General features: G+C 56.0%; 42 protein-coding genes, 1 tRNA gene and 1 other RNA gene. 23 read left to right on the plus strand and 21 right to left on the minus strand.

What is annotated here, in order from left to right:
- The 5 genes from V7680_RS06760 to V7680_RS06780 all read left to right on the plus strand — a co-directional run.
- Window positions 1-575 (plus strand): 50S ribosomal protein L25/general stress protein Ctc (locus tag V7680_RS06760; RefSeq protein ID WP_335652523.1); only part of this gene is annotated, 575 nt, incomplete at its 5' end.
- A 110-nt stretch (window positions 576-685) separates the two neighbouring features.
- Window positions 686-1,258, plus strand: a complete 573-nt coding sequence (pth, locus tag V7680_RS06765; RefSeq protein ID WP_335652524.1) for an aminoacyl-tRNA hydrolase — start codon at window positions 686-688, stop codon at window positions 1,256-1,258.
- 5 nt (window positions 1,259-1,263) lie between these two features.
- A complete protein-coding gene (locus tag V7680_RS06770) occupies window positions 1,264-1,686 on the plus strand; it encodes a DUF1330 domain-containing protein (RefSeq protein ID WP_335652525.1) in 423 nt (140 codons plus the stop codon).
- Window positions 1,687-1,690: 4 nt separating this feature from the next.
- Window positions 1,691-2,791 carry a redox-regulated ATPase YchF gene (gene ychF / locus V7680_RS06775; protein ID WP_335652526.1) on the plus strand — a complete coding sequence of 367 codons (1,101 nt, stop codon included), beginning with the start codon at window positions 1,691-1,693 and terminating at the stop codon, window positions 2,789-2,791.
- Between the two features lie 47 nt (window positions 2,792-2,838).
- Complete coding sequence (locus tag V7680_RS06780; RefSeq protein ID WP_335652527.1) at window positions 2,839-4,083, plus strand: alkaline phosphatase family protein; 1,245 nt, start codon at window positions 2,839-2,841, stop codon at window positions 4,081-4,083.
- A gap of 6 nt (window positions 4,084-4,089) precedes the next feature.
- Here the strand turns inward: V7680_RS06780 and V7680_RS06785 are convergent, their stop codons facing one another.
- Together V7680_RS06785 and mutL are read right to left on the minus strand one after the other, a co-directional pair.
- Window positions 4,090-4,563 carry a hypothetical protein gene (locus V7680_RS06785; RefSeq protein WP_335652528.1) on the minus strand — a complete coding sequence of 158 codons (474 nt, stop codon included), beginning with the start codon at window positions 4,561-4,563 and terminating at the stop codon, window positions 4,090-4,092.
- A 94-nt stretch (window positions 4,564-4,657) separates the two neighbouring features.
- Complete coding sequence (gene mutL, locus V7680_RS06790; protein ID WP_335652529.1) at window positions 4,658-6,463, minus strand: DNA mismatch repair endonuclease MutL; 1,806 nt, start codon at window positions 6,461-6,463, stop codon at window positions 4,658-4,660.
- 151 nt (window positions 6,464-6,614) lie between these two features.
- Between mutL and V7680_RS06795 the strand changes: the two genes are divergently transcribed.
- The 6 genes from V7680_RS06795 (at window position 6,615) to V7680_RS06820 (ending at window position 12,325) form a co-directional block, all read left to right on the plus strand.
- Window positions 6,615-7,652 (plus strand): rod shape-determining protein, encoded by a 1,038-nt coding sequence (locus V7680_RS06795; RefSeq protein WP_335652530.1) that lies wholly within the window; start codon window positions 6,615-6,617, stop codon window positions 7,650-7,652.
- 49 nt (window positions 7,653-7,701) lie between these two features.
- On the plus strand, window positions 7,702-8,604 hold the full coding sequence (gene mreC, locus V7680_RS06800; protein WP_335652531.1) for a rod shape-determining protein MreC: 903 nt from the start codon (window positions 7,702-7,704) through the stop codon (window positions 8,602-8,604).
- A complete protein-coding gene (gene mreD / locus V7680_RS06805; RefSeq protein ID WP_335652532.1) occupies window positions 8,604-9,119 on the plus strand; it encodes a rod shape-determining protein MreD in 516 nt (171 codons plus the stop codon). The genes mreC and mreD overlap by 1 nt, the downstream gene beginning before the upstream one ends.
- Window positions 9,116-11,080: a penicillin-binding protein 2 gene (mrdA, locus tag V7680_RS06810; protein WP_335652533.1), complete on the plus strand. Its 1,965-nt coding sequence runs from the start codon at window positions 9,116-9,118 to the stop codon at window positions 11,078-11,080. Before mreD ends, mrdA begins: the two co-directional genes overlap by 4 nt.
- Window positions 11,081-11,083: 3 nt before the next feature.
- Window positions 11,084-12,196, plus strand: coding sequence for a rod shape-determining protein RodA (gene rodA / locus V7680_RS06815; RefSeq protein ID WP_335652534.1), 1,113 nt, complete (start codon window positions 11,084-11,086; stop codon window positions 12,194-12,196).
- A gap of 53 nt (window positions 12,197-12,249) precedes the next feature.
- Window positions 12,250-12,325 (plus strand) — tRNA-Lys (locus V7680_RS06820).
- Window positions 12,326-12,582: 257 nt separating this feature from the next.
- Here V7680_RS06820 and V7680_RS06825 read toward each other — a convergent pair.
- From V7680_RS06825 to V7680_RS06860, 8 genes are all read right to left on the minus strand, one after another.
- Window positions 12,583-12,855, minus strand: a complete 273-nt coding sequence (locus V7680_RS06825) for an HU family DNA-binding protein (RefSeq protein WP_335652535.1) — start codon at window positions 12,853-12,855, stop codon at window positions 12,583-12,585.
- Window positions 12,856-13,094: 239 nt separating this feature from the next.
- The gene (lon, locus tag V7680_RS06830) at window positions 13,095-15,524 is read right to left on the minus strand and encodes an endopeptidase La (RefSeq protein WP_335652536.1); all 2,430 of its coding nucleotides are present in this window, start codon (window positions 15,522-15,524) and stop codon (window positions 13,095-13,097) included.
- A gap of 98 nt (window positions 15,525-15,622) precedes the next feature.
- A complete protein-coding gene (locus V7680_RS06835; RefSeq protein ID WP_335652537.1) occupies window positions 15,623-15,958 on the minus strand; it encodes a YbaB/EbfC family nucleoid-associated protein in 336 nt (111 codons plus the stop codon).
- 2 nt (window positions 15,959-15,960) lie between these two features.
- Window positions 15,961-17,679: a DNA polymerase III subunit gamma/tau gene (locus V7680_RS06840; protein ID WP_335652538.1), complete on the minus strand. Its 1,719-nt coding sequence runs from the start codon at window positions 17,677-17,679 to the stop codon at window positions 15,961-15,963.
- A gap of 150 nt (window positions 17,680-17,829) precedes the next feature.
- An RNA gene (ffs, locus tag V7680_RS06845) (signal recognition particle sRNA small type) lies at window positions 17,830-17,924 on the minus strand.
- 37 nt (window positions 17,925-17,961) lie between these two features.
- Complete coding sequence (locus V7680_RS06850) at window positions 17,962-18,303, minus strand: 2Fe-2S iron-sulfur cluster-binding protein (RefSeq protein WP_335652539.1); 342 nt, start codon at window positions 18,301-18,303, stop codon at window positions 17,962-17,964.
- On the minus strand, window positions 18,300-19,409 hold the full coding sequence (locus tag V7680_RS06855; protein WP_335652540.1) for a cysteine desulfurase family protein: 1,110 nt from the start codon (window positions 19,407-19,409) through the stop codon (window positions 18,300-18,302). The genes V7680_RS06850 and V7680_RS06855 overlap by 4 nt, the downstream gene beginning before the upstream one ends.
- Window positions 19,410-19,418: 9 nt before the next feature.
- A complete protein-coding gene (locus V7680_RS06860; RefSeq protein ID WP_335652541.1) occupies window positions 19,419-20,495 on the minus strand; it encodes a cysteine desulfurase family protein in 1,077 nt (358 codons plus the stop codon).
- Between the two features lie 140 nt (window positions 20,496-20,635).
- On the opposite strand from V7680_RS06860, the gene V7680_RS06865 reads away from it, so the two are divergent.
- Window positions 20,636-21,292, plus strand: coding sequence for an alpha/beta hydrolase (locus tag V7680_RS06865; protein ID WP_335652542.1), 657 nt, complete (start codon window positions 20,636-20,638; stop codon window positions 21,290-21,292).
- Between the two features lie 2 nt (window positions 21,293-21,294).
- Here the strand turns inward: V7680_RS06865 and V7680_RS06870 are convergent, their stop codons facing one another.
- Window positions 21,295-21,498, minus strand: a complete 204-nt coding sequence (locus tag V7680_RS06870; RefSeq protein WP_335652543.1) for a hypothetical protein — start codon at window positions 21,496-21,498, stop codon at window positions 21,295-21,297.
- 195 nt (window positions 21,499-21,693) lie between these two features.
- Here V7680_RS06870 and V7680_RS06875 point away from each other — a divergent pair, with 195 nt between their 5' ends.
- The gene (locus V7680_RS06875; RefSeq protein ID WP_335652544.1) at window positions 21,694-22,185 is read left to right on the plus strand and encodes a hypothetical protein; all 492 of its coding nucleotides are present in this window, start codon (window positions 21,694-21,696) and stop codon (window positions 22,183-22,185) included.
- Between the two features lie 144 nt (window positions 22,186-22,329).
- Here V7680_RS06875 and V7680_RS06880 read toward each other — a convergent pair whose 3' ends face one another.
- Complete coding sequence (locus V7680_RS06880) at window positions 22,330-23,925, minus strand: phosphoenolpyruvate carboxykinase (protein ID WP_335652545.1); 1,596 nt, start codon at window positions 23,923-23,925, stop codon at window positions 22,330-22,332.
- Window positions 23,926-24,163: 238 nt separating this feature from the next.
- On the opposite strand from V7680_RS06880, the gene V7680_RS06885 reads away from it, so the two are divergent.
- From V7680_RS06885 to V7680_RS06920, 8 genes are read left to right on the plus strand one after another with little or no spacing between them, the layout of a single operon-like run.
- Entirely contained in the window at window positions 24,164-24,868 is a 705-nt protein-coding gene (locus tag V7680_RS06885; RefSeq protein WP_335652546.1) for a response regulator transcription factor, read from the plus strand.
- On the plus strand, window positions 24,840-26,426 hold the full coding sequence (locus tag V7680_RS06890; protein WP_335652547.1) for an ATP-binding protein: 1,587 nt from the start codon (window positions 24,840-24,842) through the stop codon (window positions 26,424-26,426). The genes V7680_RS06885 and V7680_RS06890 overlap by 29 nt, the downstream gene beginning before the upstream one ends.
- Complete coding sequence (locus tag V7680_RS06895) at window positions 26,423-26,878, plus strand: HPr kinase/phosphorylase (protein ID WP_335652548.1); 456 nt, start codon at window positions 26,423-26,425, stop codon at window positions 26,876-26,878. Before V7680_RS06890 ends, V7680_RS06895 begins: the two co-directional genes overlap by 4 nt.
- Window positions 26,875-27,810: an RNase adapter RapZ gene (rapZ, locus tag V7680_RS06900; RefSeq protein ID WP_335652549.1), complete on the plus strand. Its 936-nt coding sequence runs from the start codon at window positions 26,875-26,877 to the stop codon at window positions 27,808-27,810. The genes V7680_RS06895 and rapZ overlap by 4 nt, the downstream gene beginning before the upstream one ends.
- A 5-nt stretch (window positions 27,811-27,815) precedes the next feature.
- Window positions 27,816-28,220 (plus strand): PTS sugar transporter subunit IIA, encoded by a 405-nt coding sequence (locus tag V7680_RS06905; RefSeq protein WP_335652550.1) that lies wholly within the window; start codon window positions 27,816-27,818, stop codon window positions 28,218-28,220.
- A complete protein-coding gene (locus tag V7680_RS06910; RefSeq protein ID WP_335652551.1) occupies window positions 28,217-28,495 on the plus strand; it encodes an HPr family phosphocarrier protein in 279 nt (92 codons plus the stop codon). The genes V7680_RS06905 and V7680_RS06910 overlap by 4 nt, the downstream gene beginning before the upstream one ends.
- Window positions 28,496-28,499: 4 nt before the next feature.
- Window positions 28,500-29,303 (plus strand): TrmH family RNA methyltransferase, encoded by an 804-nt coding sequence (locus V7680_RS06915; RefSeq protein WP_335652563.1) that lies wholly within the window; start codon window positions 28,500-28,502, stop codon window positions 29,301-29,303.
- A 49-nt stretch (window positions 29,304-29,352) separates the two neighbouring features.
- Entirely contained in the window at window positions 29,353-29,760 is a 408-nt protein-coding gene (locus tag V7680_RS06920; protein WP_335652552.1) for a COG3650 family protein, read from the plus strand.
- 3 nt (window positions 29,761-29,763) lie between these two features.
- On the opposite strand, the gene V7680_RS06925 is transcribed toward V7680_RS06920, so the two are convergent.
- The 4 genes from V7680_RS06925 to recR all read right to left on the minus strand — a co-directional run bounded on the left by V7680_RS06925 (window position 29,764) and on the right by recR (window position 35,734).
- Window positions 29,764-31,143 carry a DNA recombination protein RmuC gene (locus V7680_RS06925; RefSeq protein ID WP_335652553.1) on the minus strand — a complete coding sequence of 460 codons (1,380 nt, stop codon included), beginning with the start codon at window positions 31,141-31,143 and terminating at the stop codon, window positions 29,764-29,766.
- A gap of 93 nt (window positions 31,144-31,236) precedes the next feature.
- The gene (def, locus tag V7680_RS06930) at window positions 31,237-31,815 is read right to left on the minus strand and encodes a peptide deformylase (RefSeq protein ID WP_335652554.1); all 579 of its coding nucleotides are present in this window, start codon (window positions 31,813-31,815) and stop codon (window positions 31,237-31,239) included.
- A gap of 117 nt (window positions 31,816-31,932) precedes the next feature.
- Window positions 31,933-34,863, minus strand: a complete 2,931-nt coding sequence (locus V7680_RS06935; protein WP_335652555.1) for a TonB-dependent receptor domain-containing protein — start codon at window positions 34,861-34,863, stop codon at window positions 31,933-31,935.
- Between the two features lie 268 nt (window positions 34,864-35,131).
- Window positions 35,132-35,734 carry a recombination mediator RecR gene (gene recR / locus V7680_RS06940; protein WP_335652556.1) on the minus strand — a complete coding sequence of 201 codons (603 nt, stop codon included), beginning with the start codon at window positions 35,732-35,734 and terminating at the stop codon, window positions 35,132-35,134.
- 76 nt (window positions 35,735-35,810) lie between these two features.
- Here recR and fmt point away from each other — a divergent pair, with 76 nt between their 5' ends.
- On the plus strand, window positions 35,811-36,716 hold the full coding sequence (fmt, locus tag V7680_RS06945; protein ID WP_335652557.1) for a methionyl-tRNA formyltransferase: 906 nt from the start codon (window positions 35,811-35,813) through the stop codon (window positions 36,714-36,716).
- A complete protein-coding gene (gene truA, locus V7680_RS06950; protein WP_335652558.1) occupies window positions 36,713-37,471 on the plus strand; it encodes a tRNA pseudouridine(38-40) synthase TruA in 759 nt (252 codons plus the stop codon). The genes fmt and truA overlap by 4 nt, the downstream gene beginning before the upstream one ends.
- On the opposite strand, the gene V7680_RS06955 is transcribed toward truA, so the two are convergent.
- The 5 genes from V7680_RS06955 to V7680_RS06975 form a co-directional block, all read right to left on the minus strand.
- Window positions 37,457-39,352 carry an XrtA/PEP-CTERM system amidotransferase gene (locus V7680_RS06955; RefSeq protein ID WP_335652559.1) on the minus strand — a complete coding sequence of 632 codons (1,896 nt, stop codon included), beginning with the start codon at window positions 39,350-39,352 and terminating at the stop codon, window positions 37,457-37,459. The genes truA and V7680_RS06955 overlap by 15 nt on opposite strands.
- Before the next feature lie 10 nt (window positions 39,353-39,362).
- Window positions 39,363-40,916, minus strand: a complete 1,554-nt coding sequence (gene xrtA / locus V7680_RS06960) for an exosortase A (RefSeq protein WP_335652560.1) — start codon at window positions 40,914-40,916, stop codon at window positions 39,363-39,365.
- The gene (locus tag V7680_RS06965) at window positions 40,913-42,139 is read right to left on the minus strand and encodes a TIGR03087 family PEP-CTERM/XrtA system glycosyltransferase (protein WP_442954988.1); all 1,227 of its coding nucleotides are present in this window, start codon (window positions 42,137-42,139) and stop codon (window positions 40,913-40,915) included. The genes xrtA and V7680_RS06965 overlap by 4 nt, the downstream gene beginning before the upstream one ends.
- Window positions 42,136-43,209 (minus strand): FemAB family XrtA/PEP-CTERM system-associated protein, encoded by a 1,074-nt coding sequence (locus tag V7680_RS06970; protein ID WP_442954987.1) that lies wholly within the window; start codon window positions 43,207-43,209, stop codon window positions 42,136-42,138. The genes V7680_RS06965 and V7680_RS06970 overlap by 4 nt, the downstream gene beginning before the upstream one ends.
- Window positions 43,206-43,971 (minus strand): XrtA system polysaccharide deacetylase (locus V7680_RS06975; RefSeq protein WP_335652562.1); only part of this gene is annotated, 766 nt, incomplete at its 5' end. The genes V7680_RS06970 and V7680_RS06975, both read right to left, overlap by 4 nt.

The raw sequence follows: 43,971 nt of genomic DNA on the forward strand, positions 1-43,971 counted from the left end.
CCGTTATCTATGGCGACAAGAAAGAAGCCATTGCGATTCACGTCGAAGAGCGTGCATTGAACAAGCTTCTCGGTACCGGCCATTTCATGAACTCGCTGGTTCAGGTAGAAGTCGACGGGAAGAAAACCCGCACTCTGCCGAAGGATGTTGCTTTTGATCCGGTCACCGACCGTCCACTCCACGTTGATTTCTTCCGCCTTGCAAAGGGCGCGAAGGTACAGGTCAATATTCCTGTCGTCTTCATCAACGAAGAAGAGTCACCTGGCCTGAAACGTGGCGGCGTCATGAACGTTGTTCGTCATGAACTCGACCTGATGTGCGATGCGGATCATATCCCTGACCAGATCGAAATCGACGTTACCGGACTGGAAATTGGTGATTCGATTCACATTTCCAGTATCACCCTGCCCACCGGCTCGGAAAGCACGATCACCGATCGTGACTTCACCATTGCTGGTGTGACCGCCCCATCGGCTCTGAAATCTTCTGACGACGAAGCTGAAGAGAGCGAAGAAGGCACGGAAGAAGCTGAAGGCGAAGAAGCCGAAGGCGAAGAAGGCGGTTCCGAAGACTAGACCTTTCCTTATAAAACAATGTAACGGAAAACCGTCCAAGCTGATATTTCGGCATGGACGGTTTTTTTGTCTGTCCAAATGTCCAAGACGAGCAGGGAGCGCGTTGAATAATGCAACTATGGGTCGGTCTCGGCAATCCGGGCACGCAATATGCGATGCACCGGCACAATGTCGGCTTCATGGTCATCGATGCGCTCGAAGAAGTACATGGGTTTCCACCGCCCAAGCAGAAGTTCAAGGGCTGGACGATGGAAGCGCGGCTGGGCGGCGAGAAGCTGGTGCTGCTCAAACCGGGTACCTTCATGAACGAAAGCGGTCAAAGCGTGCGCGCCGCCCTCGATTTCTACAAACTGGAACCCGAGGATGTCACCGTCTTTTACGACGAACTCGATCTCGAACCGTTCAAGATCAAGGTCAAACGCGGCGGCGGTGCAGCGGGCCACAATGGCATAAGATCGATGATCGCCCATATCGGCCCCGAATTCCGCCGTGTCCGGATCGGAATCGGTCATCCGGGCACCAAGTCGCGGGTCACCGGCCATGTACTGGGCAATTATGCCAAGTCGGAGATCGACGATCTGGCGGATATGCTCGGCGTGATTGCTTCGGAAGCGGACTGGCTGGCCAAGGGTGATGACCCGCGGTTCATGAGCGAAGTCGCGATGCGGATGCAGGAGGAATAGCGATCATGCATTATCTCGAAGCATCTGAAGAATCCGCGATCCGGCTTATATCACGGGGGTTGACCGGTCCGGTGGTGAATTTGAATATGCTGCGTTTCCGGAATGTGGCTGATTATTCGGCGTCACCCGAACTGGCGCCAGACAGCCCGATCAGCGGCTCGGAGGCGTATCGGCTTTACGAACAAGCAACCCTGCCCATTGTCCAGCGTCACGGTGGAGATGTTATTTTTTCCGGGTCTGGAGGGCATTATTTCATTGGTCCGGAGGCTGAAATCTGGGACCATGTGTTGCTGGTAAGACAATCCAGCGTCGAAAGCTTTTTCGCAATGGCGCGGGATCCGGAAAATATGAAAACGATCGGCCACCGAATGGCGGCAATTTGTGATAGCCGATTACTGGTTATCGATCCTTCCCAGAAACAGGAATAATAATATGGGTTTTAAATGCGGTATCGTTGGCCTTCCCAACGTCGGAAAATCAACGCTGTTCAATGCACTGACCGAGACACAGGCGGCGCAGGCGGCCAATTATCCTTTCTGCACGATTGAACCCAATGTCGGTCAGGTTGCTGTACCCGATCCGCGGCTCGACCAGATCGCGAAAATCGCCGGTAGCGCCAAGATCATCGAAACCCAGCTGGCATTCGTCGACATCGCCGGTCTGGTCAAAGGCGCGTCGCAGGGCGAAGGTCTCGGCAACCAGTTTCTCGGCAATATCCGCGAAGTTGACGCGATTGTGCATGTGCTGCGCTGTTTCGAGGATGATGACATCCAGCATGTCTCGAACAAGATCGATCCGATTTCCGACGCGGAAATCGTAGAAACCGAACTATTGCTCTCCGATCTGGAAAGTTTGGAAAAGCGGGTTCCGGCGTTCCAGAAAAAAGCCAATAGCGGCGACAAGGAAGCCAAGATTGCCGCCAATGTTCTGGGCCAGACCCTCGAATTGCTCCGGGAAGGCAAGCCTGCGCGTTTGACCGAGCCGGAAGGCGAGGAAGAGCAACGAATTTTTGACCAGTCGCAACTGCTCACCGCCAAGCCGGTGCTCTATGTCTGCAATGTCGCCGAGGAAGATGCTCAGAATGGCAATGCGCTGAGCGCTGCCGTTTACGAAAAAGCCAAGGCAGAAGGCGCAGAAGCGGTGATCGTCTCTGCTGCCATCGAATCCGAACTGGTCAGCATGGAGCCGGAAGAACGGGTCGAGTATCTCGCCGACCTCGGACTGGAAGAATCCGGCCTCGCGCGGGTTATTCGTGCTGGCTATCAGCTGCTCAACCTGCAGACCTTCTTCACCGTCGGTCCCAAGGAAGCACGGGCCTGGACCGTCCACAAGGGAGCGAAGGCTCCCGAAGCGGCCGGAGAAATCCACAGCGACTTCGAACGCGGCTTCATTCGCGCCGAAACCATCGCCTTTGACGACTATGTCGAACTGGGCGGCGAAAGCGCGGCCCGCGATGCCGGAAAACTCCGCCAGGAGGGCAAGGAATATGTCGCGAAAGACGGCGACATCATGAATTTCAAATTCAATGTCTGAATTGTCACAATAGCCCGCTAGAATGTGATGACCGGAGGATAGACGGCATGATTAAGACCCTGTGTTCGATGATTTTGTCGGCTTTTCTGCTGACTGGCAACCCGGCCTATGCGGGCACGACGCCCGAACAGGACGATCAGCACACCGAAAAGTCCGAATTACGGGCTCCGGTGACGATTTTGATTTCGATCGACGGCTTTCGGCCCGACTATCTCGAACGCGGGATCACGCCCAATCTCAGCGCGCTGGCGGCGTCCGGCGTATATGGTCCGATGCGCCCGTCCTTCCCGAGCAAGACCTTTCCCAACCACTGGACCCTGGTCACCGGCAAGACTCCCGATCACCACGGCATTGTCGGCAACACTATGGAAGATAGCCAGCGTCCGGGCGAAGTTTTCAGAATGGCGACCAAAGACCCATTCTGGTGGAGCCAGGCAGAGCCAATCTGGATTACCGCCGAAAAGCAGGACGTCCGCACCGCGACGATGTTCTGGCCCGGATCGGAGGTAGATTTCAATGGCATCCGTCCAGCGGACTGGTGGCCGTTCAATGAAAAGCTTTCGAACGACCGCAGGGTCAATGCAGTGGTCGACTGGATGCGGCGGCCTGCCGATATTCGGCCAAAGCTGGTAACCCTCTATTTCGATACGGTGGATACCGCAGGCCATTATCACGGTCCCGCGCCAAGCGAAAAACTGCATGCTGCAATCTCGGCGGTGGACTTCGAAATCGGTCGCCTGAAACAGCAGCTGGATGCTCTGGAACAGCCTGTAAATTTCGTTATTGCTTCGGATCACGGCATGACCGAAACCGCGCCGGACCGGATCATCCATCTCGACAAGATCATGGCGCGCGATCAATATCATATGGTGGAAGACGGCAATTATGCCGGGCTCGAACCGCTTGAAGGCAAAGAAGCCGCCCTGCGCGCAGCATTTCTTCGCCCGCACGAAAATATGGAATGCTGGGACCGCGAGAATATTCCGGCGGATTTCGCTTATGGCAAAAACGCGCGCGTTCCGTCGATCCTCTGCCTGCCGAAGATCGGCTGGGTGGTCTATCAGGACGTTCCGGAATGGATGACCGGGATTGGCGGTGGTCATGGCTATGATCACCGCGCGCCAGACATGATGGCATTTTTCCTGGCAAGCGGCCCGGCGATAAGCGCAGGCGACCAGCTACCGGTGTTTGATAATGTGAATGTCTATTCGCTTGTCGCAAAGCTGGCGGGCATAAAGCCTCTCGCCAGCGACGGCAGCCTCGCGCCGTTCGAGCCGTCTCTCAAGCCCTGATCACCTCTACGATTCGGGTAGGTCTATTCTGACATAAGCAAGCCCGACCGGTTCGCTGTCTTCGACATCACAATTTTCCGGATCGACGATTCGATCGCCGCGGAAGCCGGTCAGCGCGGTGCGCTTGTCATTCAACGTGAGCCCCATGCCGACCCAGATCTGGCTTGAACATTGTTCCAGCAGCGCTGGCGAAAAGGCTGCGCGATGTGCGCCGTAGACCAGATCGCCATATATGGTTGCGGTGAAATCAACATCATTTTTATCATTGCTCGCGGAGCGATGGGAATGTCGTGAGGTCAGGCTGGAACCATCCTGAGAGAAATAGAAAATCTGACCATCCTCCTGTTGCCAATAGCCGGTCAGATCGATTTCGACCTGCTGGCTGCTGGCATCCTTGCCCGAGGTGGCAAGCGGCTGGGCCACGACGCCATGGGCCGTCAGCAGAGCAAGCAACCCACAGACCGAGCGGCGATATATCATGGCGGACTCCCGTTTCATTCTAGTGGCGGCTTACGGCATTCAGCAAAACCGGACAGTGACCGCGATCACGATGCGCTCTTCCTGCGCCAATTGGTCACTTCCGACCGAATAATTTTTCCACATCCTCAAGCGCAAGCTTCACCCATGTCGGGCGCCCGTGATTACACTGACCGCTATGCGGCGTCACTTCCATCTCGCGGAGCAGCGCATTCATCTCGGCAACATTGAGCACCCGCCCTGCCCGCACCGAACCGTGACAGGCCATGGTCGATGCAACATGATCAACCCGTTCCTTGAGGCTGAGCGCCTCGTCATAAGCACCCAGTTCATCGCCAAGATCGGTGACCAGCGATTTGACATCGCCCGATCCGAGCATCGCCGGTGTCGCGCGCACCAGCATCGCGGTCGGGCCAAATCGCTCCAGTTCCAGTCCGAAATCGGACAATTCGGTCGCGCGTGCTTCAAGCCGGTCGCAGGCATTTTCATCCAGTTCGACGACTTCTGCCATCAGCAAGGCTTGCGATGCGACCGTGCCGCCTTCGACCGCCTTGCGCATCCGCTCGAGCACAAGCCGCTCGTGTGCGGCGTGCTGGTCGACGATAACCAGACCGTCTTCGGCCTCTGCAACAATATAGGTTTTTGCCACCTGTCCTCGGGCGATGCCCAGGGGATGGCGCGCTGCATCGGGTACCGGCCCGGAAGCCTCCTCCGCCTTGCCCATCAGCGGCGCGATATCCTCGCGCGGATCAAAGCCGGAAAAAGCGCTGGCCCCATCGTGCATCTGCGCCGAAGGATAAGGCTGTTGCGCGATGTTGGACCGGCCCTGCGCGGCAAAGATATTGGTCTGGCGATCGGGCGCAGCCGGTTCTCTCTGCCAATTTGAAAGCGCTGATTCCGCTGGTCTCTGGACTGCGCGAAACCCGCCCTCGTCGAGCGCCTTGCGCAAGCCGCTAACGATCATGCCGCGAATCATCGCCGGTTCGCGAAAACGGACTTCGGTCTTCGCCGGATGGACATTTACATCGACCTGTTCGGGCGGCATTTCGATAAATAAAGCGACAACCGGATGGCGATCCCGCGCGAGCATCTCGGCATAGGCGCCGCGCACCGCTCCTACCAGCAGCCGGTCCTTCACCGGGCGGCCGTTGACGAACAGAAACTGGTGATCGGCGACGCCGCGATTATAGGTCGGCAGGCCGGCCACGCCGGTCAGACGAATCTCTTCGCGCAGCAGATCGACTCCGACGCTATTGGCGCGTAAATCGCGGCTGGTCAGCGCAGCAACCCGTTCAGGACCGGATTCGCCACCCTGAACTGCAATCGCCTTGCGCCCTTGATGCTCGAGCGTGAAGCCGATATCGGGCCGCGCCATCGCCAGTCGCCGGACGATATCGGTGCAGGCGGCATATTCGCTACGCGCACTACGGAGAAATTTGCGCCGGGCCGGGACATTGCCGAACAGCTGCTCGACCCGCACCTTGGTACCAGGGGGAATAGCGGTCGGCCCTTCGTGAGCCAGCTCGCCGTGATCGATCACCCGCGACCAACCATCCTCGCCAGCCATCCGGCTTTCTATCGTCATCCGCGAGACGCTGGCGATCGACGGAAGGGCTTCCCCGCGAAAGCCCATGGTGGTCACCAGTTCGATCGCTTCATCCGGCAATTTCGAAGTTGCGTGGCGTTCGAGAGCCAGCGCAATATCGTCGCGGCTCATCCCGCATCCATTATCGGAGACCTGGACCAGGTCGAGTCCACCCTGATCGAGACGGATATTGATCTGGCTGGCCCCGGCGTCGATCGCATTTTCGACCAGCTCTTTCAGGGCGCTGGCTGGGCGCTCGACCACCTCACCGGCAGCTATCCGATTTATCAGGCTATTTGGAAGTCTTCTTATTGACATATTGTCGTTCCTAGCCCAAGCGACCTTGCCAAGCGACCCCTGATTTTCTGGACGAATATCACGGTTAATTTCATGATCCGTCCAGCTTAACCAGAGCGTTGACCAATTGGTGCAGCCTGGCCTGCGAAGATAAGAAATTACGGACAAAAATATGTTTGAGAATCTGTTCAAGTTCCGTTCGCAAGATTTGGCGATCGACCTCGGCACTGCGAATACAGTGGTCTATGCACGCGGACGGGGTATCGTTCTCAACGAACCTTCGGTTGTCGCAATCGAAACCATCAATGGCATCAAGAAAGTCAAAGCCGTCGGTAACGACGCGAAGATGATGATGGGCAAAACCCCTGACAGCATCGAAGCCATTCGCCCGTTGCGCGATGGCGTGATCGCCGACATTGATGTCGCCGAGCAGATGATCAAGCATTTCATCCAGAAAGTGAACGGCAAGAGCAAGCTGTTCAGCTATCCCGAAATCGTGATTTGCGTTCCCAGCGGATCGACCTCGGTCGAGCGCCGCGCGATCCGCGATGCAGCATCAAACGCCGGCGCGCGTCAGGTGTTCCTGATCGAAGAACCGATGGCAGCAGCCATTGGTGCCGACATGCCGGTGACCGAACCAATCGGTTCGATGGTGGTCGACGTGGGCGGCGGCACCACCGAAGTCGCCGTGCTCTCGTTGCGCGGCCTGGCTTACACAACATCTGTCCGCACCGGCGGCGACAAGATGGACGAAGCGATCGTCTCCTATGTCCGTCGTCATCACAATCTGCTGATCGGCGAAACAACTGCTGAACGGATCAAGAAAGATTTTGGCGTAGCGCAGGCTCCTGCAGATGGCGTGGGTCACACCATTCATATCAAGGGCCGCGACCTTGTGAACGGCGTGCCGAAAGAGATTTCGATCAACCAGGGCCAGATTGCCGAAGCGCTCAGCGAGCCGATCGGGACAATCATCGAAGGCGTTCGCATCGCGCTCGAAAATACAGCACCGGAACTGGCTGCAGATATTGTAGACCAGGGCATCGTCCTGACCGGCGGTGGCGCACTGATCGCAGGCCTCGACGCCGCGCTCAGCGACGAAACAGGCTTGCCGGTCACGGTTGCAGAAGACCCGCTGGCCTGTGTCGCAATTGGTACCGGTCGTGCGATGGAAGATCCGATGTTCCGGGGCGTCCTGACCACAGCTTGAACCCGAGCAGATGATGAAACAACGATTGGAAATGAAAGGATAGATCAATATGGCGCCGCCAAATAATCGGCGTCCAGGATTTTCCAAGCGGGCGCAATACAGTATATTCGCTAGCTATTTACTGGGCATTTCGGGAGCGATCATAGGTCTGCTCCTTTTGCTCGTCTCTTTCATCGATCCTCTAGGCTTTTCCGCCCTTCGCATGATTGGCGCAGAAACAATGGCTCCGGTCAGCAGAACCCTCTCCAATATCGGCGGTGCCACAGGCAGTGCCGGCGGCGAGATCTCTGCCTATTTCAACGCAGCATCCAAAAATGCCGCGATGCAACGGGAAGTCGAGCAGAATCGGATAGAAATCCTGGAAGCCCGCGCCCTCCGGCAGGAGAATGAACGTCTCAAGCGGCTGTTGAAGCTCAACGAGGAAGTTCCCGATTCGATCGCCATGGCCCGCCTGATCAGTTCGACTGCGTCCAGTTCGCGCCGGATCGCGACCTTGGGTGTCGGCAGCTCCAGTGGGCTAGAGATTGGCCAACCGGTCCGCTCGCCTGAAGGGCTTGTCGGCCGGATATTGGAAACCGGACCGACCACCGCTCGCGTTCTGCTGGTTTCCGACGGGAAAAACGTGACCCCGGTGCAGCGGGCCAGCGATAGTCTTCCCGCTTTTGCCACCGGTCGCGGCGACGGCACGGTCGACATTCAGCCGATCAATATCGGCACCAATCCGTTCAAGGGCGGTGACCTGATGATTACCTCCGGCAGCGGCGGCCTCTATAGCCCGGGCATTCCCGTGGCAGTGGTCATTCGCAAGACAGAAACCGGCGCAATAGGCAGGGTATTGGCTAATCCTGCCAAGGTTAGCCACGCGATTGTCCAGCCGATTTTCCAGGCCGAAACCGTGCGCCAGATCGAGATAGATTCTGCAACTGATGCAGAAGACGAAACCGGCGAATAGTGGCCAGATCGCGTCAATCCAAAATTGGCCGACAGCCGTCCCAGTTGCGGATCAAGCTGATACCGCCGGTAACTGTCGTCATCGCCTCGATGATCACGGCCTTGCCGATTATCACCGATTATCCGATACTCCCGCCCATGGGACTGCTCGTAATATTGGCCTGGCGTCTTATCCGACCGGGCTTCTGGCCGGTGTGGGCAGGCTTTCCACTGGGTTTGATCGACGATATTTTTAGCGGACAGCCTTTTGGCAGCGCTGTGTTTCTGTGGTCGGTCATTTTCATCCTGCTCGAAGCCATCGATCGGAAAGCGGTGAGCCGCGATTATTGGCAGGACTGGCTAATCGCGTCCGTTGCCATTGTTTTTGTGCTAATAGGCGGCATGCTGATTGTCGATTTTCAATCCAATATGTTACGGCTCGACCTGCTTTTGCCGCAAATCCTGCTGTCGGTCCTGCTCTATCCTTTCGTTGCACGGTTCATCGGTGCGATCGATAGCTGGCGGACGGCTTCATGAGACCGGCTAAAACAATCAGCAGCGCGATGCAGACGCTCACCTTCTCGCGACGCGCAACGGTGATCGGCGGACTGCAGATTGGCGTCGGCGTGCTGCTTGCTGGCCGCATGGCCTATATCTCGGTCGCCGAGAACGAGCGTTACAAGCTGTTATCGGAAAGCAACCGGGTCAATCTCACGCTGGTCCCGCCACGACGGGGCTGGCTGATTGATCGCAACGGCAAACCGATCGCCAACAACAAGACCGACTTTCGCGTCGATATCATCCCGGACCGGTTGCGCGACAAGGAAAAGACAGTCGCAACCCTCGCCAAATTGCTCGCGCTTGACGCGGAAGATCTGGAGCGGATCAACAGGGAGTTGGAGCAGGCCACGAGCTTTCAACCGGTTCAGGTAGCAACCGGACTGGACTGGGAATCCTATGCTGCAGTCAGCGTCAGATTGCCCGATCTTCCCGGCGTGTCTCCACGTCAGGGATTCTCGCGCAATTATCCCAGCGGTCCGGCGATCGGGCATCTGGTTGGCTATGTCGGCACAGCGTCGGCGGAAGAATATAAAGAAAAGCCGGATCCGATATTGATCACGCCAGGCTATAAGATCGGCAAAAACGGCCTGGAGAAAATCTTCGAGGATCGCTTGCAGGGCAAGCCCGGTGCAAAACGGGTAGAGGTCACCGCGCGCGGAAAAATCGTCAGGGAATTGCGCACACGCGTCGATACTCCGGGCAAGGCCATGCAGCTGACCCTCGACATCGACCTTCAGGAATATGCTGCTCGCCGGCTGGGAACCCAGTCCGGTTCGGTGGTAGTCATTGATTGCGAGAGCGGCGACATTTTGACGATGACCTCGATGCCCTCCTTTGATCCGAACAGCTTCTCCGACGGCATCGGCGTGACCGAATATGGCATGTTGCGCGACGATGACCATGTTCCACTACTCGACAAATCGCTGAAGAGTCTGTTCCCGCCCGGATCGACGGTGAAGCCGATGGTCGCGCTCGCCTTTCTCGAGGCCGGACTGAGCCCCGACGAAACCGTCAATTGCAATGGCGGCCTGCAAGTCGGCAACCGGCGCTTCCGCTGCTGGAAACGTGGCGGCCACGGCCGTGTCGATATGGCCAAGGGCATCTACCAGAGCTGCGACGTCTATTTTTATCATTTTGCCCAGAAAATCGGCATCAATCCAATTGCCCTGATGGCCAATCGTCTGGGTCTGGGACAAAAATACCCGCTGCCAGTGCCCAGCCAGTTCTACGGCACGGTTCCCGACCCGGCGTGGCTGCGCAAGAAATATGATCGGCAATGGCAGGCCTATGACACGGTCAACACCACCATCGGTCAGGGTTATATGCTGGTCAATCCGACCCAGTTGGCGGTCATGGCGGCGCGGATTGCCACCGGCAAGAATGTCATCCCTCGTCTGATAATGGATCAGAAAAAGCCGGTGATGGAAACATTGAACATCGATCCGGAACATCTCGTCTACGTGCACCAGGCGATGAGCGATGTGGTCAATGGACCGGGCACTGCCGGTCGGGCAAGATTGCCGCTTGAAAACGTAAAAATGGCCGGGAAAACCGGTACCGCCCAAGTGGTCAATCTCGACCATGGCCGCGGTGGCAATGATGTGGCCTGGAAATATCGCGATCACGGCCTGTTCGTCTGTTTCGCTCCGTTTGACAATCCCCGCTACGCGGCAGCCGTGGTGATCGAGCATGGCGGCGGCTCCGGTGCGGCCTATCCGGTCGCGCGTGACGTTCTCACCTTCCTCTACGACCGTCAAAAGGCAATGGACGTCCTCGCCGGCCTCGAGCCGACCTGGGGTGGCACGATCCAGGAGCGCATGGATTCGAAAATGGCCGCCTATCGCAGCAAGATAAAGCTGGAAAAGGCGATCGCCGAAAAGCCCGTTGCGACCGCACCGGGAACCTCCCAAGCCACTGAAACCGGCGGCGGAGAATAGAAATTGAGTGATTTCATTCCAGCGCCCATCGCGCAGCTTCCTTGGAAAACCATACTGCTTCTGTTCGTCATGGCCAGCTTTGGCTTCGTCGTCCTCTATTCCGCAGCGGGCGGCAGCGTAGCTCCCTGGGCTGGTCTGCACATGGGTCGGTTCGGTGTATTCCTGGCGATGGCGGTGGTAATGTCGCGGTTCAAGGAGTCATTCTGGAAGACCATGGCCTTCCCGACTTACATCATCATCGTGATCTTGCTCCTCGGCGTGGAACTGATCGGCGCGGTCGGTGGCGGTAGCCAGCGCTGGCTCAACCTCGGCTTCATCCGGATTCAGCCATCGGAACTGATGAAAGTCGCGATCATATTGGCAGTTGCCCGATTCTATGACTTATTGCCCCCCAGCCAGATCCGGACATGGGGCGCGATCTGGCCGCTTTTTGCCTTGCTGGCCCTTCCCTGCGGCCTCATTCTCCTGCAACCCGACCTCGGCACCACAATAACCGTATTTGTCGGCGCGCTGACGGTGGCATTCCTCGCCGGCCTGCCCCTCCGTCTGTTCATCGGCGGCGGTGCGGCGGTCGCGGTCATGGCACCGATTGCCTATTTCTTTGCGCTGGAAGAATATCAACAACGGCGGGTGACAACCTTCCTCAACCCCGAAAACGACCCGCTGGGCTCGGGCTATCATATCAGCCAGTCGAAAATCGCGATTGGCTCCGGCGGCCTGTTCGGCAAAGGCTTTATGAACGGAACCCAGAGCCACCTCGATTATCTGCCCGAGGGCCATACCGACTTCGTCTTTGCCACTATGGCCGAGGAATGGGGCTTGATCGGCGGTATCGTGGTACTATTTTGCTTCTTCCTGCTGTTCCGCTGGGGCCTTGGCGTAGCGATGAAGGCCAAGACCCGCTTCTCCCAGCTGACCGCAGCAGGACTGACGGTAACGATCTTCTTCTATGTCGCGATCAATCTGATGATGGTGATGGGCCTGGCACCAGTCGTCGGCATCCCCTTGCCCTTCCTTAGCCACGGAGGCTCGTCGATGATGACGATCATGATCTGCGTCGGAATATTGATGTCGATCGACCGGCATCCCGGTCGCCAGGGCGGCGCATTCGGATGATTTGAGAACACGGGTTGTGTTCCCTCCATTCGGCCCTATATAGCCCCTCTAGTGGACCCTTAGCTCAGTTGGTAGAGCGTCTGACTCTTAATCAGAATGTCGTTGGTTCGATCCCAACAGGGTCCACCATTTTTACCGGAAGAGAAACCATCCGGCGGATGATTTCCGGTAATAATCCCGAGCGCAAGCGAGGGCATTCCCCCCGAATCGACAGCGCTAATCGATCAAGGCCCGATTTCACTTTGTGCGATCGCTGACAAAACAGGCCAATTGAAATCGACGCCCATAGAAAAAGGCGGGCCTCTTTTCGAGGTCCCGCCCTATATTTCCAGAACAAAGTGCGAAAAAAAATGGGGAGCGAAACTCTGCTCCCCGGTTTGGTCTTTTTAGTTGACGGCGTCTTTCAAGCCCTTGCCGGCTTTGAATTTTGCTTGTGTCGATGCTGGAATTTGCATTGGTTCGCCGGTACGCGGGTTGCGGCCGGTTGAAGCTTTGCGCTTTGAAGTCGAGAATGTGCCGAAGCCAACGAGACGAACTTCGCCGCCGCCGGACAATGCACTGGTGATGGATTCGAATACTGCGTCTACCGCTTTACCGGCATCGCTCTTGCTGAGGCCGCTGTGGTCTGCAACGTTACTGATAAGATCCTGTTTATTCATTATGGGTATCCCCCCTTCTCTGGTGGCAATTCTTATGAATCGCAGCTTTGTCTGGCAGCAGTAATGCGAAATTATCCGAGTGAGTCAAAGTAAAACCGCTGTTTTCTGCGCTAAACCCCCATTTTTTACGACAAAAGATGGTAAATGAACAAATCGGCTGCAAAGCTTTGGTTATTTTGAATAATTCCCGGCTGTATTTGAGCGTCGTTCGATAACCGCGACTCGCTAACGACTCCGGCTCAATGCCGCGCTGCCAAGCCCGCGTCATCGACAATCGGGGCTGTGGCATGGCTGGCAAGCTCGTCCGCGTCGCTCCACTCTATCGGCTCCACCTTCTCTGCCAGAGCGACAGCGAGCACCTCATCGACATGGCTAAGCGGAATGATCTTGAGTTGCGAAGTGATATTCTCCGGAATCTCGACCAGATCTTTTTCATTGTCGGCCGGGATCAGCACGGTGGTGATTCCACCGCGCAGGGCAGCCAGCAACTTTTCCTTCAATCCGCCGATCGGCAATATCCGACCGCGCAAGGTTACCTCACCGGTCATTGCGACATCGCGACGCACCGGAATTCCGGTCAGCGTCGAAACGATCGCAGTGACGATACCGACACCGGCTGACGGACCGTCTTTCGGGACAGCGCCTTCAGGCAAGTGGATATGGATATCCTTGCGGCTGAAGACACTGGGCTTGATGCCATAGGACGGCGCCCGTGCCTTGACGAACGAGAGTGCTGTCTGAATGGATTCATTCATCACGTCACCCAGGGTGCCGGTCGTCTTGATCTGGCCTTTGCCGGAGACGGTGACCGATTCAATCGTCAGCAGTTCGCCGCCGACTTCGGTCCATGCGAGTCCGGTTACAGCCCCCACCTGGTTTTCTTCCTCGCCAATGCCATGGCGGTATTTTTGTACGCCAGCATATTCAGCGAGATTGTCGGGCGTGATTTCGACGCTCTTATATTCGCCTTCAAGAATGCGCCGCAGCGCCTTGCGCGCCAGCTTCGCTATTTCACGTTCGAGCGTGCGGACACCGGCTTCTCGGGTATAAAAGCGGATGAGATCGCGCAGCGCGTCTTCGCGAAGCGAAAACTCGCCCTTTTTCAGACCATGAGCCTCGATCTGCTTTTCGAGCAGATGACGCTTCGCGATTTCGACCTTTTCGTCTTCGGTATAGCCTTCAAGACGGATGATCTCCATCCGGTCGAGCAAAGGCTGAGGAAGATTGAGCGAGTTGGCGGTGGTCACGAACATGACGTCCGACAGATCGATGTCGACTTCCAGATAATGGTCCTGGAACTTGTCATTCTGCTCCGGGTCGAGCACTTCGAGCAAAGCCGAAGCCGGATCGCCACGAAAATCCTGTCCAAGCTTGTCGATTTCGTCGAGCAGGAAAAGCGGATTGGAGGTGCCTGCTTTCTTCAGATTAGAGACAATCTTGCCGGGAAGCGAACCGATATAGGTTCTGCGATGGCCGCGGATTTCCGCCTCGTCGCGTACGCCGCCCAATGACTGTCGGACAAATTCGCGTCCGGTTGCACGGGCGATCGAACGGCCGAGCGATGTCTTGCCAACGCCGGGAGGTCCCACCAGGCAAAGAATCGGGCCCTTCAGCTTGTTGGTACGGGTCTGCACCGCGAGATATTCAAGGATGCGTTCCTTGACCTTCTCGAGCGCGAAATGGTCGTCATCCAGCACTTTTTCGGCCTGCTTGAGGTCTTTCTTGAGCCGCGATTTCTTGCCCCAGGGCAATCCTAGCAGCACGTCAAGATAGTTGCGTGTCACTGTTGCCTCGGCCGACATCGGCTGCATGCCCTTGAGCTTTTTCAGCTCTGCAGTTGCCTTCGCTTTAGCTTCCTTGGAAAGCTTCAGCTCCTTGATTTTCTTGGTAAGGTCTCCAAGCTCGTCGCCCTCGCCATCTTCGCCGTCACCCAGTTCTTTCTGGATCGCTTTCATCTGCTCGTTGAGATAATATTCGCGCTGGGTCTTTTCCATCTGGCGCTTGACGCGTCCGCGGATTTTCTTCTCGACCTGCAAGACGCCGAGCTCGCCTTCCATGAAGGCAAAGACCATTTCGAGGCGCTTGGTCGGATCGCTCTCGATCAGCAGGCTCTGCTTGTCGGCGACCTTCACATTGATGTTAGCGGCGACCGCGTCAGCGAGGCGGGATGCATCGTCAATCTCGCCCAATTGCACGACGGTTTCCGCCGGCATTTTCTTGTTGAGCTTAGAATAATTTTCAAATTGGTCGACGACCGACCGCATCAGCGCTCCGGCTTCGGCGCCTTCGGTAACCTGCTCCTCGAGCAGTTCGATATTCGCCAATACAAAGCCATCGCTTTTGTCTTCGAGCGACAGATGTCTGGCGCGCTGTTTGCCCTCGACAAGCACGCGAACCGTGCCGTCGGGCAGTTTGAGTAATTGCAGGACCGTCGCGACGACGCCGAGATCATAAAGCTGATCGCGTACAGGATCGTCTTCCGCTGGGTCGAGTTGTGCGACGAGGAAGATTTCCTTGTCCGAATCCATCGCTTTTTCCAGCGCCACCACGGATTTATCGCGACCGACAAACAGCGGCACGATCATATTCGGGAACACCACAATATCGCGCAATGGCAATAACGGCAGGGCTTTGGATTCAGGGGTCGATTTGGCTTCGGACTCGGACATTTTTACTCCAACATGCTGCGCTGAAACAGCGCTTCTGACCACTATATGGTGGCTGCGAGAAACACTTCAAGCGGAATGCGTCCGATTGGGAAACAGAGCTAAAAGGGCAGTTTAAAACCTGGGGGTAACTGCATACCGCTGGTCATCTTGCCCATTTCCTCGCTGCTCACCGCATCGGCGCGGTTACGGGCGTCGTTGAACGCGGCAGCGACCAGATCTTCCAGCATCTGCTTTTCGTCTGCTTTCATCAGGCTTTCATCAATCGTCACCGCAAGGACGCGGCCTTTTGCGGTTGCCTTGACCTTGACCAGCCCGCCTCCGGCCTGCCCTTCGACTTCAAGGCTATCCAGCTTTTTCTGGGCCTCTTCCATCTGGGTCTGGACCTGTTGCGCGGCTTCCTGCGCGGCTTTCATCATTTCTTCCATCGACTTCATAGCTATGCGCTCCTTGATTCTTGTGGGCGAGGATCTTCATCCTCCAGCAGTTGTGCATCGGGAAAGGCTTCAAACGCGGCTTTCACCAGCGGAGCGTCGAGTATCGCCTGTCGTTCGGCGTTTCTTTTCTGCTGTTCCCGTTCGACAAGACTTGGCTGCGCTTCGCCCTGCCCTTCGGTGAATTTCCAGTCCTGACCGGTTTCCTGACGCAGCGCGTCGGTGATCTTCCGAATATCGGATTCTCCAATCGCACGGACCGGTTGATAGACGACATTGGGAGCATCAAGCGATATCAGACGCATGTCCGCGATCAATATGCTTTCCAGAACAGCGGAGACCCGTCCAACGGTTTTGACCACGTCGGAAAACTGGTTCGGAAGCGCGCTGGCTTGCGGCTCTGGAACGGCAACCGGCGGTGGAGCTATCTGCGCAGCAGGCTCAGCGATCGGCTGAGGTGGCGCGGTTTGCTGGACTTCGGGAGCGCTGGTGGTTGCCATCCCCTGTTCGAGCATTTTTGCAAGCTTCCCCGGATCGGGCATATCGCCGGCACAGAGCACGCGGAGCAAAGCCATTTCGCAAGCTTCGCGAGGCAGATGCGCTTGCTGGACTTCCTGATAGCCTTTGAGCAGCAATTGCCACAACCGGTGCAAGACCGGATAGGATAGCTGTTCGGCCCAGTCGGAAAATTGCTGTTTGGCGCTGTCTGACAATGTCGGATCGCTGGCTCTGCCGACCTTGAACAAGGTCACCTGGTGCGAAAGCGACAGCAGCCCGTTCATTAGTGACAAAGGCTCGACGCCAATTTTATATTGTTCCGCGATAGCATCCAGAAGCGCAGCGGAATCGCCTTCGAGCAATTTGGCAAAAAGCCGCCGAACCGCGCTGCGATCCGACAGACCGAGCATATCCCGGATCTGGACAGCCTTGACCTGACCGTCGCCATCCATGTCGGCATGGGCGATCGCCTGATCGAGGATAGAAAGACCGTCGCGAACCGAACCCTCTGCCGCCTGTGCGATCAGATCGAGCGCTTCCTGCTCTGCGGTCACGCCTTCTTTTCCGACAATCATCCCGAAATGCGACGACAATTGCTCGGCGCTGATCCGTTTCAGATCAAAGCGCTGGCAACGGGACAATACGGTGATCGGAACCTTGTTGACCTCGGTGGTCGCGAAAATGAACTTCACATGCGGCGGCGGCTCCTCGAGCGTCTTCAGAAGCGCATTGAAGGCGTTTTTCGACAGCATGTGAACTTCATCGATGATGTAGATCTTATAGCGTGCCGAGACCGATGAATAGCGTACCGCCTCGATAATCTCGCGGACATCGTCGACGCCGGTATGGCTGGCGGCATCCATTTCGATCACGTCGATAAAGCTGCCTTCGGCGATGCTGCGGCATGGCTCGCACTGACCGCAGGGATCGATCGTCGGGCCGCCCTGCCCGTCTTCGCCGATGCAGTTGAGCGCCTTGGCAATCAATCGCGCAGTGGATGTTTTGCCGACACCGCGGACACCAGTCATCAGGAAAGCATGGGCGAGCCGGTCGCGCTTGATCGCATTGGCCAGCGTCTGGACCATCGCGTCCTGACCGATCAGCTCGGAAAATTTCGAAGGCCTGTATTTGCGCGCCAGCACCCGATAGGGTTGCGCCGTGCCTGGGGCGGGCTGCTCTGGTGCTTCGACACCGCCAGCGGCGAAAATATCTTGTGAATCGGACATGTCGATGGAGTTTAGGCGAGAGGTCTCGGCTTGTCGAAGGCTTTAAGAGCCAAAGCCGAGTCTGGTCCGAATAAAGGACATAATTCTCGGAGACGCTGGATTTGGGAGAGGTTTGAAATATCGAACGCGGCCAAAGCATCGCGTCATTTCAAAGTAGGAGCCGGGCGACCCGTAGAAATATCGTTACGGCTGCTTCCTTCCGGACCTGACCGGGTTGGCGAACACTACGTCCACCCGACTCCCGCTGCGCATATGGTGGCAGTTTGGTCGAAATGCAAGTCGTTAGACAATCTGCATATTGTGGCTATCCGACGGGATATGGACGGTCAGCCCATCCAATGCTGCTGTCAGCGTGATCTGGCAGGCCAACCGGCTTGTTCGCCGCGCCCCGGCAGCCAGATCGAGCATATCCTCTTCCATCTCGGTAGCCTCGGGCAAGCGATCAAAATCGGTGGCTTCGACGATCACATGGCAGGTTGAACAGGCCATCTGCCCCTCGCACGTACCCTCTAGCGGCTGGTCATGAATTTGCGCGACGGTGAGCAAATTGTCGCCTTCGGATGCCTTGGCGGAAACGGTTGTTTCTCCGTCAGAACTGACAAAATTCACCGTGACATTCTTCATGATAGCTGGCTCTCCGCCGCTTGATTGATCAGATGTGCCGCCCGCTCCACCTCTTCAATTTCATTGTAGCGGCCAAATCCGAGACGGATAGAGGATTTTATCTGAGCCGGCTCGAGTCCCAGAGCCGCCAGCACATGGCTGGGACGCCCCGAACCGCTGGCGCAGGCAGAGCCGGCGGAAAAGGCCACACCGCGAACTTCTGACATCAGGCGGGCAACATCGAGCCGGTCGCGGCGGATATTGAGATTGCCGGGATAGCGTTGATCCAGCGCTCCGTTCACCGTCCAGTCGCTGAACAGGTCTCGCGCCTTTGCGGCAAGCGCGGCAATATGTAAGCCGTCCTCGTCCCGGCGTTCAGCACAAATTTTTGCCGCCATTCCCAGCCCGACACATAATGCAGGAGAAAGCGTGCCTGACCGCACCCCTTGCTCTTGCCCACCACCATGGATCAGCGGCGGCAGGTCAACGCCATCACGCACCCACAATGCGCCGATGCCCTTGGGGCCATAAATCTTGTGACCGGAAAGCGCGATGAGATCGGCCTGATCCGGAAGGTCGATCCGGCCAAAGCCCTGCACTGCGTCGCAAAGCATAAGCGCGCCATGCTTTCGGGCCAGTGAAGCAATTTGCTCGATCGGCTGGATCACGCCGATCTCATTGTTTACCAGCATTGCTCCGACCAGCGCAGTTTTCGGACCGAAAAATGCCTCCAAGCCTTCCATTTTGACTAGACCCTGTCGATCGACTGGGAGCAGTTTTGTCTCAAAACCCTGAGTGCGATACCAGAGCGCAGTGTCGCGCACCGCTGCATGTTCGGTGTCGATTATCGCTATCTGGTCACGCCCTTGCGGCGCCATATTTCGGACCGAGCCAAATGCCAGATTGATCGCTTCGGTCGCGCTGCCGGTGAATATCACCCGCCCTTTTCGGGGCAACAGAGCGGCAACTTGTTCACGGGCCACTTCGACCGCTGCTGCTGCCTGACGGCCCAGCACATGCGGGCTGTGCGGATTGCCGAAATTGTCCTTGAGCCACGGCAGCATCGCGTCGAAAACTTCGGGCGCAAGCGGCGTGGTTGCCTGATTGTCTAGATAGATGGTGCCCATAGGTCCGGCTCAGCTTCCCTTCGCCGCTGCAAATATCGACTTCCATTGTTCGATAAAGGCATAGATATGGGCCCGGCTGGTGCCACGTCCGATACTGACCCGGATGACTTCGCGAGCGACCTGCGGATCCGTGCCCATCGCTTCAAGCACATGGCTAGTCTTGAGCGTCCCTGAAGAGCAAGCGCTTCCGGCGGAGACGGAAAATCCGGCCATATCGAATTTGATCAGCTGCGTATTGGCTGCGACACCAGGCATATGATAGCTGGCGATCGTGGCGATGCGGGGGGAATATTCTGCAATCACCGCACCACCCGCTTTCTTGATCGCGTCATCGAGATGCTGACGCAGCTCCATCGCCCGCCCCGCCCAATTCGCCGGTGCCTCCAGCGCAGCCGTCATGCCCATGATATAAGGCAGGTTCTGGGTGCCGGACCGATAGCCTTGTTCCTGCCCGCCATCGGCTTCGAGTAGCCTGAGATCCTTGACCAGCAGCGCGCCGACACCCGGAGGACCACCAAATTTATGTCCGGCGACAATGATCAGGTCGGCGTCCGGCAAGGGCATCTTCCCGATCGACTGGGAACAATCGGCCAGAAGATAGCTGCCCCGGTCGCGCACAACCTTGGACAGCGCGTCGAGATCCTGGATAACGCCGGTCTCGTTATTGACCGATTGTATCGCCACCAGGGCCGGTCCCTCGGCTCCCTTGAGCAGATGGTTCAGGTTGGTCGGCACCACCGCGCCGCCCATATCAACCGGAATGGATTCCGCATTTGGTGCAAATCTCAGCACTACATCATGCTCTACGGGCGAGACATATTGCAGCACAGGCTTGGACTTGGTCAGCGCGATCTGGATCGCTTCGCTAGCACCGCTGGTAAAAATCACGTCGCCATCCCAGTCAAGGGCGGTCTTGAACCGCCGCCGGGCATTTTCCAGCATCGCTTGGGCCGCACGACCATCCCCATGAGGCGAAGACGGATTTGCCCAATTTTCAAAACCCTCCACGCAGGCCTTTTTGGCCTCGTCCAGCATGGGAGCTGTGGCGGCATAGTCGAGATAGATGCGTTTCGTCTCGGTCACCATATTGGCAAAAACTCTCTACTGTGCTGGATTGAGTTGCGGATTTGTTGACTCTCCCTATATAGGCGCAGCATCCAGCGCAAAAGCTATTCTAATTTCTCGCGCTCTGGAAAATGTAATTTTGAGCGAAGAATTGAAAATCCATGCCAGATGTAGTTTTTACCGGACCCGAAGGCCGCCTCGAAGGCCGCTTTAGCCCAGGACCCCGTGACCGTGCGCCGGTTGCGATGATTCTTCATCCCCACCCGCAAGCCGGTGGCACGATGAATGACCGGATCACCCAGGCAATGTACAAGACATTCGTAAAGCGCGGCTTCGCTACTTTGCGGTTCAATTTTCGCGGTGTCGGCCGTTCGCAGGGTACGTTCGACAATGGCATTGGCGAATTGTCGGATGCCGCATCGGCTCTCGACTGGGTACAGAGCTTCCATCCCGAAGCGCAGACCACCTGGATCGCAGGCTACAGCTTTGGCGCCTGGATCGGCATGCAGCTTCTGATGCGTCGCCCGGAAATTCGGGGTTTCATCTCGGTGTCGCCGCCAGCCAATATGTATGATTTCAACTTTCTGGCACCATGCCCGTCATCGGGTATCATCGTCCAGGGCGTGAATGACGAAGTCGTAACCCCTAGCGCGGTCCAGAAACTGGTCGACAAGCTGCGGACCCAGAAACATATCACCATCCACCATGACGAGATCCCTCGCGCCAATCATTTTTACGAGAATGAAATGGAATTGCTGATGGGTTCGATCGACAATTATCTCGACATGCGGCTCGCGCCGGATTCGCCGATCAAATAGAATTAATCGGCGGACTGCGCCGATAACGGCTGATTGCTGTCAGGGACAGGAATCAGCCCAATTCCGACATTTGCGAACATCACAGCTGCGGCGACGAGCATCAGCCAGCCCTGCTTTTTGTTGATGCCTTTGCGCAGCACAAAAATTCCGCCGGCGAGCAACGCGGCTCCGGCGAGCATCAATATCGATAGGATCAGGTTGGACATCCCCTGATGATTACGGATGCATCAGTTAACTGACAATATATTGTTTCGATGATTTTGCGGATTGATGGCGAGATCAGACCACTTTCATTGTCAGTTCCCGGACAGCATTTCTGGACAGCATTGCTTTTACATCCGTATTTGACTAGAACATATAAAGAACAAAAGGAACAATGACCAAGGAACGGAACTGGCTGCGTGAATCCCGAACCTGCCCTGCTGATCGTAGCCCCCGTGGCGGACGGGTTTGATCTAGCGCATATCCCGTGGTCCCGGACAGCCAGAGAGAGAATATCAGTCAACAACGACAAGTTCAGCGAACTGGACATGCTCGAAATCATTGTTGACGGCTTGCCGTTCCTTCTTTCCCACTTTGCAACGGAAGAAACCGGCCAGATATTTGCCAGGAAAAATTTCAAAAAGCCATCCGCTGACGTCCGAATATCACATCAATCGGCGATCGGAGTGACGCCAAGGGACATATTGACCAGCGGCCAGCATCTGCCCGAGATCATCCATCGCATATTATTGCTGGGGAAATGGATCGGTGACAGCCTCGCTGCCACAGCCGTGATATTGGTACCGTCCAGCGAACTAGTCAGTTTTGAATATTTCGATGAAGCCGTAAAAGAATATTTTGAGGGAAGGCCGCTTCCCTCATCACTCTTGGCTGCTTTCCCGGAAGCCTGAATAGGTTATTCAAAACCTGTAGGCTCTACTATTTCGCCGATCATGGTTGACGGGGAAATATCGATCTTCTCACTCGGTGACGGTCGCGAACAAATCGACATCATGATCGACAATCATCCGACCATCACCGGCAAGACATAGAAATCAGGCGGCGGTTGGTGCCGCTTGGCGTACATTCTGATCGACATGCTCGGCAAATTGCTCGAAATTGTCGATGAACAATTTGACCAGCTTTTGCGCGGTTTCGTCATAAGCACTTGGATCAGACCAGGTTGAACGAGGATCGAGAATCCCACTGTCCACACCCGGCACCGACACTGGAACTTCAAAGCCGAAATTCTCGTCGATCCGGAATTCACCGTCGTTCAGGCTGCCGTCCAGCGCCGCGTTCAGCAACGCACGGGTTGCCTTGATCGGCATCCGGTTGCCTTCACCATATTTCCCGCCGGTCCAACCGGTGTTTACCAGCCAGCAGCGCACGCCGCCTTTGGCGATCCGCTCCTTGAGGAGATTGCCGTAAACCGAAGGATGGCGCGGCATGAATGGCGCCCCGAAACAGGTCGAGAAAGTTGCTTCCGGCTCGGTCACACCGATTTCGGTGCCGGCAACCTTGGCGGTGTAGCCGGAGAGGAAATGATACATCGCCTGCTCAGGGGTCAGCCGCGACATCGGAGGCAAGACGCCGAACGCATCCGCGGTCAGCATGATGATATTCTTGGGCACTGGACCCATGTTTTTTTCAGACGCGTTGGGAATGAAATCGATCGGATAAGCGCCGCGGGTATTTTCCGCTTTGCTATTGTCGTCGAGATCCAGTTCCCGGGTTTCCGGGTCCATCACGACATTTTCAAGAACCGTTCCGAACCGGCGAGTGGTGGCAAAAATTTCCGGCTCCGCTTCTTCCGACAGACGTATCATCTTGGCGTAACAGCCGCCTTCGAAGTTGAATACTGCGGTATCGGACCAGCCATGTTCGTCATCGCCGATCAGTACACGGCTGGCATCAGCCGAGAGCGTGGTCTTGCCGGTTCCCGACAGGCCAAAGAAAATCGCGGTATCGCCTTCCGGACCGATATTGGCCGAGCAATGCATCGGCATGACCGAGTCCAGCGGCAACAGATAGTTGAGCAAACCGAACACGGATTTCTTCATCTCGCCGGCATAAGCCGTGCCGCCGATCAAGATCAGTTTTTCCGTGAGGTTCACCGCAATCACGGTGCCGCTGCGCGTACCGTGACGCTCTGGATCGGCCTGAAAGCTGGGCAGATCAATAATCGTATATTCAGGATCAAATGCCGCCAGCTCATCAGCTTCGGGCCGGACCAGCATCGTGCGGATAAACAGATTGTGCCACGCCAGTTCGTTGATAATCCGAACGTTGACCCGGTGTTCCGGCTGCGAACCACCGAAAAGATCCTGAACAAACAGCGTATCCTTCTCGGCCAGAGCGGCGAGAAAATCTTCTTTCAGCGCGGCGAAATGATCCGGTGTCATTCCGACATTGGTTTTTCCCCACCAGACGCTGTCTTCGGTCTCGCCATCACGAACGATGAACTTGTCATTGGCGGAGCGCCCGGTGTGTTTGCCGGTTTCGACAACCAAGGGGCCATCTTTGGCCAAATGGCCTTCACCGCGAGACACTGCGGCTTCGACCAATGCCGGAGCACCGAGATTCCAGTGTTGCTCGGCCGAATTGGCAAAGCCTTGATCTTTTAACGAAACAGACGAGATATTTGACACTGGTAATCCCCTAAAGCTTGAAACAGGTTGAGGTCACGCCGATCTGGCAATTTGAGATGGCGCTTACTGAACCATATCGAGTCGGTCAAATTTCTTGCCGCCCACCATATTAAAAATTCTAGAATCCAAGACAGTTTGCGACTGTGTTTGTCGAAACTGATACCGACGACTTATCTTGTAACCTACTATCCCATCCACTAGGTCAAATCCAGCATGAGCGGCAAAGGAACGCAAATTTATGGCAGCCAATATTGCTCTTGTCGATGATGACCGCAATATTTTGACGTCCGTATCGATCGCGATGCAGGCGGAAGGGTTTATCACGCGCGTCTATTCAGACAGCGAAGCGGCGCTTCATGCGATTCTGGAGAATCCACCGGACCTCGCGATATTCGACATAAAAATGCCGAAGATGGACGGACTGGAGCTGCTCAGAAGAGTGCGGGAAAAATCCAACCTGCCGGTCATATTTCTGACATCGAAAGACGAAGAGCTGGACGAGGCTCTTGGCCTCGCGATGGGCGCAGACGACTATATCAAAAAGCCCTTCTCGCAACGGCTGCTGATCGCCCGGGTCAAGTCCATTTTGCGACGGACGGAATTTATCAAGTCGATCGAGGAAGGTCAGGATGACGAATCGGCAGAACCGATCATCCGCGGCAGTCTCGAAATGGATCCTGCGCGCCATCTGGTGCGGTGGAAGGGCGCAAATGTGACCCTGACCGTCACCGAGTTCATGATTCTCGAAACATTGGCGCATCGGCCCGGTGTAGTAAAAAGCCGCAACCAGTTGATGGACGCCGCCTATCAGGATGATGTCTATGTCGACGACCGGACGATCGACAGCCATATCAAACGACTGCGACGAAAATTTCGTGAAGTTGACCCAGAATTTGATGCAATAGATACGCTATATGGAGCCGGATATCGCTACACAGAATGATATCGGACAAGATAGTGAAAGCGGCCTGTCGCTCCGTTGGTCGGCCCGCCTTTCGCTTACAACCCGAATATTGGTCGTCAATGTTTTGGCGATTGCGCTGCTGGCTGGCGGTCTGTTCTATCTCAACAATTATCGCGACAGGCTGACCGAAGAGCGTTTGACCCAGGCTCGACTGCAGCTGACGATCGTCGGCGATGCCTTGTCCTCGGGCGATGTCCGGAACCGGAATGCCCTTGTCCAGCAATTTGCCAGTCATTTGGGCGCCCGGCTGCGGCTCTACGCCCCTGATGGCGAGAAAGTCATCGACAGCTTCGATCTCGCGAAACCGACCTATCAATTCGTCGATCCGGATGCAGAACCAATGCGCAAAGACGCGGCCCGGATGCTGGACAAGACCATTGAAAGCGTTGTTTTCACAACCCAGATCCCAAATTTCAGCGAGCCTGCCAATGATGTCGCTAGCGCATGGACGGAACTCGAGAGCGTCAAGCGCAAATCAACCGCGGTCAGCTCTGTCAGCTACGCGCCCGACCGTACGCCGGTGATCGTGGCCGGAAAGCAGCTCCCTGACGGCACTGGTTCGATTCTGCTCACCGCCAATGCGCGAGACATCACGCGAATTGTCAGAGCCGAACGGTCGAGCGTGTTGCTCGTGATATTGGTCGCCGCTGCCATCTCTATCCTGCTTTCGCTTTTTCTGGCGCGTACCATCGTCAGGCCGATCAGAAAGCTGGCCGCAGCAGCCGTTCGCGTTCGCATGGGACGGTCGGACGAAATCGCAATTCCCCGGATGCCCGGGCGACGCGATGAAATCGGGCAATTGAGCCGCGCTCTGTCCGACATGAGCGCGGCCTTGCGTCACCGGATCGACGCAACAGAAGCCTTCGCAGCAGACGTCAGCCATGAAATCAAGAACCCCCTCGCCTCGCTTCGATCTGCGCTTGAGGGACTGGAACGGGTCGATGATCCCGATCTACAGAAGCGACTTCTTGATGTCGCCAATGACGATGTCCGACGCATCGACCGGTTGATCAATGATATCTCCGACGCTTCCCGGGTCGATGCCGAACTCGCCAGAGCCAAGTTCGAACCGATTGATATCGGCAAGATGCTGGAGCAATTGCTCGCCGCTCGCGAACAACGGACCTCCAATCTCGGCGTTCATATTGCTTTCGCACGGCCCGCAAAGGATGTCGCCAAAGTAATGGGAGACGGAGGCCGTCTAGAGCGTGTGTTCGGCAATCTGCTGGACAATGCCGTCTCTTTTTCGCCCGATGGTGGGCTGGTGGAGATTCTGGCGACGCCCGATGGGGACGAAATTGTCATCCATGTCGCCGATCAGGGTCCAGGCGTTTCGCCCGATCAGAGGGAACAGGTTTTCCAGCGCTTCCATTCCGACCGCCCCGACGGCGAGGCTTTCGGCAAGCATAGCGGGCTCGGGCTCGCGATTGCAAAGACGATCGTCGAAGGCCATCAAGGCAAAATCCATATCTTGGACCGGGCGGGCGGAGAATCGGGAGCCTGTTTTGAAATTCGACTTCCAAAGGCCCCGGGATGACAAATGTTCCCAATCAAGACGATCAACTGACGACCCATGCCAATGCGGTTGCGATTTCTGGTGCAGGTGTCATGATTTGCGGAAGTTCCGGTTCGGGAAAGTCGGATCTGGCGCTGCGTCTGATTGATCGCGGCGCTGCGCTGATCGCCGATGATTATGTCGACATCAAGCGTACGAATAGGGATTTGTTGCTAAGTCCGCCAGCCAATCTCGCCGGTAAACTGGAGATCCGTTCCCTGGGCATATTTGAGCGCGATCACCTGTCCGGCATTCCCTTGAAAATGGTGGTCAATCTGCAAGACAATCCCGAACGCTTCCCCCTCGACCGGCAAATTATGAATTTACTGGGAATAAATATTCCATTCTGTACATTGAACGCGATGGAAAGCAGCGCGGCAATTAAAGTAGAATGGGCCTTGCAACAGATATTGCAGGATAGCGTTAGCCAATGACCGAAAGCTCCACCAAACGGGTATTGCTGATCACCGGCCTGTCCGGTGCGGGAAAATCGACTGCATTGAAAACAATGGAAGACATCGGCTGGGAAACGGTAGACAATTTCCCCTTTCATCTGGTCGAGAACCTGTTGAATACACCACCATCAAGTTCGCGGAATGACAATAATCTGCCATTGGCGCTCGGTTTTGATAGCCGGACTAGAGGGTTTGAACCGAACAAGCTGATCGACAGCATCAAACGTCTGCAAGAAAAACCGGGCTATCTGATCTCGACGCTGTTTCTGGATTGTGCCGGCGGGGAACTGGAGCGGCGCTACGGGGAGACCCGGCGTCGACACCCGCTAGCCCTGGATCGACCTGCCAAAGAAGGCATCGCGCTTGAACGCACATTGCTTGCGCCATTTCGTCGCTGGGCAGATCATATAATCGACACCAGCGATTTGACCGCCAACGATCTTCAGCGCGAAATCCGGCAGCATTTCTCGCTCGACAAAGACGCCGCTACAACGATCACCATCACCAGCTTCGGATTTTCCAGAGGTCTCCCGAACAATATCGATCTTCTGTTCGATGTCCGTTTTCTGGCCAACCCGTTCTGGGATCAGGAACTCAAGCAAAAGACCGGCCTTGATCCGGAAGTGGCGGAATATGTCAGCAAGGACCCTTCCTATCCGGAGGCAATCGAGAAGATACTCGACATGCTCAAATTTCTGCTCCCACGGTACCAGGAAGCCGGCAAGGCCTACGTCAACATAGGGATTGGCTGTACCGGTGGCCGTCACAGATCGGTACATGTCGCCGAGCGACTGAGCAAAGACTTGCGTGCCGCAGGCTTTTCGCCCAATGTCCTGCATCGCAATCTGGCATCGCCGCCATTGGAAGCGCTGGAATCCATGCAGAAATCGAACGGGAACAGGGGAATTTAATCAGGATGATTGGATTGGTTCTCGTCACACACGGGCAGCTGGCAACGGAATTTGTCATCGCGATGGAACATGTCGTCGGTGCACAGAAAGCCATTGCCGCGATCGGCATTGGTGCGCGTGATGATATGGAAATACGCCGCAGGGAAATTGCCGATTGCGTTGCCAAAGTAGATTCCGGCAAGGGTGTCATCATATTGACTGACTTGTTTGGCGGAACGCCATCCAATCTTGCCATTTCGCTGTTGGAAAAAGGCAAGGTCGAAGTCATTGCCGGCGTTAATCTGCCGATGCTCATTCGTCTCGACGGCGCACGCAAATCCATGGATATTGCTTCCGCCATCGCTGCCGCCAAGGAAGCCGGACAGAAATATATCAGCGTTGCTTCGGAAATATTGGGAAGCGATGCATGAGCGAGTTTCGCAAAATCGTTGAAATCACGAACAGGCGTGGCTTGCACGCAAGAGCCAGCGCAAAATTTGTCACCTATGTCAGCAAATTGCCGGACAGTCTGGACGTAAGGGTGGCCAAGGACGGTACCGAAGTAACGGGCATGTCGATCATGGGCCTGATGATGCTCGGCGCTGCCAAAGGCGACAGTATCGAAATCATCGTGGCCGGCGACCAGGCAGAGAGCGCGCTCGAAAAGCTGACCGGCCTTGTCGTCGACGGATTTGGTGAAGACTGAGCTTATGCGCCACCAGATTACCGGCTTTTCCAACCCGACGATAAAGCGGCTTAAAAGCTTGCGCGAGAAAAAGCACCGCAAGCGCGAGGGTCTGTTTCTCGCCGAAGGGCTGAGAATATTAACCGAGGCGCTGGATAGCGGAAAAACCCCCAGGATGCTGGTGGTTGTCGAGGATACCGAACTCCACCCGCTCGCCCAGAAAATCGAGGCGGCAACCGTGGCTGCCGGCGGCGATGTGATCGAAACCAGCGAAGCGATCATTGCCAAACTCTCCGGAAAGTCCAATCCGCAATCAATCATCGGCATCTATCAGGATCATCCGGTCGCGCTCGAAGAGCTCGACCGGTCAACCGCGAATATCTGGCTGGTGGCGCAGGCGCTACGCGACCCGGGCAATCTCGGCACGATATTACGTACCGGTGATGCGGTTGGCGCTGGCGGACTGATCCTAATCGACGATTGCGTCGATCCGTTTTCGGTCGAAGCGGTGCGCGCCAGCATGGGCGCAATCTTCACCCAGCAAATCGTCCAGACAAGATGGCCGGAATTCCAGACCTGGTTGCGGAGCGGTCCGGGCGAGCTGGTCGGGACGAGTCTCAACACCGATAATGACTATCAATCAGTGCGTTACAATAGCCCGACCTTCTTGCTGATCGGCAACGAGGCGCAGGGATTACCTGAAGATTATGAAGCGGCTTGCGACACGCTCGTCAAAATACCGATGATGGGCAAGGCGGACAGCCTAAACGCCGCGGTCGCGGCCTCGGTCATGGCCTATGAAGTGCTCAACCAGAGCCGTAAGAGATAATTAGAGTTTTTACATCCCCTATGATAGCTTGAGGGCGGAGGGGAAAATTATGAAAAACGCTATATTGCTGTCATCATTGGCCGCACTGACACTTTCTGCCTGTGGAGAACCCGCAGCAGAACCAGTCGAGGAAGCCAAGCTAGGCGACTATAGCGCCATCGGCACCGAGCCGGGCTGGACCGTCGAGATCAAAGGCGAAGAGATCGCCTTTACCACCCAGGAAAGCAATGATTTCAAGCTTCCGGTTTACCGCATGAAGAAGACCGGTACCGGCTGGGAGGTCAAAGGATTTTCCGACAGTCACAATATCAACATCTATATCACCAGCGACGAAAAATGCAGCGATGGCATGAGCGATCGCAGCTATGCCGATACGGTGAAGGTAGAAGCCAGCGATAGCGGCACTTTAAATGGTTGCGGCGGCACGATTACCGAAGGACCGGACGGCGCACCCTAAGCGCTATTCAGCCGCTTCCTTGCCGATTTCACGATCATCCTCGATCAGCTTTTCGGTTGTCGCCTCGCTATAGCGGGGTAGCGCTTCTATTTCGGGCACCGGCTCGAGATCTTTCTTGCCGGTTTCGATCTGCAGCTCGGCAAACTTGCGTCCGGTCGCCATGATATTGCGCTCGAAGCTGCCGACAAATTTATTATAATTGCCGACGGCGCTGCCGAGGCCTGAACCCATGCGTTTGAGATGTTCGCCGGCGACCGCGAGCCGGTCATACATTTCCTTGCCCAGTTGACCGATCTGCTTGGCTTCGGCGGCCATTTTTTCCTGACGCCAGACACCGGCCACGGTCCGCGCAATCGCCACGAGATTGGTTGGCGTCGCGAGCAGCACTTTCTTCTCGAAAGCATGGTCCCAAAGGGTTGGCTCATGCTCCAGCGCGGCGGCTAGAAAATGTTCTCCCGGCACGAACATGATGACATAATCCGGCGCGTCTTCAAACTGGTCCCAATAAGCTTTTTTCGACAAGCCATCGATATGCGCCTTCATGCTGTTGCAGTGGCGAGCCATGGCGAAACTGCGCGCGGCCTCGTCATCTGCTTCGAACGCATCCTGATAGTCGTTGAGCGAAACTTTGGCATCGATCACCAGCTTGCGTCCGCCGGGCACATTGATCACCGCATCGGGGCGCAGACGGCCTTCATCGGTGTCGATGCTCTGTTCGGTGACAAAGTCGGTATGTTCAGAAAGTCCGCAGGTTTCGAGGACATTTTTGAGCTGCTGCTCGCCCCAACGACCGCGCGATTTGGGGGCGTTGCGGAGCGAATTGACGAGGCGCGCCGCTTCTTGCTGCACCCTGTCCTGCCCCTGCCTGACCTGTTCGATCGTGGCACTAATCCCGGCATAGGATTCGGTGCGCTCTTTCTCGATCTTGGTGATCGAAGCTTCGTAGGTCGCCAGACGCTCATGCACCGGCTGCAACAGCTTGGCGATTTTCTCGCCACCTTTTTCATTGGCCTGATCAAAGCGCTGGTCGGCCCGCTCGAGAAACTGTCGCTGGGCCGTCTCCAGCATTTTGGCACCTATCTCGGAAAATTGCGCCGACAAAGCCTCTTTTGCTTCCATCAACTGCTGCATCTGCTTGTCATGGTTGCGCGCGTCGGCCTGCAGCGCTGCCAGTTCGGTTTTTGCTGCATCGCGCTCGTCGCGCACGCCGTCGAGAGTAATCCGCAGCGCATCTGTCGCCTGCCCTGCCTCTTTCGCCGCTTGCACCGCATCTCTGGTAGCCTGCGCTGCATCCTTGGCCGGCTTACCACCGATAAACCAACCCAACGCCAAACCGCCCAGCAGAGCAAAGACGATAGCGATAATGACGATAATGGGGTCCAAAATAACTCACTTTCCGATAAGAACGAAAAGAGAACCTAGGAGCGTTTTCCGGAATAGGCAATACTCGTCATGCCGAGCATGTCCCGAGACAACCTATGCGGCGATCCCGTGTTCCTTGCGCAGTTTCGCAAGTTTCTTGAGCACCATCTGGCGCTTCAATCGCGACAGATGGTCGATGAACAATATGCCTTCGAGATGATCCATCTCGTGCTGCAGGCAGGTTGCAAGCAGACCTTCGATCTTCTCTTCATATTGCTTGCCGTTCTCGTCCTGCCAGCGAGCGGTGATGCTCGCGGGCCGTTCGACATCGGCATATTGGTCGGGAACCGAGAGGCATCCCTCGCTGTAAACGTTGAAATCTTCTGACGGATCGAGAATTTCTGGATTGATGAAGACACGCGGATCGCGGATGACTTCATGCTCATGATGACAATGTTCGCCATGTTCGTGATCATGGTCATGCTCATTCTCGACCGGTTCCTGGAGATCAATCACCAGAATCCGCTTGGGCGCACCAACCTGAATCGCGGCCAGACCAATACCCGGAGCGTCATACATTGTTTCGAACATGTCCGCGATCAGCGTCTTGAGCGCGTCGTCAAACTCGGTGACCGGTTCTGAAACAGTTTTCAGCCGCGGATCGGGAACTTCAAGGATCGGTAAAATAGCCATAAGCCAAATTTAGGGATTCTGAGGAGATTCGTCAACCGTCGGCAACGTCAGGCACAGACAAAAGAAAAGGGCCCGCCAAGATATTGGCGGGCCCCCATTATTCTTATGATCGAATTTCTAGAACCCGACTTTGGCACCAAGGCGGAAAACGCGCCCCAGAGTATTGCCGATGAACGGGTTGTAACCCAGCGGCAACCGAGCCGATGACGCTTCGGTGTTGGTGAAATTCTCGATCGAAAATTGCAATTGTGCATCGAAGGCATCGATCGGAAGTTCATAAGCAGCGTGGATGTCATGCTGTGTGTAGCCACTGATATCGCGACCAAAGTTCGTAGGTCCGAAACTCGTGGTGGCACAAGGCGCTGGCAAAGCCGGGCAACGCTCGTCAGTAACGCCAGCAATATAAGTCACGCCATAACGCAGGTTCAGGCCAGCAACGTTGTAGTTGACATAACCATTGGCCCGCCATGGCGAGATGGTACCTGGACTATTGTCCAGATTAGCCAGTCCCACAGCTTCGAAACCGGGCCGCAACACATTCCCGTTCAAGTTGAAGTCACCAATATCATATTTCAGGATATGACTTGCGTTGACGCCGATAGAGAAAACGCCTGGTCCGACATCACCCCGATAACTGGCTGAGAAGTCCAAACCGGATGTTTTGGTCTTCGGACCATTGACCCACTGGGTTAGGATACGCGAGATATTCGTACCGTTCGTGGTTCCCTGAACACAGGTGCCGCCGTCAAAGGTGATAAGCGGAATGAACGGATTGGAACAATCAACCAAGCCACCCGGAACTATGACACCCTGAGCGTTGGTTACCGCATTATTCGCGATAGCCTGCCCATCGGTTGTGGTGATTTCGCCTTTGAAATCGAAGCTCCAGTAATCAACCGAGAAGGTGAAGCCACTGAAATCGACGACTGCACCGAGGTTGTAGCTGAAAGCTTTTTCAGGGCCGAGATCGGTCGGGTTACCCGCGATATCAACTGCCTTGAAGTTGCCGTTCGCGGCGCTGATCCCTGCGAGAGTTGTCACAGCATTGTTGGACACTTGGGCAGCAAGAGGTCCACGGAAAGTCGTACCTACAGATCCGCGCAATACCAGCCAGTCGATGGGTTCCCACCGAACCGCGCCTTTGGGATTGAAGGTCGAACCAATCGATCCGCCATAATCTTCAAAACGCGCCGCAGCGGTAACTTCCAGCGTGTCGCTGATCGGAACGGCTACTTCGGCAAACACCGCCTTGACGTCCTGAGCCAAGCGTTCTGGTCGAGAACCGCCAAGGAAAATGAAGGATCCTGCTCCGTCGAGAGCACCGCCGAGGCAGCTTTGATCGCCCAGGTTCACGCAAGGATTGATATCCAGATTCGATTCCACACGTAGCGGACGAGAAAGGAAATTAAGCTTGCGATATTGTGCGCCTGCAGCCCAGCCAACATTGCCACCGCCAAGGTCAAGGCCCATTTCACCGGAGAAGATCATATCTACAACAAATGTATCTTCTGTCTCTTCAACCCCGTTCTGGACCTGCAAAAACTTGACCAAATCGACCGAGTTTTCATTGCCAGGAACATAAAAGGGATTGGTTAGACCCAAGGACGGATGGCCGGGTCCGGCGTTGATAAACGGATTGAACCACTCACATCCGCCGATGCCAGGGGTACCGGTGGCCGGATCACAATCCGCACCGCCCAGACCATTGAGCGCGTTTTGCAAACGAGTACCAACAACGCCCGGCGAACTGCGACGGCGTTCATAAGTAGCCCAGGTCATCGACAATTGACCGCGCAATGTTTCGGAGAAATCTTTCTCGACAGTGCCGGACAAGCGGAATGCCTGGTTATTGGCTGTCTGGCGTCCTGCGCCCCTGCCTGGATCGGTAGGGTTGCCCAGATTACCAAATGGCCGCCAAAGGAACACGCCTATGGGACCTGCTATAGGAGCGACAAGGCCAATCTGATTGGCATATACTTGTGCACCCGGGTTATCTGGCGAGACCGTGAAACCACCGCCCAATTGGGCGCCGCCGGGACCTTGCAAGGGAGGGTAGCCGGGCGAAGTGCCGATGCCATCCAGATCCGTTTGTGCGTAAGTTAATTCCCCGCGGAACCTGAACGTGTCGGAAAGGTCGATGTCAGCCTGGATATAGCCCTGATAGCGATCCTCTTCTTCAATCAGATTATCAAAGGGAATGAAGCTGAAGCGACAAATCCCGTCAGGAGTGCCGCCTGTTTCAGCGCAGCCCACATCAGGTCGCAGACCCACTCCCGGTACAATGAATGCCCCTGGAGTTGCCAATGCGGACCATGCAGCAGGATTTACAGAATATGGCTGAAATCCGTAAGTCCGGTCGGTCGTTGCCAATTCGGAGCGATGCTGCCAACCGACACCGGCCATGATGTTCAAATCACCGAAAGTCTGACCAACCAGGATCGAAGCGGTATGATTGCCATCCGATCCTTTGATGAAGTCAAAGTCGCCTTGCAGCTCAACGCCTTCAAATCCCTTTTTGGTAATGAAGTTGGCCACACCGGCAATCGCATCTGAACCGTATGTTGCCGCGGCACCATCTTTCAATATTTCAATCCGTTCCAGTGCGAACAGGGGTATCGAATTGGTATCGCCGAAGCCACCACCTACCGCGCCTGGTGCGGTCAGAGTCCGCCGGCCGTTGAACAAGACCAACGTTCTTGTTGGACCGAGGTTGCGTAAATTGATCGAACCAAAGCCCTGATTGCCCTGGGCTGCAGTGGAAAACTGGTTGGAATCGCCCAGGACACTTCCGACTTCCGGAAGATCCTTGATGAATTCAAGCGGTGATGACACACCATTTTGCGCAAGATCCGCACTGGTATAAACGTCCACCGGGACAGCAGCATCTTCGGGAGTTCCGCGAATATATGAACCCGTAACGACGATGACTTTACTGGCATCGACCTCTTCGTCTGCGTCTTGAGCATGGGCCAATCCCGGGGTTATTCCCAAGGCCAATGTCAATGCGCCCAAGGCGCACCTGTTGCGTAAATTAGTCTTCCTCATCATGCTCTCTCCTGGTTGTCAGTCTCTTTGCCTTCTTGGGGAGGACTGACTTTTTATTATTTGTACAATGTGGCCGTAACACAGCCCCTACGTCAAGGGCGATTAATTAGGCACTTAATCACTGCAAGGAATCCCAGAAATTGGTTACTTTCCAACATGTTCATCGGGCAAAATTTATCATTTGATTGTTTTATTGTTACCAACAAGACACAATTTTTATACTAAATTTCGCGTTCGAACCACACTCGGAGCATATTGAGTCGGTTCCGCATCAGTCCTGATTTATCGGCCTACGAGAGCGCAACGCCTGCGCCAAAGTGCCTTCGTCGAGATAATCCAGCTCTCCACCTACGGGGATGCCGTGAGACAACTGACTGAGCCGCAACGGATAATTTTCCAATCGCTCGGCAATATAATGAGCTGTCGTCTGCCCCTCCAATGTAGCATTCATCGCCAGCACGACTTCGTCTATTCCGCCCAACTCGACCCGCTTGATCAGCTTGTCGATGGCGATATCTTCGGGCCGGACGCCGTCCAGCGCCGACAATCGCCCGCCCAGAACATGGAACTTGCCGGGAAACAGTCGCGATTTATCGAGCGCCCAAAGGTCGGAAACCTCTTCCACCACGCAAAGCGCTTTCTCATCACGCCGCGGGTCATTGCAGATTTGGCAGGGGTCCTGCGTATCGACATTGCCGCAAATACTGCAGGTTACGAGCCGTTCTTCGACCGTCGTCATCGCTGCCAATATCGGCTTCATCGCCGTTTCCGGACGTTTCAGCAGATATAATACCGCCCGCCGCGCCGAACGCGGACCGAGCCCGGGAAGTTTGGCCAGGGCCTGAACCAGATTTTCGATCTCTTGCGATGCCATGATTTGACCTTTAGGGACATAATCCGTCACCTGCCAAGAACTTAGCTACAGTTTGGCCACACACAAGCGAGATTTTATGCGCCTAGCCTTTATGGGAACCCCGGATTTTGCCGTTCCTGCGCTGCAAGCGCTGCACGATGCAGGACATGAAATTGTTGCGGTCTATTCGCAACCACCGCGACGTGCTGGACGCGGAAAGCAACTAACACCCTCACCTGTCCAGCAATTGGCCGAAAGCCTTGGGCTGATGGTAAGAACTCCTTTCTCCCTTAAAAATGATGAGGAACAAGCCGCCTTTGCCGCACTGGATCTCGATGCCGCGGTTGTCGCCGCTTATGGCCTGATCCTGCCGCAGGCGATTTTGGATGCGCCCAAGACGGGGTGTCTGAACATCCACGGCTCGCTGCTCCCCCGCTGGCGCGGGGCGGCTCCGGTCCAGCGAGCGATCCTCGCCGGAGATGCGGAAACCGGAATCACCATCATGCAGATGGAGGCGGGATTGGACACAGGACCGATGTTGCTAAAATCCGAGACGCCAATCGACGGTAAAACCGCTGGCGAACTGACTGAGGAATTAGCCGATACGGGTGCCGCACTCATGGTTCAATATCTCGCCTTGCCAACGGAATATCCGCCGGAAAAGCAAGATGACACGCTTGCCACATATGCAAAGAAGATCGAGAAACAGGACGCACGGCTTGATTTCAGCCAGCCTGCCGAACAGGTAGAGCGCCAGATACGCGCCTACAATCCTGTACCTGGAGCCTTCTTGGAATATCAGGGCAACAGGTATCGGATTTTGAAGGCAAGCGTCGGAAAAGGTTCTGGATCGGCTGGCACAATATTGGACGATCAACTTCTTATAGGCTGCGGAGTCGGAACGCTCCAACCGGAAGTGATTCAAAAAGCTGGAAAGCCAGCCATGGATCTCAAGTCATTTCTCAACGGCACAAAAATCCCCGCAGGAACAGTCCTGCAATGACCCGCTTTGCTCTCACTTTGGAATATGATGGTCGTCCGTTCATGGGCTGGCAGCATCAGGATCACGGACCGAGCGTCCAACAAGCGGTCGAAGAGTCGATCAAGAAAATCACCGGCCAGACCGTCCGGGTGTTCGCCGCAGGCAGAACCGATGCCGGCGTCCATGCACTGGCGATGCGCGCCCATTTCGATCTTGAAACCAAGCTGACGCCATTCCGCTTGCGCGAAGGTATCAATGCGGGATTGCGTCCCAACCCGGTCGCGGTGCTGGCCTGTGACATTGTCGACGAGGAATGGCACGCGCGCTTCGCCTGCGAGGGGCGACGCTATCTCTACAAGATCACCAATCGTCGCGCGCCGTTAACCTTTGACCGTGGGCTAAGCTGGCAGGTCGCTCCGGTTCTCGACGCGGAAGCTATGCATAATGCGGCGCAGGTGCTGATTGGACAGCATGATTTCACCACTTTCCGGTCGGCCCATTGTCAGGCGCAAAGCCCGGTCAAGACGCTCGACCACATATCGGTCAGCCGCTTCGGCGACGAGATCGAAGTCGAGGTCTCCGCCCGCTCGTTCCTCCATCATCAGGTGCGTTCGATCGTCGGCTGTCTGAAACTGGTCGGTACCGGCACATGGTCCAAAGGCGACTTGAAAAACGCTCTGGTGGCAAAGGATCGCAATGCGCTCGGCTTCAACGCACCGCCCGACGGTCTCTATTTTGTCGAGGCTCTTTATCCGCCGGTGTCAGAGGCCGAATAAACGCTGCAGGCTCTTGTCGAGCATCAGCAACTGCCACAATAGGCGGCTGTTGTCAGAACGGCCGGCGATATGATCGTCCGCGACCTTGCGGAGGGACTTACTGTCAAACCATCCGGTGCGCGCCAAGGCTCCGCCGCTCGTGATATCCCGCGCCTGATCGGCCAGCGGTCCGCGAAACCATTGTGCGATCGGCGTGACAAAGCCCATTTTTGGCCGGTAGAGAATATCATTGGGCAGATATTTCTCCATCGACTTTTTCAGGAGATATTTGCCCTGCCCCTTGTGCACCCGCAAATTGGTCGGCAGCTTCGCGGCGAATTCCATCAGCTTGTAATCAAGCAATGGCTCCCGCGCTTCTAGTCCCACCGCCATACTGGTCCGGTCTACCTTGGTCAGGATATCGCCGGGCAGCCACATTTTCATATCGGCATATTGCGCTTGGTCGAGGCCATTTTGCGCCGGAGCATTTGCCATCAGGTCGATCATCCGCTGCTCGGCGTGATAATCGCCCAGGTCGCGCTGCATCGCATCGGAATAGATTGACCGGCGGCCCGACGGCGTCGTCACGCCAACCGCTTCGGCATAGCCTTCCGGTCCGGTTCTCGCGAGAGACAGCAAAGTGGATTTGGCACGAAATGGACGCGGGGCCCAGTCGGCCTTGGGATAAACAGAGCCCAGCCAACCCAATACCGGTCCCCGGAAGGATTGCGGCAACAGCCCCCTGACCCGTTCTTCGGCATGGTGGAAGACATGGCGGCGATAGCCGGCCATCGCTTCGTCCGCGCCGTCACCGGAAAGCGCCACGGTAACGGTCTCCCGAGCCAGTTCGCTCACCCGATAGGTCGGCAGAGCAGATGCATCGGCGAAGGGTTCGTCAAAATGGTCCGCCAGCGTATCGATAAGGCCAAAATCATCCGCTGCGACAATACGCTCGCGATGGTCGGTCTGGAACCGCTCCGCAATCTGCCGGGCATAGCCGGTCTCGTCAAGCGACTGCTGGTCAAATCCGATCGAGCAGGTCTTGACCGCCCGGCGACTATTCTCTGCCATCAGGGCAACCACAGCGCTGCTGTCGACCCCGCCGGACAGAAACGCACCGAGCGGCACGTCGGATATCATCCGCGAACCCACGGCCTGCTTCAACAGCTCGACCAGTTCCTCTTCGAGGACCCTAGCCGACCCCTTGCTCCGCTGACTGAAATCCATATCCCAATATTGAACCGACGCGGGTTCCGGCTTGCCTTGCTCGAGCAGCAGATAATGCCCGGCGGCTAATTTCTTCACGCCCTTCAGCAGCGATGTCTGGTCCGGAACATAACCAAAGGCCAGATAGTCATCTACCGCTGTAATATTGGGGTCACGGCGCAACAATGGATTGGCCAGCAGGGCTTTGAGTTCCGAACCGAACAATATGCTGCCGTCAGATACCCGCGCGTAAAACAGCGGTTTCACACCCAGCCGGTCACGAGCGAGAAACAATTGCCGGCTGCGCTGGTCATAGATCGCGAAGGCGAACATGCCGTTCAGCCGTTTGAGGCATTCCACTCCCCATTGCCGCCACGCAAAAAGGATGACTTCGCTGTCACTGCTGGTCTGGAACTGATGACCCAGGCGTTCGAGTTCCGCGCGCACTTCAAGGAAATTATAGATCTCGCCGTTGAAGCTCAGCACCTGCGCCTCATCGGGCGTCAGCATTGGTTGCGCGCCGCCTTCCAGATCGATGATCGAAAGACGCCGATGACCTAGCCCGACACCGGGCGCTGTCCAGATGCCCGAACCATCCGGGCCGCGGTGGCCGAGACTGTCGGTCATCTTGCGCAGACGATCGGGATCGACCGGCTTGGCCGTCTCTAGATGAAAAATTCCTGCAATTCCGCACATATTGTGCGCCCTAGCGCAACCCCGCCATCTCGTCAGCCAATTTGTCTACCGGACCCAAGTCAGTCAGAAACGCATCGATCGCGACGCGCGGCGACGCTTCGCGGTTTGTTTCGGACGAAACGAGTATCGCTACCGCCTGCTGCGGCCCGCCGAGGATCTTGCTCTTCAGCGTTTCCAGCTTCACCACCGAGCCACTGCCGGTAAGCTTGCCACCTATCCGGTAGAAGGAGACGACATCGCGGACCACCGGTCCGGGTGCGATCAGTTCGACCGCAGCAGCACCCTCCGGCGCATCAAGATCGCGATTCCATGACCAGCGTGTATTCGGGACCAGAGCGCCCTGCCCATAGCCGACAATCTCTCGCCCTTCTTCCTGACGATCGTAGACAGCGATAGAAAGGTCGACTTCCATACCCGTCGACGCGTTGCGATAGCGGCCGAATAGTTGATGGCTCGACCGATCAAACACCGGTTGCCAGGCGTAGAGCGGCTGATAATCCACTCGCTCCCAGCCGGCCACAACCGGCAGAGCGATTTTATCCGGAACCGGTGATTCCTGCGCAGCAAGCGCCGACGTCCAAAGCACCGGCAACAATATGATAGCCGCCATCGCCGCCATGACCTTGACCGGTTTCTGTTCGGTTGCCCGCCGCTTTTGCTTCCTGCTCAAAGCATCTCCATCGATCATCGGATCGTCAATCTTGCGATCGAAAAATGGCCAGCCGATCGCCATCACCAGGATCAGCACAAAGGCAAAAAAGAACCAGCCGTAGAAAACATGATCAAATCCGGCGGCGAAATCGAGCGTTGTGTGATGCGCGATATACATCGTACCGAAGGCACGGATACCATTGGCGAGAACCGGAACGATCACCGCAGCGATCATGAACAATATACGCCGCTTCCAGCTGTAAAAGCAGATGTTGGAAACCAGCGCACCATAAGCGAGCATCGCGATCAGGAACTTGATCCCGGAACAGGCTTCTGCGACCTCGAAATAACCGGTGGGCGTGGAAATGAACACACCATCGATGAAGGCCGGAATGTCGGCCCAGCCGAGAAATACCATCGACAATTTGGCGGTTACCATCTGCAGAAAGGGAACAAATTCCTCGCCGAATGGGACCAGGAAAAAGCTGAAGCCCAAGGGGAATATCAATCCGCGTGCAACCGTAGGGCCTAGCAATGTCACCACCGCGCCCTGCAGCATCATCAGCAGTCCGAGATGACGGGCCAGCGCAACCCCGGCGGCTTCGCCCAGCAACCATCCTAGCGACGCAAGGCCGGTCAGCAACAGACCCGGCAACCAGATCTCCGGTGTAAGATTCGCCAGCTCTTCCTGTCGCTGCTGGACCAGATAATAGAGGATCGGCACTATCAGCAGACAGTGATTATAAGTCGAAATATTCCACCAGTTCCGGACCATGTCGGCACCGTCGCGCCAGAAGATCGCGACTATCGCCAAACAGGCAATCGCCAGCAATTTCAGATGTGTCGACCAGCGCGAAGCGGCTATCGGCGGCTTTGCTTCGGTAACCATCTGATCCAGGGTCGCACTCGTCATGCCGCGGCCTCTGCAACAACAACGTCAGAAAATCCGCACAAGCCAGGCAATGCAGCAAGCTGCGTTGCCCAAGAATATTGCGAGTGGATCAATATCTTCGCTTGCTCGCCCAAACGTCTCGCCCGCTCCGGGTCCGCCAGCAAATCGCAAACCAGTGTTGCTTCGTCCTCTACCGATTGGGCAATCAGGAAATGTTCGCCGTTAACCGCCTCAATGCCTTCGGCAGCACATTCCGAAGCCACCACAGGCTTGGCCATCGCCATTGCCTCGAGCACTTTGTTCTGGATGCCCCGGGCAATCCGCAGGGGCGCTACAACCACATCGGCAGCCATGATCCAGCTGCGGATATCATCGACCCCTCCGATCACGGCCGTCCCGTTCTGTCCATCGAGTTGCTTCACTTTGTCCGACGGCGCCCGTCCGGCAATCGCAAAGCGTGCGTCGGGGAAACGCGCAAGAATATCGGGCATGACCTCGTTGCTGAAGCTCTGCACCGCCTGGACATTGGGCTGATAGTCCATCTGACCGGTGAACAGGATCATCGGACCTTCATGTTCGAGGCCCTCAGGCACAACATCCGACGCGCCGTAAAATTCCAGATCGATTCCATTGCCGACCGCTTTTACTCGATCGTCAGACAATCCCGAGCGCTGACCGAATAGCTGTGCCTCGGCTTCGCTGACGAAAAGACTGTGATCGGCACGTTCGGCTATGTCTTTCTCGAAACCTTTCAACAAGCGCCCTTCACGGCGATTGATCCAGGCCATTGGCCCGGATCCGTCCTCCGCGTAACTTTCAAATTTTGCGCTATCGACATCGGCGAAATCCATCACCACCCGGCCGTCAAATTCCGGCGGGATAAACTGCGCCATCTGACCGGAAAACACGAAGATACATTCAATCGGACGGGTGGCAATTATCTGCGCAACATGGTTGCTGATTTCGGCGCTCTCGAAAGATGCAAGTGAAACAGGTTTTCCGGATACCAGCGCTTCAATGCCCGCCCGCCATTTCGGTTTATTGCGCACGACGGTTTTGCAAGAGGCCAATTCCGCTTTGCGATCCCAGCCGGTTTGTTTTTCATTCTCGTCATCGGCAAAGCAAGCAACGTGCACGGGCGCGCAGTCCATCAGCTTTTGCAAGAAATGGTGGGAACGGATCTTGTCGCCACGATTGGGCGGCCATGGCACGCGATGGGCCAGAAACAGGATTTCACCCATCAGCCGAGGCCCTTGGCAATCATCGGGCCGATCAGATTTGCAACCGGCAAGGGCAGACGCTGCCACAGTGCAATTTTCGCCTTATATTTGGGGCTCATGGGATTGACGTCTCGGGCCTCTTCACCATCGGCAGTGCGCGTCGCATAAGACAGCGGCTGCGGTTCAAAGCCCCAGTTTTTCTTAAACGAAAATGCACCGGTTCCATATTTGGAACGGCCAAAATCAAACTTTTGACATCCGCGTTCGCGGGCATGATTCATCAAGCTATAATACATGACATCATTAGCCCTGAACCGGCGCGCATCCCACGTCCCGCCACCCCAATAAGGCATGACGGTCCGTTGGTGATAAAGGCTCAGGACGCTGGCCACCGGCTTACCATCGTGGAGCACGGTCAATATGTCCGCATCATCGCCAAATTCGTCGAGAACATCATCGAATAATGCTTTCGGAAAAACCGGTGTTCCAAGATTGCGGACACTTTCGGCATAGACGGCATAATGGGCCGCTCGGTCCTGATCCTCGACGCCAACACGCACGGTCAGATCGTTAGCAATTCCCTTGCGGATTTCTGCCCGCTGCTTGCGCGGGATTGCCAGCAACTGGCTCTCGTCGTCTTCCGCCAGAGTGTTTACAAAGCCGGCATAGATACCTTCCTTGTTTTTCCATTGCGCATCAGGAACCGGTCCGCCGCGCAATTCCACGCTCGGAAAGCTGTGCCGTTCGGCAAAGCTCCATGCTTCGCCGGCCAGCAACTGGATGGCCTGATCATTGTCTGAAAGAATGCCGCCACCGACAGCGAAACCGGAGGACACCAAGGCGCGGCCAAATAATGCGGAGTGGATCAGGTTGAGCGGTAATATGCCCAGCAATTCGCCGGTGCCGTCTTCAGCGAGAAGATAGCGCCATTGATGGCCGCAGGCCCTGCTCACCGCCAGCACCCAGGCAGGACGATGGAACGCTGTACCTTCGGAGGAAGCGGCGACAAATGCCTCGATACGGGCTAGTTCATTCGCCTCAGGCCGTTCGAGAACGCGAACCGACAAAGGTGGGGGCTTGAATGCCATGTTCATTGCATCAGCCCCGCTTCCAGAGCGGCCAGTTCGTCGACCCTGCCCCATTTGAAATTCTGTCCGGCGCGCAACAGTTTGGCCCTCATGCTTTTCAAATTGGTATAATGGCGAATTTTTGATTTTATCGGCGCGTTGATAACCCGTGGTTGGTCGGGGTCAATTTCCCAGGGGTGAAAATAGAATATCGCCCCTCGCCCGTCATCGCGATGCATCTTGCGAATGGACCTTTCGTATAAGCCATAAGGCAACAGTCGGAAAAAACCGCCACCACCTGCGGCAAATGCACGGCTGCCCAGCTTCACTGTGGTTACTGGCAGTTCGATGAACGCGGATTGCTCCACCGGCTTCCAGGCAAATCGCGGCGATCTGGACCAGCCATAATGGTCATGGTTGATCGGCGCGACGCTCGATGAATAGGCATAGCCTTGCTCGGCCAGTATCTCATGCGCCCAGGGTGTCCGCTGGTCGATCGAGAAGCTTGGCGCTCTGTATCCGACTATCTTTTGTCCCGAGCTGTCTTCGAGGATTTTTCGGGTGCGATCCAGATCGTCCCGGAACTGATCAGGCGTCAGCGTAAACACACGAGCATGATCATAACCGTGGCTGGCAATTTCATGACCCGCAGCAGCAATCTTCTGCATCAAAGCCGGATAACGTTCTGCCACCCAGCCGAGAATGAAGAATGTCGCCTTGATCCCCGCTTCGTCGAACAGCGCTAGCACCGCTTCGCTGTTGCGCTCTACCCGATGCTCAAGCTGATCC

This window comes from Parasphingorhabdus sp., from assembly GCF_036963705.1.
GTDB lineage: Bacteria > Pseudomonadota > Alphaproteobacteria > Sphingomonadales > Sphingomonadaceae > Parasphingorhabdus.

Bases quoted from the DNA above. Each gene is read 5' to 3' on its own strand.
- V7680_RS06895 (WP_335652548.1), top strand. From the start codon at position 26,423: ATGACAAATGTTCCCAATCAAGACGATCAACTGACGACCCATGCCAAT.
- V7680_RS06785 (WP_335652528.1), bottom strand. From the start codon at position 4,563: ATGATATATCGCCGCTCGGTCTGTGGGTTGCTTGCTCTGCTGACGGCC.
- V7680_RS06825 (WP_335652535.1), bottom strand. From the start codon at position 12,855: ATGAATAAACAGGATCTTATCAGTAACGTTGCAGACCACAGCGGCCTC.
- V7680_RS06890 (WP_335652547.1), top strand. From the start codon at position 24,840: ATGGAGCCGGATATCGCTACACAGAATGATATCGGACAAGATAGTGAA.
- mutL (WP_335652529.1), bottom strand. From the start codon at position 6,463: ATGTCAATAAGAAGACTTCCAAATAGCCTGATAAATCGGATAGCTGCC.
- rapZ (WP_335652549.1), top strand. From the start codon at position 26,875: ATGACCGAAAGCTCCACCAAACGGGTATTGCTGATCACCGGCCTGTCC.
- V7680_RS06935 (WP_335652555.1), bottom strand. From the start codon at position 34,863: ATGATGAGGAAGACTAATTTACGCAACAGGTGCGCCTTGGGCGCATTG.
- def (WP_335652554.1), bottom strand. From the start codon at position 31,815: ATGGCTATTTTACCGATCCTTGAAGTTCCCGATCCGCGGCTGAAAACT.
- pth (WP_335652524.1), top strand. From the start codon at position 686: ATGCAACTATGGGTCGGTCTCGGCAATCCGGGCACGCAATATGCGATG.
- V7680_RS06915 (WP_335652563.1), top strand. From the start codon at position 28,500: ATGCGCCACCAGATTACCGGCTTTTCCAACCCGACGATAAAGCGGCTT.
- V7680_RS06855 (WP_335652540.1), bottom strand. From the start codon at position 19,409: ATGGGCACCATCTATCTAGACAATCAGGCAACCACGCCGCTTGCGCCC.
- ychF (WP_335652526.1), top strand. From the start codon at position 1,691: ATGGGTTTTAAATGCGGTATCGTTGGCCTTCCCAACGTCGGAAAATCA.
- V7680_RS06885 (WP_335652546.1), top strand. From the start codon at position 24,164: ATGGCAGCCAATATTGCTCTTGTCGATGATGACCGCAATATTTTGACG.
- V7680_RS06865 (WP_335652542.1), top strand. From the start codon at position 20,636: ATGCCAGATGTAGTTTTTACCGGACCCGAAGGCCGCCTCGAAGGCCGC.
- V7680_RS06955 (WP_335652559.1), bottom strand. From the start codon at position 39,352: ATGTGCGGAATTGCAGGAATTTTTCATCTAGAGACGGCCAAGCCGGTC.
- V7680_RS06770 (WP_335652525.1), top strand. From the start codon at position 1,264: ATGCATTATCTCGAAGCATCTGAAGAATCCGCGATCCGGCTTATATCA.
- V7680_RS06860 (WP_335652541.1), bottom strand. From the start codon at position 20,495: ATGGTGACCGAGACGAAACGCATCTATCTCGACTATGCCGCCACAGCT.
- lon (WP_335652536.1), bottom strand. From the start codon at position 15,524: ATGTCCGAGTCCGAAGCCAAATCGACCCCTGAATCCAAAGCCCTGCCG.
- recR (WP_335652556.1), bottom strand. From the start codon at position 35,734: ATGGCATCGCAAGAGATCGAAAATCTGGTTCAGGCCCTGGCCAAACTT.
- V7680_RS06870 (WP_335652543.1), bottom strand. From the start codon at position 21,498: ATGTCCAACCTGATCCTATCGATATTGATGCTCGCCGGAGCCGCGTTG.
- V7680_RS06920 (WP_335652552.1), top strand. From the start codon at position 29,353: ATGAAAAACGCTATATTGCTGTCATCATTGGCCGCACTGACACTTTCT.
- mreC (WP_335652531.1), top strand. From the start codon at position 7,702: ATGGCGCCGCCAAATAATCGGCGTCCAGGATTTTCCAAGCGGGCGCAA.
- mrdA (WP_335652533.1), top strand. From the start codon at position 9,116: ATGAGACCGGCTAAAACAATCAGCAGCGCGATGCAGACGCTCACCTTC.
- fmt (WP_335652557.1), top strand. From the start codon at position 35,811: ATGCGCCTAGCCTTTATGGGAACCCCGGATTTTGCCGTTCCTGCGCTG.
- xrtA (WP_335652560.1), bottom strand. From the start codon at position 40,916: ATGACGAGTGCGACCCTGGATCAGATGGTTACCGAAGCAAAGCCGCCG.
- V7680_RS06850 (WP_335652539.1), bottom strand. From the start codon at position 18,303: ATGAAGAATGTCACGGTGAATTTTGTCAGTTCTGACGGAGAAACAACC.
- truA (WP_335652558.1), top strand. From the start codon at position 36,713: ATGACCCGCTTTGCTCTCACTTTGGAATATGATGGTCGTCCGTTCATG.
- V7680_RS06905 (WP_335652550.1), top strand. From the start codon at position 27,816: ATGATTGGATTGGTTCTCGTCACACACGGGCAGCTGGCAACGGAATTT.
- V7680_RS06840 (WP_335652538.1), bottom strand. From the start codon at position 17,679: ATGTCCGATTCACAAGATATTTTCGCCGCTGGCGGTGTCGAAGCACCA.
- V7680_RS06780 (WP_335652527.1), top strand. From the start codon at position 2,839: ATGATTAAGACCCTGTGTTCGATGATTTTGTCGGCTTTTCTGCTGACT.
- V7680_RS06795 (WP_335652530.1), top strand. From the start codon at position 6,615: ATGTTTGAGAATCTGTTCAAGTTCCGTTCGCAAGATTTGGCGATCGAC.
- V7680_RS06910 (WP_335652551.1), top strand. From the start codon at position 28,217: ATGAGCGAGTTTCGCAAAATCGTTGAAATCACGAACAGGCGTGGCTTG.
- V7680_RS06835 (WP_335652537.1), bottom strand. From the start codon at position 15,958: ATGAAGTCGATGGAAGAAATGATGAAAGCCGCGCAGGAAGCCGCGCAA.
- V7680_RS06970 (WP_442954987.1), bottom strand. From the start codon at position 43,209: ATGAACATGGCATTCAAGCCCCCACCTTTGTCGGTTCGCGTTCTCGAA.